We start from the raw sequence: 57671 nt of genomic DNA on the forward strand, positions 1-57671 counted from the left end.
AAAAGATCGCGAACGGCTGCCGGCTACCCATCACACAAACCTTTCTAAAAAATAGAATTAAACAGTCTATAATTGCCGATATTAATTTCAATAAATGAGACTAAAATAACAGATGTAACTTGGAGACTGACTATGCTCAAGAACTCAATACGTAGCTACGGCTGGGTGGCAATTATCATGCATTGGTTAACAGCTATGATGGTTTTTGCCTTATTCGGCTTAGGCTATTGGATGTTAACACTGGGCTACTACGATGCCTGGTATCGATTAGGCCCATGGTGGCATAAATCATTTGGCATGACGTTGTTATTGCTCACCATCTTTAGGCTGACCTGGAAACTTACGCAACCAAGACCCACAGCTATTGGCAAGACGTTTGAGCAAGTAGGTGCCAAGTTAGGACACGCACTGATTTATGCATTGTTGTTTATCACCATGATCAGTGGTTACCTCATTTCAACGGCGGATGGGCGTGGAATCTCGGTGTTTGATTGGTTTGAAGTACCAGCCTTGATCACCTCCATTCCGCAGCAAGAAGACATCGCTGGACAGGTGCACTGGTATGCCGCACTGAGTCTTGTGATTATAGCGATTGGACATGGTCTAGCAGGCTTAAGGCATCACTTTATTTATAAAGATGAAACCCTAAAGCGCATGCTGCGACCATTAAAAGATTAATTAATAACGGAGATTTATCATGAAAAAACTTTTGTTAGCCACGATTATGTCAGCTACTTTTTTAGCAGCAGCTCCGGTGCAAGCCGAAGACTATGTGATTGATACGGGCGGTGCTCATGCATTCGTACAATTTAAGGTTAGCCACTTAGGCTACAGCTGGTTGCTCGGTCGGTTCAACGATTTTGAAGGAACCTTCAGTTACGACGAGGCCAACCCTAGTGCAGCCAAAGTTAATGTAACTATTGACGTGGCAAGCTTAGACAGTAATCACGCCGAGCGTGACAAGCATTTACGCAGCGCTGACTTCTTTAACGTTGGTAAATACCCGCAAGCTAAGTTTGAGTCAACGAGCTACACTGCTAATGGCGACGGTACCGGTGTTTTGAAGGGTAACTTTACTTTGCACGGTACCACTAAACCCATTTCAATTGATGTGACAGAAATTGGCGCTGGGCAAGACCCTTGGGGCGGATTCCGTCGCGGGTTTGAAGGGGCGGTGACAATTACTCCAGCGGATTTTGGTATGGACTATGATTTGGGTCCAGCATCTGAAACCGTAGAAATCTATTTGTCGATTGAAGGTATTCGTAAATAATAGCAATGACAAAAAAGGGCAGTAACAACTGCCCTTTCATTCAATGATGCAGTGCTTAAGATGAGTGCTGTAGCCCTTCGCGATAGGCACGTAAAGCAGCGTTGGTATCGCCTAAGGCATCATAGGTTTGAGCCAGATCGAACCATACTCGCTGCGATGGTGCTAATTCAGTAGCTTTACGCAATGCCCGTTGTGCTAACGAGTAGTCTTTGCTGAGGTAGGCCATCTGACCTAAAGCTTGCAACAGCAGCGCGTCATCGGGATGTTGTTTTAATTGCTGTTGTAACCATTCCCGTAATTCTGTGCCGGCAACCAATAACTGACGCTGCAGTAAGTCCGCTAATTCTAACTGTCCACGTTTTAACCCACGAGCAGCTATTTTATCGGCAGCAGTGCTTTGTTCGAGCTTAATCAGTGTCTGTAAGTAAGCCGTCCTGATCGCTGTGGTGGCACGTTGTTCTTTGCTTAAGCTTTGCCAATATTGGCGTAATGAAGGTAAGCTTAACTTCGCTGCGGCTAGCATCAAGGCTAAGTATGTTTGCTCAGTAAGCTCCGCAAATTCGGTAGCGCTGAACAAATTTAATTGTGCTGCAGTTGGCAATAAATCAGAAATTTCACGGTACTTATGTAAGTTGCGGTAACTCAAAATCGCTAACTTAACGAGCTGCGGGTGATGAGGATACTGCTTCAATAAACCGGCTAGCTCGGTTATTCGACTACTTGCATTAGCAGGATCTGCCCGTAAAGAAAATAACATCTCCGCTAAGCGCAAATCATCGGTACGGCCAGTCTTATTGAGCCAGTCTTGGGCTTGGTTTAAATCACCTAATTGGGCTGCGATGTATGCTGCTAATAAGGCATCTTGCTGATCTTTGCCAAGCTGATAACAACGATTGATGTTGCGTGAAGCTAGCACATAGTCGCCTTGTAGCAGTGCTTCAAGGGCGTCAGTATAGGCGTCACCAGCTTTGGCTTCACGGCGTCTACCAAACCAACTCATACCCCAGCTGGTACCGCGAATGACCCGGCGAATGCCAGCTAAAAGTAGCCGTAGCACTAAAATCAATAAGGTTAGGATAATAACGGCCGCAACGATACTGGTCTCGATGGTCCATTGACCCAAGCTGATCAGAATGTAACCGGTGTTGCCTGACCACAGAGGGCCTATCAATAACCCTGCAATCAATAAAATAATCAGCGTTAGCGCAAACCTCATAACTCCTCCTCAGCGGTTTGCCCTACGGCATATTGCTCAGCTAATCGGGAAAGGAGAGCAACAGCAGGTAACTGAGCTGGTAGCTCAGGCTGCAATTTGGCTTCTTGTAAGGTCATCAATTGCTCGAGGATAGGCTCAATGTCGGCATTATCGCTGATCTCGGTGATAGTTGTGAGTTGCTCGATTGCAGTGGCTAGGGCCTGCTCAAAAACCTGCTGCGAGCCGCTCAGAGCAGCCTGCTGGGCTAGTTGCAGCTGCAGTAACACGCGCTCTTTGCTGGCGGTAAAATAGGTATCGGCAATTAAAGGCTGCACCGGGGTATCACGACGTTGCACCCGAATTAACTTATCCATAAGTGCCGTGAAACTTTGTTTAAAGCGTTGCCAGCCACTGGCAGTGGCATCGTTCCCAGAATTGCTAACACCAGCTGTAGGCTGCTGATACCAGTGACTATGCTGTAGTTGATTGCGTAAACTTCCTAGCGTGAGCGTGATGCTTTCGCTTTGTTGCGCTGGCAGTGAGCTTAAGCGCAAAATATCATCTGCTAAGGCTTGACGAACCGCTTGATGAGCGGGATTACTCAATGCTCGCAGGTGCGAATCGGCGAGCTTTAATAACTCAACTGCAGCAGCAATATCTTGTTCTATCCACAACTTACTTGCGGCGCGTTCCGCTAGCGCCCGTGCTTCAAAAATTCGCCAGCTTGATTGCTGAGTGATATCCAGTTGCGCTAGTTCGGCTTGCACAGAACGAACGGCCATTTGGTTACTTTCTAAGAGGTCGGCTTGTTCGTTAAGAACTCGTTGTAGCCCGCGATTGGATTGTTGGATCTGCTCGTCAACAGTGGCTTTAAAGGTATCATTTTGGGATTTTAGATCTTGCTGTAACTGGCTAAACTGTTGCTCTAGTGTGGAATATTGGCGAGTTAACTCATGCAGTTGCTGTGCTTGTTTAAGCACGACCACCTGATAACCATACCAGAGTGCAGCTCCTGCGGCTGCAAGCACCAGCACTGCGACCAACCAGCCCATACCACCGCGCCGCGGCTTACTCGTAGGTGTGGTGGTCTCGGTAGGGTTATCGATATCGGTAGGACTATCAATTTCAGCTACCGCATCGGTATCCTTGGTTGATTTGGTTGGCGTCATAGAATGGTATCCTGTTGGTTCTTAATGGCTTTTACCCAAGCCTGAGTGAGAGCAAAGGGAGTAGCGCTATCAGCAACTACACATGCTCGTTGGTAGGGAGCAGGTAGCATGCGTGCTAACCGCTCACTAGCGACAACCCAATAACATTGGGCTAACCAAGTTGATGCAGAGCTGGGCATCGCAGTAAGAAAATAATCGAGCTGCTCGGCACTGGTGACCATAATGCCCTGTACCTGAGTTTGCCACTGGGTAATAAGCTGCGGTTTAATAGCTACGGGAGTGCGTTGATAAACTTCCAAATAGTGTACGTCGGCACCTCGTGCGCGTAAGGTCTCCGCAAAGACCTCGCGGCCACCATGTCCGCGTACTAGCAACCAGCGTTGGCCAGCCACCTGCTGTAGCTCCGGCAACTCTAGTAAAGCATCACTATTGTGTTGCCGCCATGGACAAGTAACAGGTCGGCCAACGGTTGCTGCAATAGCTGCGGCACTAGTCGGGCCAACGGCAAACCAGCGAGCCATCGGCACCGGGACATCGGCAGCCCATGCTTGTTTTTGTTCTGCAAAATAGCGGGCAGCATTTACGCTAACCATCAACCCGGCATCCCAAGGTTCAGCCAATAGTTGCACGTAACTGCTGTTGGGGTCGTCATAGCTACTAATTTTCACCATGCTAAAGCATTCTGTCTGCAAGTCGCCTAGCTCGAGCTGTTTAGCTTGTTGCTGTAAGCGCATTTGCACAGGTTTGGATTGCTCGTCAGGGCGTAAAATAAGTAGCTTATGATTCATGAATGTAGCTCGTTCTCAGCGTAGACATCTTTCAGGATGACATCAGCACCGCGGGATAACAAATATTCCGCTAGTTCAATGCCTAATTGCTCGGCATCATCACGCAGACCGCGAATGTCGCCTTCAATGATCTCGCTACCATCAGGACGCCCCACCAAACCCCGTAAATGCAGTTCGTCGCCATGCAACTCAGCATAGGCACCGATAGGTACTTGGCAACCACCTTGTAGGCGTCGATTCATCGCCCGTTCTGCTAACACGCAACTACGAGTGTCGGGGCAGGTTAAGGGCGCTAAAAGTTCTTTGGTACGAGCATCATCACTACGGCATTCAATGCCTAACACGCCTTGGCCATTAGCGGGTAAACAGGTTTCTGCCGGAATTCGCTGGCTAATACGATGTTGTAGCTCCAGCCGGATAAGCCCTGATGCGGCTAAAATAATGGCATCAAATTGGCCTTCATCAAGTTTGTTCAAGCGGGTCTGCACATTGCCACGTAAGTCTTTGACAACCAAGTGAGGAAACTGTGCCAATACTTGGCATTTGCGGCGCAAGCTGCAGGTGCCGACCACGGCTCCTTCAGGAAGCTGATCAAGGCTTGCATAGGTATTTGAGACAAAGGCATCTCGCGGATCTTCGCGCTCACAAATACCAAAGAGCTCAAGCCCTGGTGGAAACTCCACCGGTAAATCCTTCATAGAATGCACAGCTAAATCAGCATGGCCTTCTAACATCGCCACTTCAAGTTCTTTGACGAAGAGGCCTTTACCACCAATTTTGGCCAGCGGTGTATCTAAAATCACATCACCGCGGGTGCTCATAGGTAATAACTCAACCGTGAGCCCTTCGTGCAGGGCCTCTAAACGTGCTTTAATGTGTTCTGCTTGCCACATTGCCAGCATGCTTTTACGTGTAGCAATACGTAGTGTCTCACTCATCCTTTATCCCCACATCCTGATTAGCTTAATGGAGCTAGTGTCACGTCAGTTTCAGCTTGCTTGCTGGCTGCTTCACTCAATAATTGCCACAATTCAGCACCCGTCCGGTTATCAATCCAGACACCATCACGATACTCAAAATGATGACCATTAAATTTGGTTGCAACCCACAACTGCTGTAGGGGTGGCTGCTTATTAATCACCATTTTCGTGTTATTAGGAAACGTCAGCTCCAGAATATCTCCGCCCGATTCAGTATCTATGTCTACGTGGCAGGCTTCAACAGCCTCTTCAATAGCTAAAATAGTAGCTTCTGCTAATTCATGATAGTCGTGCTCTTGCATGTCCACTCCTAATAATGACATTTGTGCGTCTCAATGCGATGATAGACACCATACGATTTATGACCCAAATAAAGTAGGTACAGTTTACCGATGTTTAATCTGAAAGTAATGCGTCTGATCATTGTAGCAGGATCGCTGACGTTGGTCGCCTGCGGACAAAAAGGTCCGCTTGAACTACCGCCACCGGCTGAGCCTAATCAAACACCAGTAACCACAGCTTTGCTACAGGATAAAAGCCAATGAGTTTTGATTACCTGCAGCAGCAATTACATGCGGAACAGTGTCCGCTCAATGAGCTGGCTGAACGTTTTGGTACGCCATTGTTTGTTTATTCCAAAGCTCAGTTGCTGGCTAATTGGCAGCAATTCGCTAAGGTCTGGCCGGCACCTCACCGACTCTGTTATGCGGTTAAGGCTAACAGCAACTTGGCTATTCTTAATCAACTGGCCAAACTGGGCGCAGGTTTTGACATAGTCTCAGGTGGTGAGCTCGCGCGCGTATTGGCTGCAGGTGGACGCGCTGATAGCGTCGTTTTTTCTGGCGTCGCAAAAACGCGGGCAGAAATGCGCTATGCTCTAGAGCAAGGCATCTACTGTTTTAACGTGGAATCGGCGGCAGAATTAGAACGTTTGAATGATGTCGCCGCGGCGCTGGATAAGGTGGCTCCGGTCAGTCTGAGGATTAATCCGGACGTGGATGCGCAAACCCATCCTTATATATCAACGGGGCTAAAAACCAATAAGTTTGGTATTGCCATGACGGATGCGGTCGCTTTGGCACGGCATGCGGCAAGCCTAAAGAATCTTGATTTAAAAGGCTTGGATTGTCACATCGGCTCGCAAATTTTAAAAGCCAGTCCATTTCTTGATGCCGCTGACATCATGCTCGATTTAATTCGCCAGTTACGTAGTGAAGGCATTCATATTCGGCACTTAGATATGGGCGGTGGTATGGGCATATCCTACAACCATGAACAGCCGATGGATGTAAGTGATTACTTACTTAAGTTGCAGCAAAAAGCTCAAGATGTGACCGATTTGACACTGATGTTAGAGCCAGGTCGAGCGATTGTTGGTAACGCTGGCGTTATGCTAACTCGGGTTGAATTTAATAAACCAGGTTTGGATAAGAATTTCTTATTGGTTGATGCGGGAATGAATGATTTACTCCGCCCCGCGCTGTACCAGGCCTATCATGACATCATCCCGGTTCGCCAAAGTGATGCTGAACCCAGTATCGTGGATGTGGTTGGGCCGGTTTGTGAGACCGGTGATTTTCTTGGCCACGCTCGTCATATTGCCGCAGTTGAGGGGGATGTCTTAGCTGTCTTAAATGCCGGTGCTTATGGCTTTACTATGAGCTCCAATTACAACTCTCGTCCGCGTGCAGCTGAAGTGCTGGTGGATGGTGATCGTGCCCATTTAATTCGTGCGCGCGAGCCTTTAGAGCAGCTATGGCAGGGCGAACAGCTGGTGGAGGAGTCTCGATGAATTTCTCCAAAATGCATGGTTTGGGTAATGATTTTATGGTGATTGATAATGTCACCCAGAATATTTATATCAACCCAGAAAATATCAGACATTGGGCCGATAGACACCGCGGTGTGGGTTTTGACCAAATGCTCTTAGTTGAGCCACCGTACGATCCGGATTTAGATTTTCATTACCGAATCTTTAATGCCGATGGAACTGAAGTATCCCAATGCGGTAATGGCGCTCGTTGTTTTGCGCTGTTTGTAAAAATGAAAGGATTGAGCCACAAAAACCATCTGAAAGTAAGCACCAAAGCCGGCCGCATGGTCTTGCATCATGAGCGTGATGGGCGTATCACCGTAGAGATGGGCTTACCACAATTTGCGCCAGCTGAGGTTCCCTTTAAAGCGAATAAAGAAGAGCTAACCTACATTCTACGCGAGCAAGACCAAACGATTTTGTGTGGGGTGATGGGCATAGGTAACCCGCACGCAGTTATTGAGGTGGATAACGTACAAACCGCCCCGGTAGCAACGCTGGGTCAGGCGCTGGCAACCCATGAGCGCTTTCCAGAAGGTGTGAATGTGGGCTTTATGCAGATAATCGCTCGTGATCGTGTGCGTTTGCGCGTGTTTGAGCGCGGCGTTGGCGAAACTCAAGCTTGTGGCAGTGGTGCTTGTGCCGCCGCCGTGATTGGTATGCGTCAAGGCAAATTAGATGAACAGGTTACAGTTGAGTTACCAGGTGGTAGCCTCTCAATTCGCTGGCAGTCAGGTCAGACCGTACGTATGACGGGCCCCGCGGAACATATTTATGATGGATATTTAAAGCTATGACAGGTGAGTTAATCAAGGATCCGAAAACATTAGTGGATGATACGCTGATCGCTGAATATTTGGCTGAAAATCCAGATTTTTTTGAGCGTCATCCGCAGTTGCTGCAGCACATGCGGCTACGCCATGAGCAACAAGGTACCGTAAGCCTGGTTGAGCGTCAGCAACAAGTATTGCGGCAGCGAGTTGGTCAGCTCGAAGATGATATTACCGAATTGATGATCACGGCTAAACGCAATGAGCAACTCTTTAATATCTACAGCGAGCTGTATATTGCTTTACTCGATTGTCACAGCTTGGCCGATATCATGAATTGTCTACAGGCTACCTTTGCCGAGCAGCTCAACATGCCGGCAGTGAGCTTGAAATTCTTCGCCAGCCCACTGCCCCTACCAGAGCAATTCACTTTTATTGCTGACACTCACAAACAGTTACTAAGTAAGCGTTTTAATGACACTAACTTGTACTTAGGTCGCCTCACTGAAAGTGAGCAACGGTTGCTGTTTCCTGAGCAAGCCATTGCTTCAGTGGCGCTACTGCTCTTGGGTGAACAAGGCGAATTAGGCATGCTGGCTATAGGCAATCAAGATGCCAGCCATTTTCAGCCAACCATGGATGCGGTGTTGATTAATCAATTACGCCATTTATTGAGTAAATTGCTGCCGCCTTTACTACAGCACCAAACGCAACCGGGCCAGGAATAATGCAACTCAGTGCGCTCAAACATCGGTTTATTCATCACTTAGCCGGCGAGCGCGGATTAGCTCAACATACGCTCAATAGTTACGACCGCATTTTGGTGGAAGACCTCAATAGTTTGGCTGAGCAACGGATTGAGCAAGCACAACAACTGCAATTACCAGTATTAGAGCGGTTATTCATTAGCTGGCGTCGCCGAGGGCTTGGTGATGCATCGCTAGCTTTACGGTTAGCCGCGTGGCGTACTTTTTGTGATTATTTGCTTCGCGAAGGTGAACTACAGGATAACCCGGCCAAACAACTGAAAGCTCCTCGTGCGGCCAAGCGACTGCCAAAGAACCTTGATATCGACAGCATTAGTCAGTTATTGCAACTACCACAAAATGAGCCTTTGGCGCTGCGTGATGCTGCCATTATGGAACTGCTGTACTCCAGTGGCATTCGTTTAGCTGAGTTGGTGGCACTAGATGTTGATGCCATTAATCCGCGCCATCGTGAGCTGCGGGTCTTTGGTAAAGGGAGTAAAACTCGGATTGTGCCTTACGGACGCTGCGCCGCAGCTGCACTTGAGCGCTGGTTGCCGGTACGGACACAGTGGCTGCAAGGCAACTTAACTGAGCTTGCTCTGTTTGTTACCCAGCGGCAAACACGAATGAGCCCGCGGACAGTGCAGCAGCGCTTGAACTATTGGGGCGAACAGCAAGGACTAAAAGGCTCATTGCATCCGCATAAGCTGCGTCATTCGTTTGCGTCGCATATGTTAGAATCAAGTGGTGACTTACGTGCTGTGCAAGAATTACTAGGGCACGCAAACTTAAGTACAACTCAGGTTTATACCCATTTGGATTTTCAGCATTTAGCCAAGGTCTATGACGGAGCCCACCCGCGCGCCCGCAAAAAGTAGTCATTCAAGTAAGGAATAAATAATGCAGTTTTATCGACGACTGTTACCTGTTGCAGCAGCTAGTTTTGATCTGGATGATACCCTCTATAACAACGTGCCAGTGATGCAACGCGCCGAGCAAGCCGTTCGAGATTATGTGGTACGTGAATTCCCTCAAACAGCTACCTGGCAGCCGCACGACTGGGCTCAATTACGCCAACAAATCATGCAACGCGATGTTCGTTTAGCCAGCGATATGACCCAACTTAGACTAACTGCTCTAGCCGCGGGGCTGGCGCACTTTGGCGTGCCAAGTGCAGAAGCAGAAGCGGGTGCTACTGCAGCGATGGCCGAGTTTATGCGGTATCGTAATTTGGTTGAAATTGATCCCCAAGTACATCAGTTACTGGCACAATTGAGTGCCAAGTTACCCGTAATTGCGATAAGCAATGGTAACGTGAATGTGACAGAGATCGGCCTAGCTCCTTATTTTCAATTGATACTACAACCTAATGCAGAGCTACGCGGAAAACCATTTACCGACATGTTTGAGGCCGCCGCTAGACAGTTTCCAGAACTACATCCGCAGCAGTGGTTGCACGTTGGTGATAGCCCCTACGCCGATGTTTTAGGGGCGCACCGAGCGGGTTGGCAAAGTGCCTGGTTTACCGGTGGGCTTGGTCAAGCTGAGCATTTGCGAGTGCTGCCAACGCTTGCTTATCAGCGCCTTGAAGACCTAGCGCAGCATTTATTAAAGTAAGTTGCTTCGCTAAATAACTGGTTGCATATACAGTATTAGAAAACTAAACTGCCGCAAGCGCCAGTAATTTTCATTTTAATAGATACCTAAGCTCGGATAACTTTATGACTCAGCACCCTTTACTCGCCCAACTTAATGACAAGCAACAACAAGCAGTAGCTGCGCATGAGCGGCACATGCTAGTTCTTGCTGGCGCGGGGAGCGGTAAAACCCGGGTGCTGGTACACCGAATCGCTTGGTTGCTGCAAGAGCAGCGGGTATCGCCCCATAGCATCATGGCCGTTACTTTCACCAATAAAGCAGCCGCAGAAATGCGTGGACGGATTGAGCAGATTTTAGGTAATTCTGTACGCGCTATGTGGATCGGAACCTTCCACGGGCTAGCTCATCGTCTTTTACGCGCTCACTTTATGGACGCTAAGCTGCCGCAAAATTTCCAGATTCTTGATAGCGATGACCAGCAACGATTGCTTAAACGTATCATTAAAAATAAAAACTTAGATGAAAAACGTTGGCCAGCTAAACAAGCTCAGTGGTTTATCAATGCCAAGAAGGACGAAGGATTACGTCCGCACCATTTGGATGGCTTTGATTTTAATGAGCGCACCTTTAAAGAAATCTATGAAGAATATCAAATAGCTTGTGACCGCGCGGGGCTGGTGGATTTTGCCGAGCTATTATTGCGAGCGCATGAACTGCTGCGCGACAACGCTATTGTCCGGGAGCACTATCAGCGCCGCTTTCGACATATTTTAGTGGACGAGTTTCAAGACACCAACTCGATTCAATACGCATGGATTAAGTTACTCTCAGGGGTTAGTAACAGCGCTGAAGCTACCAATTATGTCACCATTGTCGGTGACGATGATCAGTCTATTTATGGCTGGCGGGGTGCGAAAGTAGAAAATATTCAGCAGTTTTTGCGGGACTATCCAAATGTACTAACCATCCGCTTAGAACAAAACTACCGTTCGTCCAATAATATTCTCCAGGCTGCCAACCAAGTGATTGCCAACAATAACGATCGCTTAGGTAAAGAATTATGGACCGAAGACGGAAGTGGTGATGCGATAGATCTTTATGCCGCTTTTAATGAGATGGACGAAGCACGCTATGTTGCCGGACAAATCGAGCAGTGGCATGAACAAGGCCATGCCCTGCAAGATGTCGCGATTTTGTATCGTAGTAATGCGCAATCACGGGTAATTGAAGAAGCTTTATTGCATGCGCGTATTCCCTACCGAATTTATGGCGGCTTGCGATTCTTTGATAGACAAGAAGTCAAAGATGCGCTGGCTTATTTGCGGCTGTTAGCCAGTCGCAACGATGATGCGGCACTAGAGCGCGTGATCAACACTCCCACGCGAGGTATCGGCGATAGAACTCTGGCCATTATTCGTGATGGGGCCCGAGCTCGTGGAACCACCATGTGGGATGCGGCCAAGCAATTGGTGCAGGAGAAGATTCTCAGTGGTCGCGCCGGTAATTCCGTTCAAGCGTTTTTAGATTTAATCGATCGATTAGAAGACGATGTCAGTGACTTTCCGTTAGGACGACAGGTCGATACTATTATCAAAAGTTCCGGTTTGATGGCGATGTATCAAGCTGAGAAAGGTGAAAAAGCTGAAACGCGGGTCGAAAACTTAAAAGAGTTAGTGAATGCCTGCGATAATTTCCATGCTTTTGATGAGCAAAACAACGATGAAAATATGACGCCGCTGAATAGTTTTTTGGCTCATGCAGCCCTTGAATCAGGCGATGAGCAAGCGGAAGAACATCAAGATGCAGTGCAATTAATGACCCTGCATAGCGCTAAGGGCTTAGAGTTTCCGTTGGTGTTTATGGTGGGTGTAGAAGAAGGCCTATTTCCATCGCAGCAGTCTTTGGATGAAAGCGGACGATTAGCTGAAGAGCGTCGGCTTATGTACGTTGGCATGACCCGCGCGATGCAAAAATTAGTGATTAGCTATGCTGAACAGCGACGTATTTATGGGCAAGAGTTCTTTCATAAAGTAAGCCGTTTTGTGGGTGAGATGCCTCCCGAAACCCTCCACCATGTTCGCTTACAAAGCCGAACTCAGCATCACAGCCCTGCACTTGGCCGCTTTCATAGTGGCGCCAGCCATGAGACCTTTGAGCAAACGGGCTATGAGCTAGGACAGCGCGTACGACATCCTAAATTTGGTGAGGGTACCGTGCTTAATTACGAAGGCGTAGGAGCCCAAAGCCGCATTCAAATTAACTTTGATGGCGTAGGCTCCAAATGGTTAATGACTGCCTATGCTCGTTTAGAGCGGTGTTGATGTACCAGTGAGTCAAAACTATACAGCGCCAGTGCAGCCCAAATAATGCCAAAGGTGACCAGTTTATCTGACGCTAACGGCTCGTGATAAACCCAGACAGCGAGAATAAACATCAGGCTTGGCCCTATGTATTGAAAAAAGCCTAAAGTGGAATAGCGGATCCGCTGTGCTGCTGCCGTAAAACAGAGCAGCGGCGCGGTAGTTACCACTCCTGCCGCTACCAGTAGACTGTTGATTTGCCAGCTATTGTCGAGCATGTTCACGTTATCTGATTGAGCGAAAAAGAGCATATAAACCAGTACGATAGGTAACAAGATCACAGTCTCTAGCCACAGCCCAGTAATAGAATCTATCGGAAGGCGCTTACGAATAGCACCGTAAATAGCAAAACTACCCGCTAAGATAAGAGCCACCCAAGGTACCGAACCAAACGATACCACTTGAATAAACACCCCAGTAAAAGCTAACCCTATCGCTACCAGCTGTAAGCGCCGCATCCGTTCGGCAAAAAACGCCATGCCGATAGCCACATTAAGCAATGGGTTAATGTAATAACCTAAGCTGGCATCTAAAATGTGGTCGTTGTTGATCGCCCAGATAAAAAGAAACCAATTACCGCCCAGTAAAAAGGTCGCGACAGTAAGACGCAACATGTGCTTGCGATTCTGTAACACGGGTTTGAGCCGGCCACCACGACGCAAGAGCAGAATAAGCGCTAACACCAGAACAAATGACCAAATAATACGATGGCTAACAATTTCTATCGCCGGCACACTCTCGAGGGCTTTGAAGTAAACCGGTGCAATGCCCCACATGGTATAAGCAGCAATAGCAAATAGCACGCCCTGGCGGCTACGTTGGGTGGTCTCAGTCATTATGGTCGGATCTCACATTCGTGCGATTTTTAATCAGATGGTGGCGGAATATCACGGAAAAAGGCCTGTGCCGGTAGTGTTCAGCGACAGGGATGCATACAATAGAGCTATCGTTCATTGCCGTCAATTGGGGCCTTTATTTTGTCATCTTCTACGCTGTCACAACTTCTTGCCGAAGTGTTTGGTTACACCAAATTTCGCGAGGGCCAAGCGCAAGTGATGCAGGCGGTGCAAGAGGGGCATGATGCTTTAGTGCTGATGCCCACTGGGGGCGGTAAATCGCTGTGCTATCAATTGCCAGCGCTGGCTGCGGAAGGGTTGACGGTTGTTATTTCGCCGTTAATTTCACTGATGCAAGACCAAGTTGAGGCCCTTCACGCAATGGGTGTGGCGGCAGCCGCGTTGAATAACAGCCTCACCCCTGAGCAAAATGCAGAGATTTATCAACAGCTACAGCAGCAACGGATCAAGCTTTTATATGTAAGCCCTGAGCGCGTGATGCAGCCCTTTTTTATTAAACGGTTGCAAGAATGGCAAGTCGCCTTTGTAGCCATCGACGAGGCTCATTGTATCTCCCAGTGGGGGCACGATTTCCGTCCCGAATATGGCCAGTTGGGGCAATTAAGAGAAGCTCTACCACAAGTGCCATTTATGGCACTTACAGCCACCGCCGATGCCGCCACCGAGGCAGACATCATTTCGCGCCTTCGGTTAAACCAGCCGGAAGTGTACAAAGGCTCGTTTGACCGCCCTAACATTCGCTACTTAGTGGAAGAAAAATTCAAGCCTTTCAAGCAGGTACGCGACTATATTGCACAGCAAAAAGGCGCTTCAGGCATTGTTTACTGTGGCAGCCGCAAAAAAGTAGAAGAGCTAGCTGAGATGTTGCAGCGAGACGGTTTGCGTGCAGCAGGCTATCACGCTCGCATGGACCATGATGAACGCGAACGGGTGCTACGTGGGTTTGTGCGTGACGACATTGATGTGGTTGTGGCAACCGTAGCTTTCGGTATGGGTATCAATAAACCCAACGTGCGGTTTGTCGTGCACTTTGACATACCGCGCAGTGTCGAGGGTTATTATCAAGAAACCGGACGAGCCGGACGTGATGGCTTACCCGCTGAAGCAATGCTGTTGTATGCACCAAGTGATGCGGGCTGGATTCGCTCAGTGATTAATGATCATCCGGATGAAGATCGCAAGCGGGTAGAGACTCATAAATTCCTCGCCATGCAAGCCATGGCCGAAGCACAAACTTGTCGGCGCTTGGTGCTGCTAAATTACTTTAACGAATACCGTGATAAGCCCTGCAATAACTGTGATATTTGTTTAGATCCACCACGTCAATACGATGGGACAGTGGACGCACAAAAGGTACTTTCGTGTGTTTATCGAGTGCAGCAAAGCTTTGGTTCTACTCATGTGATAGACGTACTACGTGGAAGCAAGTCACAGCGGTTGATGGATCTTGGGCATGATAAGCTCTCTACCTACGGTATAGGTGCCGAGCATAGCCAAGAGTACTGGCAAGCTATTATTCGACAACTGGTGCATCGAGGTTTATTAGTCCAGAACGTGCAACAGTATGGCGTGCTACAACTCACTGAAGCTGCACGTCCCGTTTTACGTGGTGAAATTGCCCTACAATTAGCTGAACCAAGAATCAACTTGGCCACGAGTAAGCCACGAGTGGCTGATAGAGGCGATTATGACAAAGTCTTGTTCCGACGCTTACGCGCACTTCGTAAAACGATTGCTGATACCGAAGGGTTGGCACCTTATATGGTCTTTAATGATAATAGCTTGGTCGAAATGGCGATAGAATACCCCACCACGGCTGGCGCTATGCTCAACATAAGTGGGGTGGGTCATAAGAAGCTAGAGCGCTATGGCGATGAGTTTATTGCTGCCATTACCGCCTATCTAGATGCTGATGATGAACCTATCAGTCGCTTTTAGTTAGGCGGCTGGCGCCATATAAAAATGCCACAACTCTAATATCACAGGCACCACAGAAAGCACTAAGATAAGCGCCATAGTGATATTGAACAGACGTTGCATCAGCGGGTTGGTCAGCACTTTACGTAAGAGCGAACCAAAGACCAGCCAAATACCCACGCAGGGAAACGCCATCAATAAAAACGCCAAAGTAATAGCTAATACTTCCATGAACGGAGAGCCTTGTACCGTAGTAAAGGCTGCAACGGCACCGGTGGCCATCACCCAAGCTTTCGCATTAACCCATTGAAACAACACAGCCTGCCAAAAACTGAAAGGTTTTTTCTCACCACGTTTGATAGCTTGTGGCTCGGCACTAGCAATATGCCAAGCTAACCAAATGAGATAAAGCACGCCTAGCACTTTAATCAATTGGTGCAGATTAGGGAACTTATCAAAAATCACCCCAAAGCCAAGCCCAACTAAGAGCACCATCAATGGGAAGCCAAAACAAATGCCAAGAAAGTGCGGCATACTGGCTTTAATGCCATAGTTCATGCCCGAAGACATGATCATCACATTATTTGGGCCGGGAGTGATGGTTGTAGAAAAGGCAAAAAATAAGACGGCGATGAAAATTTCAAACATAGTCCGAGTGCAATCTAGTCATGGATGATGCTGTCATTTAATAGTAGTTTGCCAATAAAGCCAAGATCCCAAGCACTAATTTAGACTATTCTTGCTGCACGAGCGTCATCCTCTCACGTGAGCTTGACGACAACCGCATGCGAGGTACTATAAAGTTGAGCCCTCATGATGAACAAGGACCCAAATGAGCCAGGACAATCATTGGCAGATTATTAAGCTTGCTGAATTTGAGCGACCAAGTGCTCCAGCAAGCACACGGATTGAGCAACTGGTGCAGCACTTGCGCAATCTTTTTCCTAGCTCAGAGCAAGGTACAGAAGAATCTGAGGCAAAAGACTTTCCTGGCTACCGTGATTTTGACTTAGCTCCGGCCGCTGATGCGCTAGATGAGGCGTGGCAAGAATGGTTGGCTAGTGACGGCACTGGGGTGAAGTTTTTGGTGAGCCCACCTTTTAGTGGCACCGCGGCAATTAGTCGAGCGTGGGCAGAACGTCACCAGTTACCTGTTTTACAAGCGCCGGAGGCTGAACTCTTTGCCGGTGTTGATATCGAGGCCTGGTGGCAACCGCAAGCAGCACCCGTGTGGGTGATTGATCATTTGGCTGATTATTGGCAGCGACAAACCAATGGCTTAGCTTTTATTCGTGCCCTGCTACCTAAGTTAATGCGCGGCGAGTTAGGTAAGGGAATCGTCGTGTGTGATAGCTGGAGCTTTGCCTTTCTACAGCGTGCTTGGCCAGTACATTTGCCACAGGTGTATTGTTTTTCAGCCGCAACAGAAGCGTTGCTGCAGCAAGTAGGTATTCAGGCACCGAGTAAACAACTGCGCGCATTGGCAGCACGAGCCATGGGAAACGTTGGGTTAGCACTAGCCTTATGGGCCGTGACACAAGATGATGCTAAAGATTTACCAGCGATGCCAGCTGATTGCGGTGATGCCAGTGCTTTTGTTCTATATGCACTGCTTCTTCACAACGGTCTGAGTGGTGCAGCCTTACAAAGCGTCCTTCCTACGTTGGCGGCAGACCAGCTGGATGTTCAACTACTGCAATTACAGCAAGCTGATCTGGTCGAGTGCAATCAAGGTAAGTGGGAAGTTACTGTTTATGGTTATTTAGCCGCGCGTGACTTTCTTAACAGTCGTGGTTATTTCATGGATGCGTTTTAAGTGCAAACGAGCATCCGCAATGGGTCGAACAGGATAATCTAACTCATGGAAACCGATAAAATACTGGGGCTCTTTAAAACAGTAACGAGTGCCGCTGTGATAGAGATTGCGATAGTGATTGCTGTCGCAGTGGCTATTATTTGGCTGAGCCAGCGCCTCTTACCTTGGTTAGCAGACCATTTACATGGTAAGCAGCGGCTGTTTGTTTTAGCTATGATCCCAACCCTTCGGGTGGTGGTTTTCATCTTAGCGGCCTTGTGGATAGTGCCGATGGTAATTGAAACCACCGTACAAAACATGGTGGCGATATTAGGCGCAGCTGGGCTCGCCATAGGGTTTGCACTTAAAGATTACGTGAGTAGCTTAATTGCCGGTATTGTCGCAGTTTATGAATTACCTTATCGTCCGGGCGACTGGATTGAGGTTGACGGCACTTACGGTGAAGTAAAACACATTGGTATGCGTGCGGTAGAGATGGTGACGCCAGATGATACCGTGGTGTTTGTGCCTCATTTAAAATTATGGAATAGCCTAATCCATAACGCTAACAATGGCGGGCCCAGCCTGATGGTGGTCACCGATTTTTATTTAGCCGCTAATCATGATGCGCATCAGGTTAAACAGCTGCTTGAAGATGTCGCTCTGACCAGTCCTTATGTGCAACTGAAGCAACCGATTGTGGTGATCATTCTTGAGAAGCCGTGGGGCACGCACTACCGTTTAAAAGCTTATCCGATAGATCCGCGGCAGCAATTTCAGTTCATGACAGATTTAACGGCGCGAGGCAAAGCTTGCCTACGCGCGTTAAATATTGAGTTTGCTAACCTGTCACCAGAGCACGCTGTTCAGGTAACCCCATAGATAACAAGTAGGGCAATGGCACCTGTTGGCGTGCGCTAAACTCGGCTTTGCTGTCTAGACCTTGCCAGTTAATTTCGATGAGTGCTTGCGCCACAGCACCACCAAGCCCTGCGCCTGGGCCTAACAGGATAAAGTGGTCAGGGGCAAATTCTTTCGCGGCCGTTTGTATCGCTTTGCTAAAATCGTAGGCTTCGGTGACTTGGTGCCCCAGTGTGTATTGCTGTAATGCCGCTTGATGAGTTACATGGGCAGGCCAGATCTGGCCGCGACCATCAATCAAGGGCGTTTGTGGAGCATGAAAACCCGCTGCTGGCCATTCAGCTAAAGCTTGTTGCGATGCCTGTTGCATAAAATGGGTATGAAATGCGGCGTGGCCTGGTAAGAGCATAGGAAAGCGCTCATCTAATCGAGGTAAAGCCGCCATAGCAGCACTGCAAGCAGCCTCGGAACCAGCTAACACGGCATAGCCGCCGTACTTTATCGACATTTTTAAATCACCGGCAAAACGCTCTAACTGCTGCGCTACTGCTGCTTGCTTGGCGGCACAAGGTCGCCACTGCTCATCGACGACAGGATAAATAAATTGCGCCCCAGCACCGCCAGCAGTTAACTGCGCCATGCGAGTTACTAAGCGTGTGCTGGTATTTATGTTCCAGCTTTCGGCGCAGGCCATGGCGGTGTACCAGCCCATTGAATTACCGGTGATAGCCACAACGTCAAACTGCTCGGTGTTAAGTGCTTGGTAATCTAAATAGCCACCGGCATAAATCAGTGCCGCCGCATGCTCCGGGCGCTGATGAAGCGAGCTTTTAAACAACGGCGCTTGGTCTAATTCGCTGACAGTTGCTAGATTGAGATCGGTGCGGGTGTGATCGATTTGCGCCAAGGTAGGTTGCAGAGCTGCAGGTAAGGCGCTGCTAATAGAGCCAAGCTCTGGCTTGTTGTAGGTACCGCGGCCAGGGCAAACAACCACTGCCGTTTTGCGAGAGTTAGTCATGATGTTGCTCCAGCAAAGCTAAGGCTTGAGTCACGATATCGGTGCACGAAGGCAATACGGTATAGGCTGCTGCACCTAATGGGATAAAGCTGTCAGCAGCGTTAAGGCGCTGGATATGAAAGTATCCTGGCTGATGTTCGTGCAGGGCTGTGAATAACTCTTCGCTTAATGACCCGCGACTACGACATTCATCCACAATCAGCACCTTTTTGCAGCCCGCTAGTGCAGCTATGATTTTATCTACGTGCAGAGGCACCAAGCACCTTAGATCAAGAACCCGAACCGAGTGCCCTGCTGCGGCTAGCTTGGCTTCAGCTTGACGGCTTAGATAGTAGCCGTTGCCGTAAGAAATAATAGCCAACTCGAGACCGTCTCCAAACACGGCTGGCTCGCCTAACTCTGGCACAGGATGCTGCGGGTCTGGATAATCACTTAGCCAGCCGTTATCACCCACTTGATGTAGATCGCGCGTCATATACAGAGCAATAGGTTCGAGCATGATCACCACTCGCTGTTCACGAGCTGCAAGTTGCACCGCTTGTCGCATCAATAATGCGCCATCACGACCATGACTCGGGCACAGCAAGATGATCCCTGGTATATCCCTAAACACCGCGAACGAATTGTCATTATGAAAATGACCACCAAAACCGCGTTGATAAGCTAAGCCAGCAATTCGGATCACCATGGGGTTGGTATACTGACCACTGGAGAAGAAAGATAAGGTGGCGGCCTCGCCTCTAATTTGGTCTTCAGCATTATGCACATAAGCCAAAAATTGAATTTCTGGCATCGCAATAAAGCCTTGTTGCGCCATACCTATGGCCAACCCGAGAATACTTTGTTCATCAAGCACGGTGTTAAGGACGCGATTGGGGCCAAAAGCTTCCATCAAATGCTGAGTGACGTGGTAAACACCGCCTTTTTTAGCGATATCTTCACCGCACATCACGATATTAGAGTATTGCGCCATTAAATCATGTAACGCCCAATTGATGTGCTTAGCTAAATGCTGGGGCTTGCCGACATTGTGCTTGTCCCACTGAAATAGCGCTTGGCGTTGTTCGGCTGGCGCTGGTTTTGGCAGCGCTTGCGACCGTGCTGGAGGCACGATGCTGGCCATCACTTCAGCGGCAGAATTGAGTTTAGGCCGTTGGCTTGCTTGCACCGCAATACGTGCAATACGTTGTTGCTGCGTTTGAATAAATGCACCGAGTTGATGCGGATCGAGTAATCCTCGACTAAGTATCGCGGCACAGCTATGCAGTAACGGGTCTCGTTCATTGTCTAGCGCAATTTCTTGCTTACTGCGATAAGCAACTTCGGCATCTGCGCCCGCATGCCCAAACAAGCGTACCGTGCGTAAATGCAAGATGGCAGGTTTGCGCTTATTGCGTACGTAATCGGCCGCGGCCTGAGCCACCAAATAAGTCTCGGCAAGATTACTGCCATCAGCACTGAAATATTTAAGGGCTGGGCGCTGACTTAACTGTTGCTGAATCCATCCTCTGGGAGTGTGGGTGGAAATCCCCAAGCCATTGTCCTCACAGACCAGTAGCAGAGGCATCGGAATTTGTTGATAAGCGGCCCAACTGGCTGAATTGATCGCACCTAAAGCGGTGGAATGATTTGCTGAGGCATCCCCAAAACTGCAAACCGCGATAGCATCATGAGGCCAAGTGCCTTGGTGCGCTAAGCGTTTACTCAAGCCTAATGCAAAAGCGGTACCCATCGCCTTTGGCACATGCGATGCGATGGTACTTGTTTGCGGTGGTACGTTGAGATGCAAACTGCCAAGCACTTTATGACGACCGCCAGCAATAGGTTCATCAGCGGCTGCGGCAAAGCTGAGTAGCATGTCGTACAACGGAGTGGAGCCCGGTGCTTGCTTGGCGCGCTGAATGAAAAACGCGCCGCTGCGATAATGTAAAAAGGCCGGGTCGGTAACCCGCAAAGCTTTCGCAACGGCAGCATTGCCTTCGTGGCCGGCGCTACCAATGGTATAGAAGCTCTGGCCGGCAGCTTGCATTAAGCGAGACTGTAAATCTAATAAACGACTACTAAGCTGCGAATCAAATAAATCATACAGCTCGGCGTCACTCAACACACCACCAGCGGCGTGCGCCTGTGGCAGTTGGCCCTGCTCAATGCGCTGCAACAGTTCCGAGAGCCAGGGGTGCATAGCAGCCCGTGGCATGGTCTCTGAGGTCGACATGCAATTCTCCTACGCGTTACTATGGCTAGCTTGAATGAGTTGGTTAAGCGAACGCTTGTAACCCAGTTTGGGCGCGGCCAAGAATTAACGCATGCACATCGTGCGTACCTTCGTAGGTATTAACAGCTTCTAAGTTCATCACGTGACGAATCACATGGTATTCATCAGCAATACCATTGCCGCCATGCATATCACGAGCAACCCGGGCAATATCTAATGCCTTGCCACAAGAGTTACGCTTGATGAGCGAGATAGTTTCTGGCGGCAGCTGATCTAAATCCATCAAACGGCCAGCTTGCAGGCAGGACAACAGACCAATACTAATTTCAGTTTGCATATCGGCCAGTTTCTTCTGAATCAGCTGGGTAGCTGCAAGTGGACGATTAAACTGATGTCGGTCTAGGGTGTATTGGCGCGCTGCGTGCCAACAGAATTCAGCGGCACCTAAACTCCCCCATGCAATCCCATAGCGAGCTTTGTTGAGACACCCGAAAGGCCCTTTGAGGCCGCTTACATTTGGTAGTAAGGCATCTTCGCCAACCTCCACATTATCCATCACAATTTCACCAGTGATGGAGGCGCGCAGTGAGAATTTACCTTCTATTTTGGGTGCAGAAAGGCCTTTCATACCTTTTTCTAAAACAAAGCCGCGAATCTCACCATCTAACTTGGCCCATACCACAAAGACATCTGCGATAGGGGAGTTCGTGATCCACATCTTGCTGCCTTTAAGCACATAACCGCCATCAATTTTCTTGGCAGTAGTGCGCATGCTAGCCGGATCTGAACCCGCGTCTGGCTCAGTTAAACCAAAACAACCGACCCACTCTCCACTGGCGAGCTTGGGTAAGTACTTCATTCGTTGTTGTTCGGTTCCGTAAGCATAAATCGGGTGCATGACCAAACTCGATTGTACGCTCATCGCGCTACGATAGCCGCTATCGACGCGTTCTACTTCGCGGGCAATAAGACCATAACAAACGTAGTTAACTTCAGCGCAACCGTACTTTTCTGGCAAAGTAGCACCGAGCAAACCTAACTCGCCTAGTTCGTTCATAATCTCGCGGTCAAACCGTTCTTCGCGATTAGCTGTCAGTACCCGCGGCATAAGGCGCTCTTGACAATATTGGTGAGCAGTATCGCGAATCATGCGTTCTTCTTCAGTCAGCATGCTAGAAAATTGAAACGGGTCTTGCCAGTCAAAAGGAAAACGTGCCATGGAGAATCCTCTGTATTAATGCAAATTGGATAATAGCTATTAGATATTGGATATTAGAGCTGTGCTATCAATCAATAGCTCATGTTTAATAGCTAATATCGCTCTTGTTCTTATTTCATAGGCTTCACTTTACTCCGGTTTGCTGTAAAGTTAAATCATATAAAATCTACATCAGGTATAGTTAATAACTATGGATTTGCGCCAACTCAATTATTTTGTGGCTGTCTATGAAAATGGCAGTATTAGCGCCGCTGCGCGGGTTTGTAATGTGGCTCAGCCGAGTCTCTCAAAAGCCTTACAACAACTAGAGGATGAACTAGGCGTTGCGTTATTTGCGCGGCAATCACGAGGTGTCACCCCCACTGAGGATGGTGAGCGTTTATATGGTCATGCCGGGCGTATGCTTAGTCAGATGCAATCTTTGCGTGCGTCTTTTCGGCAAAGCGTGAAGCGCGTTCAGTTTCGTTTAGGCTTAATTCGCGCGCTTGGGGTAGAACGAATGAGCCAGCTATTAAGAGAGTTCAGTGCCGGGGTTGAGGGTTTAGAGTTGCATCTTGTTGAACCAGAAGACGAAGGGGATGCTCGTATTATCACACCCAAAATGCTGAAAGCGGGCGAGCAATTTCTACCCATTTGGACTGATAACTTTTTGGTGGCGTTACCTGCCGGACACCCGCTGGGGTTAAAAAGCTCCTTAGATTTGGCTGATTTTGATCAACTGGCACTCATTAAGCGCACCCCATGCGATGCGTGGTCACAGTTGTATCCAGAGTTGATAAGAAATGGCATCCAACCGGATATTCGAGCAGACATTCACACCATTGAATATGCATTAGGATTGGTTTCTGCAGGTGTTGGAGTAGCACTAGTGCCAGATTTTGAGGCGTTACGTGAACGTCAGGATGTGATTTTACGACCGCTGCAAGGTTTAACATTACAGCGCACTATTGGTTTAGCTTATCCACGCTCTAAATCAGGACAACCGGCTTTAGAATGGCTGCGCACTTTATGCCAGCAACGCAGTCACGACCTACAATAAGCACCAACCAAGATAAAATGGCAACCGAGAGGTTGCCATTTTGACCGGTGCTAGAGCCAGGCTAATTAGGCACCAGCACCATGCATTCTATGGGGCAGACTGGAATGCAGGCTGGCTCATCATAAAAGCCTTCGCATTCAGTACATTTTTCAACATCAACCACATAATGTTCTGGGCCCATAGCGATGGCTTCGTTAGGGCACTCGGGTACACACATGTCACAGTTAATGCAGTCACTTTCAATGAGCACCGGCATCTTTAACCTCCACATTGAGATCAACAACAGGAATCGTCTGCTGGGGTTTAACCGCAGCAACTTTGATAAGCATCGCAAATGGAGCATCTGCTTCGCTTAACGCACATGGCAAATCAATCGTAACTTGACGACCGGCACCCGCGGCGCGAACCAAATCAATGCCCTGATTATCTTGCATGCTGGACAAGGTAAATTGGATATTGCCAGAAGGCTTCATCAAGATGATAGTGTCGCCCAACGCAAATGCATTTTTCACCTCGACATAAGCTTGGGTGCCACTACTACGGATAATCTCACCCACTAATAGCTGCTCACCTAAGCTATGACTGGTGTCGTAATTTTGGGTATCACTGGGTACATGGCGGCGTAAAAAGCCTTCGGTAAAGCCGCGGTTGGCCATGCCATCTAGCTCGTTAAGTAACGCCCGGTTAAAAGGCTTACCAGCAACAGCATCATCGATAGCTTGGCGATAAATTTGTGCAGTACGAGCTACATAATAAGGCGACTTGGTACGGCCTTCGATTTTCAACGAATGCACTCCCATGTGGGTGAGTGCCTCGACATGCTCGATACCCCGTAAATCTTTTGAATTCATAATGTAGGTGCCGTGAATATCCTCATCCATCAGCATGTATTCGCCCGGGCGCTGGGGCTCAGTTAATAATACCGGCTTATCAATCGGATTAAACTGACCAACGGCATCTTCTTCAGCATCATGCACTTGGTAGGGCCAGCGACACGAGTTGGTGCAAGCACCTTGATTAGGGTCTCGTTTATTGAAATAGCCCGACAGCAAGCAACGGCCGGAATAGGCCATACACAATGCGCCGTGCACAAAAACTTCAATTTCCATCTCGGGGCAGCGCTGCCTAATTTCGGCAATTTCGCGTACTTCGAGTTCACGAGACAGAATGACCCGTTCAATGCCTTGTTGTTGCCAGAATTTAACCGCCGCCCAGTTGACGGTATTGGCTTGTACACTTAGGTGTAATGCTTGGTGCGGGTAATGCTCTCTTAGCAGCATCACGATGCCAGGGTCTGAAACGATCAAAGCATCCGGCTGTAACGCCACCACTGGCGCCATGTCTTCTACAAATCGGGTAAGCTTAGCGTTATGAGGAGCAATGTTGACTACCACATAGAACTTCTTGTTTAGGGCGTGTGCTTCAGCAATACCGAGCGCAAGGTTAGCGAGATCGAACTCGTTATTACGCACGCGTAGACTGTATCTTGGTTGGCCGGCATAAACGGCATCGGCACCATAGGCAAAGGCCAGACGCATGGCTTTTAGGCTGCCAGCGGGCGAAAGAAGTTCAGGGCTTGTCATGATGGTCATTGCTCTTACTACAAGGTACATGGCATCTAAGCGAGAGCTTAGATGGGTTATTAAGAGGCTACGGTGCGCAGCCGCTCATGTTACAAATAAAACCCCAGACAAAACTTGATCGGCATCAATCTTTGCTGGAGTTTGCTCAGGTTCTAACTAGCTTAAGCGTCGTGGTTTACCATCCACACTGCCGCTTCTACCCGCGACCGTAAACCTAGCTTTTTCAGCAAGTGCTTCACGTGTACTTTAACGGTACCGTCAGAAATATCTAACTCACGAGCAATCACCTTGTTGCTCATGCCTTTAGCGATGAGTTTTAAAATTTCTTGTTCGCGATTGGTGAGGCTATCGTACTTGCTCGCAGAAGGTGCTGAGGGACGTCGCAAGGCGGTTGCTAAAACTTCGGTAATAGACTCACTAAGCACCATTTTGCCTTCAATAGCGCGTTGAATTTGTTCTAATAATAACTCCGGGTCCATATCTTTTAATAGGTAGCCATCGGCCCCGTTAGTTATCGCCGTAACGACATCTTCATCGGCATCAGACACGGTGAGCATGACGATCCGAGAGGTCACCCCGTTGTCGCGCATCCGCTTAAGGGTTTCTAATCCATCCATACCTTGCATGTTCAAATCAAGGATAATCAAATCCGGATCAATTTCTTCGGCTAACTCTAGTGCTTCTGCACCGCTGCTACATTCAGCTACAACCTCTAAGCCGTCTTCAAGCGAAATCAGTTGTTTGAGCCCTTTACGCAAAAGTGGGTGATCGTCCACAAGCATAATGCTAGCTGGAGTATCAGACATGAGTTGCTCCTTTAATGTCTTATGATGATAAGCGTCAATATTTTATAGGGGGTATTTTTGCACAATGTAGCCCCGTTAGCCAAAGCTTAGCACCTTATTAACCCTTTGGGGGTAGTTTTAACTGCCTCTTTTGCATTGCTATTTATCCCCCTCGCTAAATTGTTTATTTGGCGGTGCTCACGCATAGTTACTAGCATAGCTGAGGAGTAACATGTGAACACCATTCGACTTTCGCCAACCATCGACAAACTCACCGCAATCAATCTGATTGTGGGGATGACCTTGTGGCTAAGTTGGAGTGTCTTGGTGGTGCAGCTCCATGCAGTAACGGTTCATTTGAGCTATGCACAGCTATACAGTTTGCTGGCAGCAGCCGGGAGCGGTGCTTGTGTGTTTCAGTTTGTTTTTTTATGGCTGGGTGAGCGCAGTATGCATAAGCGCTTTATTCAAGTAGGTTCAGTACTGTTATTGATACCGGCAATTGGACTTACGTGGCAGCTAAGTGTGGAGGAGATTGCGATTGAGCAACTGTATGTGTTGGCCTTTCTTTCTGGCTTAGGTGGCGCCCAATTTATTGCCTTACAACCTGCTGCAGGTGCACGGATTGAGAAGAGCTCACTTGGCTGGGTGCTAGCGGTTAACGCAGGGATCGGTGGGGTCGGGATTGTGTTGGCACAAACCCTACTACCGTTGCTTAGCGGTATCAACTGGCTAGGTGATTGGGCGGCTTCTCCTTGGTTAACTCATCAAACAAGTGGTGATATTGTCGGGGTGTTACCGCCGAGTACGCCCCTATGGCTTGCCAACACGGGCTGGTTATTGATGGTGGCAGTGATTGCAACAAGCCTGTATTCGTTAGGGCAGCGCCGTGCTCGAGGAGCTCAGGCTATGCCTAGCCCCTCAGGGCATCCCCCCAGCGCTGAGCCTGTTGTTACCAACACCCAACCGCCGATGCTAGGGCGCATTCTAAAGAACCGCCACACTTGGTTGATGACTTTATTCTACGTGATGGCCTTTGGTTCCTTTATTGGCTTTGCGATGACACTACCCTTAAGCCTTGAAACCTTTAGTGCTAACTACACACCAAGTGCCCTAACGTATGCTTGGATTGGGCCACTCTTAGGAGTGCTGGCCCGACCTTTTGGTGGCTGGCTGGCTGACCAGTACGGTGGCGCCAAAGTCTTGGTGGTGTGTGCTTTAGTGATGGCTATGGCTTGCTTGAGTGCCGCTTACATGACCGCAGCAGCCCTGCAAAGTAGGGTTCCTGAAGAGTGGTTCTTACCCTACCTGCTGGTCTTTTTGGTGATTTTTATTGCGGCCGGAACGGCTAGTAGTGCGGTCTTTAAAACTGCCAGTGTGGTGCTGCCATTAGAGCAGTTACCATTAGCATTGCGTTGGCTTACAGCCGTGGCAACTGCTGGCGCTATCTACATACCAGCCCTGTGGTATATCAATGTGAGCCAAGCCCATGGCGCCAATACGCTGGTGGCCTTTGCACTTTTTTACGTGCTGTGTGCGGCACTAGTTAGCTGGGTGTATCTGCGCCGGCGTAGCGAGTTTTATAACCCTTAAACAGTCGCTTCACGCTCTAACAGGTACTGCGGCACAAAACTAAAATAGACTCCTGTGCCACCTTCAGAACGGCGTTTTATTTCAATGGTGCCACCTAGATGACGGCTACGCTCTTGCATGATAGCAAGCCCGTAATGATTCATTTTTTCGGCCTGATCGGGAATACCTACACCATTATCTTCAATGCTTAATTCAATTCGCTGATCGTGCTGGCTTAGCTGTACCACCACATCTGTGCCTTGGCTGTGGTGAATGGCGTTCTGACAGGCTTCACGGATAATTTGCAGCAAATGAATTTCTTCATGCGGTACCAAGGGGGTATTCTCTAACTGATAGTTCAGCCTGAAGGACAGATCAGACTGCTCACTAAATTGATTGATAGTTGTTTGCAGGGCGTGCAACAGCCCCGCACCATCTACTTTGAGGCGGAAAGTGGTAAGCAATTCGCGTAACTGCCGATAAGCGGCATTAAGCCCTTGTTTAAGCTCTTCTGCAACATCATCAATCACTTCTTTATTATCTTTCTCAATGGCTTTGTTGAGGCGTGTCACCTGAATCTTCAAGTAGGACAAAGCCTGCGCAAGAGAGTCGTGCAGCTCACGCGCAATCACCGTACGCTCTTGAATAAGAGCTAGGCGCCGTACTTGCTCTTCTTCTTGTTTCAGGCTTAGGGCAATGGCCAGTTGGTCGGCAACTGACTGTAGCAACTGTTGTTGCCAATCGTTGAGTTGCTCGCTAAGGCTACAACGAGCTACCAAGACCCCGTAATTTTGTTGTTCGCGCTCAATGCTAAAGCGATAAATGCGCTGGTTGTTCTGGATACTCACTCCGGCCCCAGCATTCACACACTGGCTACAATCAACCCCTTCGCAAGGATCTTCTGGGGCGCCAATAGGCTGCACCTGTAAATAGGGTTTATTGCCTGCCTCGGTAATTAAGCAAAGCTCGAGGTCTTCAACCTCAGAGGCGCGCTTTAACCCTTCAACAATGGTGGTAAAGTCGTGATAACCAGGTGAATGCTCGATGATCATTCGCGCGGTGTCGTACAAAAACTGCAAGCGCACATTGCTTTGAGAAATGGCTCGGGTTTGTTCATCGACGCGTTTTTCAAGATTGCCATACATGTAACCCACAGCTTCGTTCATTTTATTCAAGGTGCCCGAGAGCACACCTAGCTCATCACGCATGGGATGATTCACACGGGCGGTAAAGTCGCCCTGACCAATTCTTTTGGCGGCGAGAGTTAAAACCTCTAATGGGTACTTAACGCGGGTGCGTAACCAATAGAAAATAACCAGCGCTAAACCAATGCTAGAAAACAACGAGAGCACCTGAATTAATCGAATGGAACGTATGCGCTGCTCGGCATCTTGTTGAATGGCGGTAACAAAGCGATTAATTTGGTCTATTTGCGGCAAAATCTGTTGTTGTAAATTAGCACTGGTGACCACGCCATCGGCTATTTGCTGCTGGAATTGCTGCCAACTGGTTCGAGTTTGCGTATATAAGGTTGCTAAATCAGACTCACTATGGCTAAAACGGTTAAAGACTTGATGATGCCAACTTTGTTCAAATTCGGCTTGCATGGCTGCTGCTGCAGCACTATCAGCATCATGTAATTGATGCCAGCTGTATTGATACGCTTGGTAGCGCAGTGAGCCTGCAATATTTATGGCTAAGGCATCTTGATCTGCTTTTTCTGAGAGCCAATACGAAGCCAACAGCGTGACTACGGTAAGCGCCACCATAAAACTCAAAGCAAAACCAATGCGTGTCACAATAGATGAATTAGGCATAGACAATTAGGAGTCAAACTCTTGGGTTGATTTAAACAGATGCGTTAGTGTACCTCGGATAGCAACTGAACAACAATCAACCGTAAAAAAAGCGGCAGCACCTAAGTGCCACCGCCTTTAACTTCACCTTTAATTTCAGGCTGTGATTAAGCTATATGCTGTTGTTCACGTGAGCTTTTATCAAACCACAAGCCATACACCACTTGCCAGCTGATAGCAAAAGCACCGACGATAAAGACCACGTCGCCAACAGTGCGCACCCAACGTAGACCCTCTAGCAACGGTTGTTGCATAAAGGCTTCGCTACGTGCATACCATAAACCTTCAGACGCTGATGCATAGAACTGGATGAAGCCAACTGGCAGCAAGCTAGTAAATAGCATCATGCCAAGGCCAATGTTCATCCACCAGAATGCAGTGGTCATCAGTTTATCGTTAAATTGCAGGTTTGGACGAATGTAGCGCAAGATGAGTAAGACAAAACCTAGCGCTAAGAAGCCATACACCCCAAACAAGGCCGCGTGAGCGTGAGTTGGTGTGGTGTTCAAACCTTGAATATAGTACAGCGAGATAGGTGGGTTAATCATGAAACCTAACACGCCAGCACCTAACATGTTCCAGAAGGCTACCGCAACAAAGCACATGAGTGGCCATTTAATGCGTTGCATCCACTCAGCTTTGCGTTGCAAGCTCCAGTTTTCCCAAGCTTCGTAGCCCAAGACAATCAAGGGAACGACTTCTAGCGCAGAGAAAGTTGCACCAACGGCCATCACGGGAGTGGTGGTACCGGCAAAGTACAAGTGGTGGAAAGTACCAGGTACGCCGCCAAGCATAAACAACGATGCTGACGCTAAGGTGGCCGTAGTAGCCATTTTTCTAGAAACCAAGCCCATGCTATGGAAAATAAAGGCTAGGGCAGCGGTGGCAAATACTTCAAAGAAGCCTTCTACCCACAAGTGCACGATCCACCAGCGCCAGTATTCCATCACTGATAAGTGAGTACGTTCGCCATAGAAGAAGCCAGCACCGTAGAACAGGCCAATAGCAACAACAGATGCGGTGAGTAGTGCTAATAAGTTCTTGTCGCCTGGTTGACGAAGAGCGTGGAAGACACCGCGCATCATCAACACTAACCAGAACACGATACCTAAGAACTTACCAATCTGCCATGCACGACCGAGGTCGACGTATTCATAACCTTGGTGACCCCACCAGAAGCTTAAGTGCTCAGGCATAATTTGAGCAATAGAGAGGAAGTTACCAATAAAGGTACCAGCAACCACTACAACTAACGCCCAAAATAGTAGGTCGACTCCTAGTTTTTGATACTTAGGATCTTTACCACCATTAATGATAGGTGCTAAGAATAAGCCAGCAGCTAAGAAGCCAGTAGCAATCCAGAACATGGCCGCTTGTAAGTGCCAAGTACGCACTAGCGAGTAGGGCAACCACTCAGACACGTTAATACCATAGAATTCTTGACCTTCTACAGTGTAGTGAGCAGTAAAGCCACCTAACAAAACTTGTAAAGCAAACAACGCCACGACGATAAAGCAATATTTACCTAGTGCTTTTTGTGATGGTGTAAGTTTGAAGGTAGTGATTGGATCTTGCTTAGGAATCTCAATTTCTTCTTCATCGTGGTCGCGCAAGAAAGCCCAACCCCAAATCAAAGCACCGATACCAGCAATCAGTAAAATCACACTAATAATAGACCAAATGATATTCTCAGCACTTGGCTTATTATCAATAAGCGGCTCATGCGGCCAGTTATTGGTGTAGGTGACATTGCTATCAGGGCGTTCAGTAGCGGCTGACCAAGCAGTCCAGAAAAAGAACTCAGTCATACGCTCGCGTCGCTCAAGGCTCGGCAAGGTGTTCTCTTTCATTGCATAGCTTTCGCGCGTGCTTTGTAGCTCAGGAGCATCGCTGAATAAGCGAATATAATAATCCGCTACGTCATTGATGGCTGCTACTCGAGTCTCACTTAGTAGCACCGTATCAGTTGCAGCATCGTAGGTGTTGGTACGATATTCCTGTTTTAACGCAAATTGCAGAGCATTTTGCTCAGCTGGGCTCAAGCTATCGTAGCTCATGCCGTAATCACGTTGCGCTACAATTTCTAACCAAGCTACGAGCTCACGGTGTAACCAGTCTGCAGTCCAATCGGGTGCTTGATAAGCACCATGGCCCCAGATCGAGCCTAATTGCATACCACCGATGGATTGCCAAGCGGTTTGACCATCGAGAATACTCTCTTCAGTCATTAACACTTGTCCCGATTCCGTCACGTACTGCGCTGGAATAGGCGGTGCTTCGCGGTATACCTCTTTACCAAAATAACCCAAGATACCAAAGGTAATCGCTAGGATGCCGATGAGTATCCACCAAAGTTTCTTATAACCGGCCATATGGCACCTCCGGTTGTTGTTGTTGATTCATGCGAGAGTCTCCCTTTATTGCATTTCGCACGCATTCATAGATGAGTACCCTTTCCTTATAGCAAGTCTCGTGCCAACTTTTATCCATCTGATTTTATTGGTTTTTGTTTGTTTTTAGGGTAGATATAACCGCACTTTTTGAGGGTGCTAGTAACCCGTAGGGTTATTTTTACCCACCAGCATGTTTTGGCTAGCTTGGCCAAGCGGCGTTCAGAGTTTTTCAGGCTGCTTATTTATTGATCCGGATCAACACAATATCTAGGTGATCGTCTAGGCTTTAACACAATATATAGATGCAAATAAGCAATCAAGCACAATATGTGGGGTTTTAATGCGCTACTGTTCAGAGCAAATAGCCTTTCAGGAGGTGCCCGGCGAAGTCTCGTTGGCTTATACCATCACCGGCTGCCCTGTGGGTTGTAAAGGCTGTCATAGCGTTGATAGCTGGCCCGCTCATAGCGGAGTGGAATTAACCCCAGAGTATTTTACGAAGCGGCTGCAGCAATATCGGGGCCTCATCACCTGCGTGTTGTTTTTAGGGGGTGAATGGTACCCAGAGCAATTACTGCACTTACTTAAATTAGCTCGTGAGCAGGGGCTAGAAACCTGTCTGTATACCGGTTATGAGCAGGTGCTGCCTGCACTCCGCGAACAGCTCACCTATTTAAAAACGGGCCCTTGGATAGCTGAGCTTGGTGGCCTAGATAGTCCAAACACAAATCAGAAGTTTATTGATTTACGCAATCAACAACTACTAAACGTGCGCTTTTTAAGCACTGATTAAAACAAGGAGCATACCTATGTTGCGCTTATACCCCGATCAAGTAGACGCCAAAGTTGACTTTATTCAGCAATATCTCCATGCCGAAAATGCCGCTGATGGCTCAAAAATGGATGCTAATGCGAACGTGACGCAAAAGAATATTGCGACGCTAGAGTCAGAAATCATGAAGGATTTTTTTGTTCAAGTGAACCGCAAGCAAGTCAGCAATAAAATTGCAGAGTTGTTTGGCCCGCCGTTGGCGCAGGAGTATATTCGTCAAATAGAAGATCATGAGATTTATGTGCATGATGAAACTAGCTTAAAGCCTTACTGTGTGTCGGTTACCATGTATCCGTTTTTACGTGATGGGCTCACTAAGTTGGGCGGCGAATCAAAAGCACCAAAACACCTAGAAAGCTTTTGTGGCACTTTCGTGAACTTCGTCTTTGCGGTGAGCTCACAGTTTGCCGGGGCCGTCGCCACCGTCGAATTTTTGGCTTACTTTGATTATTTTGCTCGTAAAGATTACGGTGATAACTACCTAGAAACACATCGCCATCAGATTGAAAACCACTTACAGCACGTCGTGTATGCCCTCAATCAGCCCGCGGCAGCGCGCGGTTATCAAAGTGTCTTCTGGAATATCTCAGTCTATGACCAGCATTATTTTGAAAGTATGTTTGGTGACTTTGTCTTTCCCGCCGATTTCAGCAAATCATCATGGCAATCGGTGAGCCAGCTTCAGGACTTTTTCTTACATTGGTTTAATGAAGAACGGAAGAAAACCATACTCACTTTCCCGGTCGTTACCGTGGCTATGCTGACCGAAAATGGTCAGTGCAAAGATCAGCAATTTGCTCAGCATATTGCCCATGAATTATCTGTCGGTAACTCATTCTTCGTGTATCTGTCACCCAATGCCGATTCGTTAGCTTCTTGCTGTCGTTTACGCTCTGAAATTAGTGATAATACCTTTTCTTACACCCTTGGTGCTGGTGGCGTCGCGACCGGATCCATTAATGTGATCACCATTAATATGAATCGGTTAGTGCAAGATGGACGCGACTTGGGTGAGGAAATTGAGAAAATTCAAAAATACCAAGTGGCCTATCGGCTGCTCATGGAAGATTACCAAGCAGCCGGTTTACTCACGGTTTACGATGCTGGTTTTATTACCCTGGATAAGCAGTTCTTAACTATTGGTATCAATGGCATGGTAGAGGCGGCGGAATCGCAAGGTTTAACGGCCAGTAATAATCCTGAGTACATTGAATTTGTGCAGCGCCACTTAAAGGTTATTTACGATGCTAATAAAAAAGCCAAACAAGAATATGGCTATATGTTTAATACCGAGTTTGTGCCGGCAGAAAACCTTGGTGTCAAAAATGCGAAGTGGGACCGCGCCGATGGCTATGTTGTGCCGCGTGATTGCTACAACTCCTACTTTTACGTGGTAGAGGATGAACAAACCAATGCAATTGATAAGTTCACCTTACATGGTCATGAATTAATAGAGTTTTTAGATGGTGGCTCGGCTCTACATCTTAACCTAGATGAAAAACTTAACGAGGATGGCTATTTATCACTGTTAAATATTGCTGCTAAAACTGGCTGCAATTATTTCTGTATCAATGTGAAGATTACCATTTGTAATGACTGTGAACATATTGATAAGCGCACCCTGCATAACTGCTCAAGTTGCGGCTCTGACGATATTGATTATGGTACGCGGGTGATTGGCTATTTAAAACGAGTGTCGGCATTTAGTGCTGGGCGTCGGCAAGAACATGCCGCCCGCCATTATCATCGCCAGCCGCAGCGGGCGGTAGAGGCGGCAACATCCCAAGCTGGCTAGCTTGGGATGGTCAGGCCAGCACAAATGATGCTGCCATAGCTAGACTATGGCAGCACCTATCGAGAGCCTCTTCTTAGTTAAACGACTTTAGAGTAGCGTGGAGCCGTAGCTGCATCGTCTAAGTAGGCGTCAAAGCAGGCACAAATACTCCGTACCCATAAGCGACCCAATTCAGTAACACGTAATTGCGAGTCATCAATGGTCACCAGCCCATCCTCAATAAAGGGGGCTAATTTCTGTTTAGCATTGGCAAAGTAAGTCCAAAAATCAGTCAACTGCCAAGCCTGTGCAAACGCAGCAATATCCAATTCAAAGTGGCAGATAACTTGCGAAATAAGTGCGGCGCGCAAGCGGTCATCTGCGTTCAGTTCAAATCCTTTAATAACCGGTAGGCGTTGTGCCTTCAGGTGCTTGTAATAGTCAGGTAGTTCTTTGCTGTTTTGCCAAAGCACCCCATCAATTTGGCTAATGGAAGAAGCTCCAATCCCCAACAAAGCATCCTGGCCGCTGGTGGTGTAGCCTTGGAAGTTACGCTGTAAGCGCCCTTGTTGCTGAGCAATAGCAAGTTCATCAGATGTTTTTGCAAAGTGGTCCATACCAATAAACTGATAACCGGCAGCGTTAAAACGAGTAATCCCAAGCTGCAACAGTTCTAACTTAATCGATGGCTTAGGTAAGCTCTCAGTTGGGATTTTTGCTTGACCAGCAAAACGTGCCGGCAAATGAGCGTAGCTAAATAACGATACCCGGTCGGGAGCCAAGGCAATCACTTGATCAATTGAGGCTTTAAAGGTTTCTGGACGCTGGTAAGGTAAACCGTAGATTAGGTCTAGGTTGATCGACTTAAAGCCCAATTCTTTGGACAGCTCTACTTGATGTCGGATGAGATCGGTATCTTGGACACGGTTAATCGCAATCTGTACTTTTTCGTCAAAGTCTTGCACCCCATAGCTTACACGATTAAAACCGAGCGCTCGTAAATGCCGTAATTTTTCATCACTACAGCTGCGTGGGTCGATTTCGATACTCCACTCAGCATCGTCAGTGAAACTGAAGTGTTGATGTAGCAAATCATCTAAGCGTGACAATTGTTGCTCGGTTAAAAAGGTTGGGGTACCACCGCCCATATGCACAGACTCAAACTTACGAGCCCCTAACAGCTTGGCGTACATCGCCATTTCTTCGGCTAAGTAATCAAGATAGATATCGGCTTTGTGCTGATGCCGAGTAATCACCTTATTGCAGCCGCAGTAGTAACAAAGCTTGTGACAGAAAGGTAAATGAATATAGAGGCTTAACTTTTCTGGCGCATCAGCCAGGGTGCGCTCTAAAGTACCGATCGGAAACTTATCATGCAGCGCCAAGGCGGTCGGATACGAGGTATAACGCGGACCGTTAATGTTGTATTTATCAATGAGCTCTTGGCTCCAGGTGATATTTGCTACTGATGCGTTCATGCGTTACCCCTTGGTGACACCTTGGTTAAATTCTGTCGCTCATAATACTTGATGCAGATCAGAATTTTGATACGCCTGAAGGGGTATAAGCTTGCTGCTGCAAAATACGCTCGGCTAAGGCCTGATTAAACCTAAAAATAGGCTTGGGCAGGCGTTGATTCAACTCAATGGTGTCCAATAAGTTCTTCACTTCAAGCCCTAATTCAGTGTCACCTTTGATCAATAATTTGCGTCGGAAGAACAAGGTATCCGGGTCTACTTTGCCACTTAGCATCAGCAATAAATACTCACTATTGCCGCGCATGGTAACGTCTGCTTGCGGGCCGTCAAAAGTTACTTGTAGGCGTGGTCGTAGGCCTTGGTTGGCGAGGGATACGCTGAACTTTAAGGCTAAGTCTGGCACCTCAATAAGAACCCATCGCTGGCGCAAGAAAGCAAATTTATCGGCCACCAGTTCATCGTTGAGAACATGGTTAAGAGCTTGCGCGAATAGGCGTTGAGTTACCCCACGCGGGGCTACTTGCAATAAGGATTTAGAAAGGTGTGGGCCCCACTGATAGGCCAGATCTACTACTTTAGGGATAACCATTTATTACCTCGATTAATCAGCCCAGAAAAATTTAACCCGATTATAATACTCATTACCAATGCATGTTTATGGACGGGATCAATAATTATGGAATTACTCTGCCCCGCCGGCAGTATGCCAGCCTTGAAAGCAGCCATTGAAAATGGTGCAGATGCGGTATATGTAGGTTTAAAAGATGAAACTAACGCACGTCATTTTGCTGGTTTAAATCTTGACCAAGCAGGTTTAACTGAAGCCGTTCGGTTTGCGCATAGCCATGGCAAGAAGTTGCATGTTGCCATTAATACCTTTGCGCATGCAGATAGCTGGGAAAACTGGCGGAAAGCGGTTGATATGGCGGTTAAGTGCGGCGCTGATGTGCTCATTTTGGCGGATATTGCGGTGCTAGCTTACGCAGCGGAGCGCTATCCCCAGGTTGAATTACACCTTTCGGTACAAGCCTCAGCCACCAATGCGGCCGCAATAGAGTTTTATCAACAGTTTCATGTGAAGCGCGTGGTGCTGCCGCGCGTGCTCTCGATGAACCAAGTACGTACCCTAGCGCGCACCACCGATGTTGACCTCGAAGTTTTTGCCTTTGGTAGCCTGTGCATTATGGCCGAAGGGCGCTGTTATTTAAGCTCGTACATGACAGGCGAATCACCGAACACCGCAGGAGCTTGTTCACCGGCAAAATACGTACGCTGGGATGAACACGAAGATGGCTCGTTAGAGTCACGGCTAAACAATATTCTGATTGATACCTTTGCCCCCAATGAAACTGCTGGCTATCCCACGTTGTGTAAAGGACGTTTCACCGTCGGTGAAGACACCTATCACGCCTTAGAAGAACCAACCAGCTTGAATACGTTAAGCCTGTTACCGGAGCTACATAAAGAGGGCATTGTGAGTTTAAAAATTGAAGGTCGGCAACGCAGCCCAGCCTATGTCGCCCAGTTAACGCGGGTGTGGCGTCAGGCTATAGACAAAGTGCTAGCAGATCCTGCTAATTTTGCCGTGCAGCCCGACTGGAATACGACTCTCGCAGGTTTATCTGAAGGCAGCCAAACCACTTTGGGTGCCTACCACCGGAAATGGAAGTAATCATGAAATTTTCTCTAGGAGCAATTCAATACTATTGGCCGCAGCAAGTGGTAAAAAACTTCTATCGGCAAGCCGCAGAATCTGCCGTTGATATTGTTTATTTAGGCGAGACGGTCTGTAGTAAAAGGCGTGAACTGAAGTTTACTGATTGGCTGCAAGTCGCTCATGAATTACGCGAGGCGGGCAAACAGGTGGTGCTGTCTACCATGACCCTGTTAGAAGCACCATCCGAGCTACGAGAGCTACGCAAGTATTGTGATAATGGTGAGTTTTTAGTGGAAGCCAACGACGTGGGCGCCATTCGACTACTGCAAGATAACCAACTACCCTTTGTCGCAGGAGCCGCTATCAACTGTTACAACCAACACACGCTGCGGCAATTAATGACGATGGGGATGAGCCGTTGGGTGATGCCGGTTGAATTATCTCGTGACTGGTTGCAGAAATTACTGCAACAGCCGATGGTAAAAGATGTGCGCGATTGCTTAGAAGTTGAAGTGTTTAGCTTTGGGCACATGCCTTTGGCTTGGTCCGGTCGCTGTTTTACGGCGCGCTCAGAAAACCGTGCCAAAGACCAATGCGAACTCTGTTGCATTAAATACCCAGAGGGGCGTCGTGTCGATAGCCAAGAAGGCCAGCAAGTATTTGTTCTAAATGGTATTCAAACGCAATCCGGAACTCGTTATAACTTGGTAAATCAGTTACCTAGCATGCAAGGCTTAGTTGACATAGTGCGTTTAAGTCCGCAGTTAGAAGGCACCTTTTCTTGGTTAGAAAAATTTCGGCAGAACCAGCATGGCGAACAGCCCCAAGCCCTCGAGCCGAACGATAGTAACGGCTATTGGATGGCATTAGCAGGGTTAGTGCAAACAGCATAATTAGGGTTGCTAGCAACCATATAGGAAGACAGCATGATTCAAATTACTGACTTACAAATTGAGCAAAAAATGTGGCCGTTATTGCGGCAAGCTTTTCGGCCGATGTTTTTATTGGGGGCGAGCTTTAGTGCCTTGGCCATCACCTTGTGGCTGCTGGTATTAGCTCAGGTCATCGAGCTGCCCGTGTATGGGCAAACCTTATTCTGGCACAGTCATGAAATGATCTTTGGTTTTGTGGCGGCCATCATCGTGGGCTTTTTGCTGACCGCCGTACAGAATTGGACTGGCTTACGCGCTACCCACGGACGGGCCCTTGGCATCCTCACTGCGGTATGGGTGTTGGGTCGGTTAGGGCTTTTAGTTGGGGCTTGGCTACCTTGGTGGCTGGTAGCTGCGGTTGATCTATTATTTTTACCGTTAGCGGCAATTTTATTGGCTGTGCCCTTAATTGCGGTGAAGCAGCAGCGAAACCTATTCTTCGTGCCCGTGCTTTTCTTGTTAACCTTGTGCAATGCGCTCATGCACTTCGGGCTGCAGACCGGACAATACGAAATTCAACAATTAGGTAGCCAAAATGCGGTGTGGTTGGTCACTTTACTGATGGCCATCGTAGGTGGTCGGGTACTCCCTATGTTCACCGCCAACGGAACTATGACACCAAAAGCCGAACCCATCGTCTGGTTAGACCGCATCGGGTTAGGTAGTTTGTGGTTGATTTTTGTGCTGAATATTACCAATTTCAGCGCCATGGTACCGGCCTTGGTGATGGCTCTACTCTTCGCGACAAGTGCTTTAGCTTTAGCTATTCGCTGCGCCCGCTGGCGTATCTGGATCACCTGGAAAGTACCGTTACTGTGGTCGCTACATGTAGCTTACTGGTTTATTCCAATTGGCTTAGCGCTATATGCGCTGCGCTATGCGGGCTTTCCTATCACCAACAGCTTGGCGTTACATGCATTAACTGCTGGCGCTATGGGGAATATGATTTTAGCGATGATTGCACGGGTCTCTCTGGGCCATAGTGGTCGTGCCCTACAACCCAAACCCATCATTAGCGCAGCCTTTATGTTAGTGATAGTAGCTGCGGTGGTTCGCGTATTTGTGCAAGGCTTATGGCCAGAGTTATCCGTGTATTGGTATGCCCTAAGTGCGTTTGCTTGGGTGTTGGCCTATGCCATTTATGTCCTGGTGTACTTTCCTATTCTTACCACGCCACGTCCAGATGGACGTCCAGGTTAAGCATCGGAGCCTGAATCAGGTGGCTGTTGCTCTGGGCGCAGCCACATCCATACTGCAACGGTGGCCATAATGCCAATAACTAAGCCTTTTAACCATAAAGGTGCTGGGCTAAATGCCAACATGATTGCGCTCCCGGACATCATCACCGATGCAATCACTTTGGGCCTACGCTTAATGACACCGTAGCGGCGCCAGGCAATGATTTGCGGGCCATAGGTTGGATGCGCCAATAGCTTGGCTTCTAATACCGGCCAGCCCTTGCCGCCGGCCCATGCGGCCACCAGCAGAAAAGGTACCGTTGGCATGATGGGCAACAATAAACCAATGATGCCCAGCGCTAGCGTAATAATAGCTAGCGTCCGCCACAATAAAATCCGCAGCACAACCGTCATAGAGCTCCTTGCATGGCTTGGTAGTGGGCAGCTGCTATTTTAAGCCCAGCCGCTGCGCCAATTTGTGTAAGTTGCTTGCATCTATCTCTAGTATACGGGCCGCTTGGGTCCATTTGTAGTCCGCTTGCTCTAAAGCCTGCTCAATAAGCTGACGCTGCACCGCATTGAGGGTATCTTTCAAGTTCATGGTGGGAAACGCCTTGCGCTGGTTGCTCTGCAATATATCCGTGACTTGCACGCTGGCGGTGGCTGCACCAGGTAAATCCAGCAAACCAATATCGATACTAACAATATCTTCTCGTGCCGCACCTATGCTAAGCGCCTTAATCGCCGCCCGGCTGATGGTATGCTCAAGTTCGCGCACGTTGCCAGGCCAATCATAAGCCAATAAGGCATGCTCTGCCGCTTGGGTGAGGCGTAACGCTCGTACCCCAAGGCGAGCTCGGTTAAGCTCTAAGAAGTGACCGGCTAACACAGGAATATCATCGCTACGCTCACGCAGCGGTGGAATAGGTAACGGGTACACGGATAAGCGATGGTAGAGATCAGCACGAAAATCACCAGATTTTATTTGCTGCTTCAAGTCGCGATTAGTTGCCGCCACAACTCGGACATTGACGGTATGGCTACGATCGCTTCCTAAGCGTTGAATCTCGCCATTCTGCAATACTCGTAGTAACTTGGCCTGAATTGCTGGTGGCAGCTCACCTACTTCATCTAAGAAGATGGTGCCGCCATCAGCGCTATCAAACCGACCGGCCCGCTCGCTGGTTGCCCCAGAGAAGGCCCCTTTGGTATGGCCGAAGAGCTCACTCTCGGCCAGAGCCTCAGGTAACGCTGCACAATTCACATACACTAAGGGCTGCTGCGCTCGTTGTGACTGGCGATGTAACTGTCGTGCAAATAACTCTTTACCCACGCCGGTTTCACCCAGCAGTAATACCGGAAGATCTGAGCCGGCCACAACACTCAATTCTTGCATCACATTGAGCAATGGAGCACTACGCCCGATGATTTCGTAACTAGCGGAAGCCTCGCCACTAAGCGAGTATTCTTGATCGCGCCGTTGATTACGTAGGGCTCTGACGCTTTGCTCAATTTGCCCCATGCGAATCGCCGCTTCAACCAGCAAGCTTGCTCGTTGCAGTGCATGCATGGCAGCCGTATCAAAGGTTCCTGGGGTGAGGGCATCTAGGGTCAGAACCCCCCAGCATTTGCCTTCAACATGTAATGAGATCCCCATACAATCGTGTACTGCCAAATGGCCATCGGGGCTATCTTCTATAAGCCCGTCATAGGGGTCTGCGAGGTGGCTATCTGGCTCAAATCGAACCGCTTCGCGACTCGCCATAATGGTGGCTAGGCGCGGATGCTGATGCACAATAAAACGGCGCCCTAAGGCCTCCCGTGCTAAACCGATACTAGCAATGGGCTTAAGCATTTGCTGCTCTAATTTAAGCAGCACCACGGCACCACAATGAAAGTGTTGGCGTAGTGTTTTGACGACTTTCTCTAGCCGTACTACGGCAGGCTGTTCGGTCACTAAATCGGCGATCAGAGTTTCAAGTAAGGTGACATCTTGCATGGTAGATTTAACCCTTAAAGTCCTTTTTGACCCAAATAAATATGGGTTTAATTTACCATTGCAGGGAAAAACTCGATATAAATCAAAGTAGGTAGTTTTGGCATCCATCTTGCAGTACCAAGAGGTATTGCTGGTCCATTTTGGCCGCTTTTATCTCAAAATTAGGAGTTATTATGTCAACACCATCTACCATTCATGCAGAAGCTTTAGCCGTGTTTCAAGCCATGCCTAGCAAGCATTTAATTGATTATATTGTTGAGAATTTTCACGATAAGCATCGCGCACAGCTGCCGGAGTTAATTAACTTAGCGCGCAAAATAGAAGACGTACATAATGATCATGAAGCCTGTCCAGCAGGCTTGGCAGAATTGCTGCAAAGCATGTACCAAGAGCTAGAAAGCCACATGATGAAAGAAGAGCAAATTTTGTTTCCGATGTTAGCTGGTGGGATCTATCCAAGCGGACCTATCGCGGTGATGGAAGAAGAGCACGACCAGCACGAGCAAATGTTAGCCGAATTATTAGAGTTGACCCATCAAAACCAAGCTCCACGCGGCGCATGTGGAAGCTGGATCATGCTTTATGAGGGGTTAAATGAGTTAGTGAAAGACTTGCAGCTGCACATCGATATTGAAAATAGCATTCTTTTTAAGCAAGCAGATAAACCAGCCAGCAGTGGCCATGGTAATGGTCACTGCTGTGGTGGTTGCCAATAAGTGCTGCGTCAGTTAGTGAGCTAGCTCGCGCAAGCGGGCTGGCTCGATGATGTTAACTAGCTTGTTCTGCACATCAATCACACCTTCGCCTTGCAGTGCCGATAAAATACGGCTAATGGTTTCTACCGAAAGGCCTAAGTAGTTACCGATATCAGCGCGAGTCATGGTTAAGCGAAACGAAGTGCTAGATAATCCGCGCGCTTTAAAGCGATCGGACAAGGTGACTAAGAAGTGCGCTAAACGTTGATGGGCTGAGCGGTTGTTCAACGTGCCGAGTAGTTGTTTGCTGGAGAATATCTCGCTACTCATTAAACGCATCATTTGTTTGCGCAGGGATGGCATCTCAATCACTAGCTCATCCAGTGACACAATAGGCACTTCGCACAACATGGTGGTTTCTAGCGCTTGTGAGTAACTGCGGTGTTGACCTTCAGCTAAAGCATCAAAACCGACGAGGTCGCCAGGCAAATGGAAATCAATGATTTGCTCTACGCCATTATCGTCAATGGTGTAAGACTTTAGTGAACCGCTACGCACGGCATATAAATATTTTAGCGGCGCACCGGCATTAACTAACACGTCACGTTTATGCAGAGGCTTATGACGCTGAATAATAGTGTCTAGCCGATTCATACCCTCTTGATCTAATTGGTACGGTAAACATAGCGCTGCCATGCTGCAATTTTGACAATGTATGTGAGAAGTCAGATTAGCCATAATGATTTCCTGATTTAGATCAACATCCCTAACGAATAACTGCAGTATACGCCCAACGCCTGAAAAGTAACCTTGTGCCGATGGAGTACCTCCAATATGCCTAAGTGGAGGTAGTTGGTAGGGTTTGTGGGGTTTGCCCGATACTGTTAAAATGCGCGACCAAACCAGCAGGAGCACCTAAGTGGATGCATTTATAACTTCAACCGTGACCGTCGCTTTAGCCGAAATAGGTGACAAAACGCAATTGCTAAGCCTGTTCTTGGCGGCGCGGTACCGCCACAAAACAGCGATTATCATGGGGATATTAGTGGCGACTCTGCTCAATCATTTAGCGTCCGCTTGGCTGGGTTCATGGTTAGTGGATGTCATCCCGGCAACACTCGCCACCTATGTGGTCGCAGGTTCTTTTATAGCCGTTGGCCTGTGGGTACTGATACCCGATAAAGCAGATGATGACGAACACGAAAACGTGCGTAAATACGGCGCTTTTATCGCCACCACAGTGCTGTTTTTTATTGCTGAAATAGGTGATAAGACCCAGGTGGCTACGGTTATTCTAGGAGCTCAATACACCAGCGTATTGTGGGTTACATTAGGAACAACCTTAGGGATGATGCTTGCCAATGTTCCGATCGTGCTACTCGGACAACGGTTGATGCAAAAACTACCTCTGAATGCAGCTCGTTATATTGCGGCGACCTTGTTCGTGGTGCTAGGTATTGCTACCGCGCTAAGTCAACTCTTGGCTTAAACGTTCTAAGCCACTTTGGCGCTGGCTAAAACTTGGCCGCGCGTTGAAAACTTGCTAGTATCGGCAACAGCTAAATTAAAGAGATAACCTGATGCTTAACTGGACTGAACAACAACGCGCACGTGGCTGCCTATGGGCCGTCATGCTGGTGTTGTGTCTGTGTTTGGCGAAACAAAGTAGTTGGATTCAAGGCTGTCCATTACAACAGCAGGCGCTACCGCAGGCTAGCCTGGTGGCAACTAGCGCCACCAGCGACGCCGCTAGTGCCCTAGCTAGCGAGAGTGATTGTAGTGCCAGTGAGCAACTATTGCAGCAGGCATTACAGCAATTATTTGACCAACTGAGTGTCGGCCTATTATTAGTCGTTGCTCTGCTTTTCTCCAGCCGGCTAGGCACCACCGCGGTAACTTTGACAGTGCCACCGCCGCGGTGGCGATATCGGCCACATCTGCACTTTTGTGTGTTTCGAGAATAACCTCACTGAGTTGTCTGTAGCTGCTTGATGCAGCAAGCGAGGGGTACGACTGTTCTGTTCGAATCGGTTCAAGTAGGTACTCAGTCATAGGTTAGTTGAGATGTATAGATGAAACACATAATCCCCTTTATTTTATTGTTCATGTTGATGAGTTCTGCATGGGCACAGGATTCTACTGACTGGATAACCAGCTCAGAGCATCCGCACGTTCAAATCAAGTTAGATTTAGTGACCGCGCAAGCCGATCAGCAACAGTTGCAAGCCTTGCTAAAGGTTCGCTTAGAGAGCCCTTGGAAGACCTATTGGCGGGCGCCCGGAGAGGGCGGCATTCCCCCTACCGCAGAGTGGCAAACCAAGAGTAATATCAGTAGGGTGCAGTGGCAGTGGCCTGCTCCACAACGTTATCAAGTGCAAGGGATTGAAACGGTAGGCTATCAGGGCACGGTTGCCTTTCCGCTAACGTTGACGATAGAAAACTGGCAGCAGCCAGCGCGACTACAAGGTGTGGTGACCATGTCTAGCTGCACTAACATCTGCGTGTTAACGGATTTCCCCGTTGATATCAGCTTCAATCCGGCCCAACTGGCCGCATCTGAGCAGCGGGTGTTTGAATTGCAGAAGGCACTAAGCCAAGTGCCTCGGCTAGACCATCCCGCGGTGGTCTTGGAGCGGGCAGAATGGTCAGCCAGTCAACAGCAGTTGCAACTTGAGCTTACCCACCCACAGGGCTGGCAACAGCCGGATGTCTTGGTTGATAGCTTGGCCACGGAATTGGCAGATATGACGGTGGCACCACCACGCTTGGATATCGATGGTCAGCGGTTACTGGCTACCTTCAACATTAGCCATTGGTTAGGTGCTGCCGAGGTGGCTAGTTATCCCATTCAAATTACTGTGTTAGATGAGGCGCTAGCGGCTGAACTATCCACAACGGCGCAGGCCGTGGCGCAAGTCACTCATGCACCAGCGGTATCTAGTAGTCTTGGTTTGATGTTTGCTTTTGCGCTGCTTGGCGGGCTTATTTTAAATATCATGCCATGTGTCCTACCTGTGCTGGGGATGAAGTTGCAAAGCGTGTTGTTGATACCGCGAGAGAGAGGGCTTATTCGGCGTCAGTTCTTAGCATCGGCATTAGGTATTGTGCTGTCTTTTTGGTTGTTGGCACTGTTTATCTGGGGCCTAAAAACGAGTGGTAGCGCGCTAGGCTGGGGTATTCAATTCCAAAGCCCGTGGTTCATTGGCTTTATGGTGCTAGTCACTGGTTTATTTACGTTCAACTTGGCTGGCCTATTTGAATTTCGATTACCTAGTAGCTGGCAAACTTGGGCTGCCCAACGTGGTGATAATTCGTACCTAGGGCATGTTGTCCAAGGCATGTTCGCGACCTTATTAGCAACGCCTTGTTCGGCCCCCTTTTTAGGAACCGCAGTAAGTTTTGCCATGGCCGCCTCTAATCTACAACTCTGGTTTATTTTCACTGGTTTAGGACTTGGCATGGCATCGCCTTGGTTATTGGTTGCAGCGCTACCATCTTTGGCTAAGTTGCTACCTAAACCGGGCCGTTGGATGCAGATCACAAAAGTGATTTTTAGTCTGATGTTGGCGGCCACCACCCTGTGGCTATTCACTTTACTCAATAATCATTTAACTGCTGCGATGGTCTGGCTCTTAGCGTTAAGTTGGTTAGTAGTAGCCGCGCTACTGGTGATTAGAACTTACGGCAAACAAGGACTGTTGATTGCTGTGGCTAGTAGCTTGTTAGTGGTAGCTGCGGTAGCCGTCACCGCAAGTCTTACTAGCGCTAAATGGGCTAGTGGCCCGCGCCCCGATCACGCTTGGGTAGGCTTAAATGAAACAGAGATCAGTCGGGCCGTGGCCCAAGGTCAAGTGGTGTTTGTCGATATTACCGCGGATTGGTGTATTACCTGTAAGGCCAACAAAATAGGGGTGCTATTGCAGCAGCCCGTGTATCAATTGCTGCAAGACCCACAGGTGGTGACCATGCAAGGTGACTGGAGCCAAGCCAATGACCAAGTCACTCAGTATTTACGCAAATATCAGCGTTATGGGGTGCCTTTTAATCGGGTTTATGGTCCAAATGCCCCTGCGGGCATCGATCTACCTGTGATTCTAACGGCCGAGGCTGTCAGTGCCGCAATCGACCAAGCCGCGGGGAGAGAATAATGTCGCAGCCAAAGCAATCCAGCAAATGGCTCAAGCTGCTCAAAAATATTGCCGCCATGGTGGTGATGTTTATGCTGATTAGTACGGCTGTAGATGCGTGGCGAGGCCGTAATCTCGATCCGCAAGCGGTGCCGCTGATGACCTATACCGATCTACAAGGAACGACAGAAGATTGGTTGGAACGCAGTTACAGTGAACCTGTCATTGTGTATTTTTGGGCCACTTGGTGTCCGGTGTGTACGTACGTAACGCCAACGGTGAATTGGATGGCAGCCGATTATCCGGTGGTCACGGTAGCGTTACGTTCGGGGTCTGATGCCAAGGTTGCGCATTATTTGGAGCAACAAAATTACCAACTCATTACGGTGAACGATCCACTGGGACAAGTGGGGCAGCAGTGGCAAATAACGGCTACCCCTACTGTCGCCATCGTTCATCAAGGCGAAATTGTTTCTTATACCACTGGTATCACCACGCCAACTGGCTTATGGTGGCGGCGCTGGTGGGCAAGTTTTTCTGGTTAATGGGAGAGTAGTATGACGTTCAAATCTTTGTTTTTCGGCACCCTGATGGCCCTCGGCTTAGCTACCTTGGGCGCTACTGCACAAGCACAGCAGGCCAATCAACAAGCACAACAACTTGAACAGTTGGTCGGTTTGTTAAAGCAGCATCCCGAAGTGATTGGTGACGTGCTAAATAGTGTTGAGCGTTACATTGAGGGCAAAGAAGCCAGCCGTAATGCTCAAGCTAAATATGAAAGCTGGTTATACGACAACGACAAGGTGCAACCTTGGTATGGCGCAGCCGATCCCAAACTGACCGTGCTGGTTTATACCGATTACGATTGCCCTTATTGCAAACGCATCGAGCCTCATTTACAGCGGTTAGTGGAAGAGTTTGATGGGGTTAAGGTGATTAATATTGTGGTGCCGTTACGCCAGCAACAAACAGAGGGTAGTAACGTTAACCCGTCTGAGTTCGCCATGAATGTGTGGCAGCATCAACCTGAGCAATACCCTGAAGTAGCCAAGCTGCTTTACGCTAAAAACGGCTTGCACACAGCTCAATCGATAGAGCATGTGGCCCGCTTAACAGGAACACGCGGACAACTCAATAATCCCCAAGTTGCCCGTCGTAATTTGATGGAAAACTACAAAGCTTTTAGCGATTTTGGCTATCGCGGCACCCCAACCATTGTGGTGGGCAGCGCGGTGATTCCTGGCTTTGTGGAATACGACCAATTACAAGCCTTAGTGCAAGAGATGCTGGATTAAAACGCTCGTGATTTTAGAGGTGCTGTGAGCAGGCGTAGGCACTGCTCCATGCCCACTGAAAATTATAGCCGCCAAGCCAGCCAGTAACATCCATCACTTCACCAATAAAATACAACTGAGGCTGGATGATGCTTTGCATCGTCTTAGAGCTGATTTCTTTAGTATCAACACCGCCGAGGGTCACTTCGGCGGTGCGATAGCCTTCGGTGCCGTTGGGCTTAAGACGCCAAGCTTGAATGTCCTCGGCGACTTTTTGTAGCAGCTGATTATTGCAATCAGCGAGGTTCTTGTCAGGCCACCCTTGGCTCTGAGCTAGCACTTGTACCAAGCGTTTGGGCAGCCATTCTTGCAAAGCGCTGCGTAGTCCTAACTTTGGGCGTTGTTGACGCAGTTGCTGTAACTGCTGCAACAACTCAAATCTAGGCAGTAGATTAATATCGATAACTTCACCAGCTTGCCAGTAGCTGGATAGCTGCAGCATTGCAGGACCAGATAAACCACGATGGGTAAACAGCATTGCTTCAGTGAAGCTGGCGCTCGTTTTAGCATCGGCTGCCGTACTAGCAATCACATCAACCGCTAAACCAGAAAGCTCCGCATACTGTTGTTTATCGGTGTCATGCAGAGTAAAAGGTACTAAGCCAGCGCGTACGGGCAATATGGTATGCCCGAATTGCTCGGCTAGTTGGTAACCGAAAGGCGTTGCACCAAGTTTTGGCATAGATAAGCCGCCGCAGGCAACAACCAGAGCAGTACTAGTTAACTGGCCTTGTGAGGTGGTTAACTCATACTTCTGCTGGTGGTATTCAACTGCAGTTATGTCGGTGCGTAATTGTACTTTGGCGCCATACTGCTTACATTCTTTGAGCAGCATAGAGACAATGTCTTTGGCGCTTACATCACAGAACAACTGGCCTAAGGTTTTTTCATGATAAGCAATACCATGGCGCTCAACCAGAGCAATAAAGTCCCATGGAGTGTACTGTTTTAATGCAGATTTACAAAAATGAGGGTTAGCCGAGAGGTAGTTTTCAGCACTCGCAAACATGTTGGTGAAGTTGCAACGTCCACCACCAGAAATGAGAATCTTTTTACCAGCTTGTTTAGCATGGTCCAGCACTATCACGCTTTTGCCTCGGGCTGCTGCGTGTGCAGCACAGTGTAAACCGGCGGCACCCGCCCCAATGATAATCACGTCATAATGCTGAACTGCTTCACTCATGGACTAGGGTTACTCGCCTGTTAAAGCTGCTAGCACGTGCTCAGCACTGCTTACACCAAAGGTTTTTTCATCTTCCACAAAGAGGTGGGTGACAACACCATCTTCAATCACCATAGCGTAGCGTTCCGCGCGCAAGCCGCCAAACGAGCCTGTTGCTTTAGTCAGCCCTAGTTGTTGATGGTAAGAACCATCACCATCAGCTAACAATTGCACTTTGTCATTCACATTGAGGGCCTTACCCCAAGCGCGCATCACAAAAGCATCGTTTACGGCCACGCAGGTAATAGTCTGCACCCCTGCTTGTTGCAGTGCAGCAGCATGCTCAACAAAACCTGGCAGGTGTTTCTCTGAACAGGTAGGAGTAAAGGCGCCAGGTACTGCAAAGAGGATATGACGGCCTTGGGCAAACATTTCTGCTGGATTAAACTGCTGAAGGCCAACATCACCTAAAGCGGTTAAAGTACCAGCGGGAATACGGTCATTGACTTGAATCATGAGATTGCTCCGTTAAGTAAATATCGAATCGATGTTTTTTGCTTATTACTTGGCTCTGAGGTGGTTGTTGATCCAGAAAATCAGCGTGCTGTGGACGCTTAACGACCACCCGATACTGCGCCTTGGCGCGCGCATCTGCTAGCAGCTGGTCGGCATCATGGTCGGCCCCAACTAACTGCTGAAACATTTGCATGTCCTTTTTTACGGCTGCGCGTTGTTTTCGATCGTTTTTCGGGTACATGGGGTCTAAATAAACCACCTCGATAGACCCTTGATAACTGTCGTCATACCATTGTAACCGTGCGGCCAAGCTAGCATCGCTGTGCTGCAGCCGCTGTAATCCGTCCAACAGTAAGGCTGCTACCACTGGGTTGCGTTCGCGCAGTAAGACAGTAGCCCCCAGCTGAGCAAGCACCAAGGCATCGCGACCTAAGCCAGCAGTACCATCTAGGATAGTTGCTGATTTATATTTAGCCAGGCCACAGGCGCGGCCGATCGCTTCATCTTTAAGGCTCGCCTTGGCCGCCCGAAAGGCTGCTTTACCCTGACTAAAATCAACCACCAGCGGCAACATCTTAGGCGCAGCAAGCCAGCGAAGTTGTAGCTGGGTAGGGGTAAGTTCAAGCACAAATTCATACTGGTCTAAATTAGCGTTCGTAGCGCTAAGCACTTGCAGTTGGCAGCGTTGGGCTAACCTTTGTGCATAGTCATGATCTGCCCCAGTCAGCACCAGAATGGGTACCTCGGCAGCATTCATACGGCGCGCTCCATATCCACATGAGGGATGTCATCCTCAAGATATTCGGCACTGGTCTCAATAAAGCCTAAGCTTTGATAAAAGTCGCGTAGATATACTTGCGCACCGATTTGAATAGGCTGAGTCTTAGCATGTTGTTGGCAAATCGTGATTGCACGCTGCATCAACTCACGACCCAACCCACGGCCACGAGCATGGTTAGTTGTTAATACTCGGCCAATGCGTGATGGCGTGTGCGCATCACCAATAAAAATACGAGCGTAGGCGCACAGCTCAGCTTGCGCCGAGGACGCATCCCATGCGACCAAATGCAGAGCCTGCGGGTCTTTCCCATCAGCGTCTAAGTAGGGACAGGTTTGTTCAACCACAAACACCTCTTGGCGCACTTTCAAGATGGTATACAGCTCACTGGTGCTGAGCTGAGGAAAGGATTTTAGCTGCCAGTTCATCGTTATCTGCTTCTCACTCGCCGAGTTAAAGGAATGACATTGGCGCGCTCAGGTTGAGTGTAGAGCGCCAGAATCTCTGCAACCTTGCCACGACTATCGCCTTTGGGGCTAATAAAGCGTGCTACTTGTAAGCTTTGAATATCCGCATCTTGGTACAGCAATCGTGTTAGTTCCGTATCGTGATTACTGATCAGCACCGGGATGCCGCGTTTATGTGCGGTATGAGCGGCGCGACGAGCTAACTCATGCTGGTGCTCGAGGTTAAAGCCACCGCTAGCATAACTGGTGAAGTTAGCGGTAGTGCTGAGCGGTGCATAAGGAGGATCGCAATACACCACATCGCCTTTACGGGCACGACGAAACACCTGCTCAAAACTCATACAGGTAAAGACGGCTTGCTGGGCTTTTTCTGCAAAAAATTCTAATTCTGCTTGTGGAAAATAAGGCCGGCTGTAACGTCCAAAGGGCACATTGAATTGTCCTGATAAGTTGTAACGGCACAAGCCATTGTAGCCATGGCGATTCAGATACAAAAACAACAGTGCACGCTGATATAAGTCGCTACTTTGATTGAATTGCTCTCGTAGTGAGTAATAGGCATCAGCGGTATTATTTCTAAGAGTAAACAAGCGCGCAGCATCATCAATAAAACGTCGCGGCCGGCGTTTGACGATCTTAAACAGGTTGATTAAATCTGGATTAACATCGTTAAGAATGTATTTGTCGTAATTGGTGTTCAAGAACACCGAACCGGCGCCGACGAAAGGCTCAATTAACTTGTTGCCCTCTGGCAAGAGCGCAGTGATAGGTTCAATAAGACCATATTTGCCCCCAGCCCATTTCAAAAACGCACGTTTCTTAAGCATCAGCCGATCCTAACATCAGTTTGCTGAAGGGCTGTGAACTGCTACAAGCGTTGATTGCTGTCGCAATCACTTGCCAATCACTTAAGCCAATTATTTGAGCTTGGCCAATGGCGGTAGGGAGAATAAATCGAATCACTCCGGCTTTTACTTTTTTATCGCGTTGCATGTAATCTTGCCATTGCTGCAACGTTAGTTGAGGAGCTTCAACCGGTAACCCCAGTTGCTGCAAGAGTTGCCGAATTCGATGCAGATCTGTGCTGGCTAGTTGGCCGGTTTGTTCCATCAAGGTGGCCGCAATCACCATTCCTGCGGCGACCGCCTCACCGTGGCGCCAATGTTGATAATCGGCTGCTTCGATGGCGTGCCCAAACGTATGCCCTAAATTGAGTAAGGCGCGTTGATGCTGTTCAGTTTCATCCGCTGCGACAATGGCGGCTTTAATACTGCAACTTACCTTGATTGCTTGAGTTATTGCGCTGGTATCCCGTGCGCATAGAGCGCCGGCTTGCTGCTCCAGCCACGTGAAAAAATCAGCATCGGCGATAATGCCGTACTTAACTACTTCAGCAAGGCCACAGGTGTAATCACGAGCACTGAGTGTTTGCAGGCAGTCGGTATCGATTAACACCCCATGGGGCTGGTGAAAGGCGCCAATGAGGTTTTTACCAAGCTGATGATTAATAGCCGTTTTACCTCCTACCGACGAATCCACTTGCGCCAGCAGGGTGGTTGGAATTTGATAGAAGGTCACGCCCCGCTGATAGGTTGCTGCAACAAAGCCGGCCAAATCGCCAACCACACCGCCACCTAAGGCAATAATGGCACAGTCACGCGCAAAACTATGACTAATTAGGGTATCCATGATGGCTTGATAGTTAGGTAAGCTTTTTTCGGCTTCGCCATCACCAATTTCATGCACCACCACCTGATGTGCCGCCAGCGACTGTTTTACTTTGGCTAAATAGAGCGGTGCTACCAGGGTGTTGGTAATGATTAAAATCTGCTGAGGAAGATTTGGAAATAGCGGACTGCGTTGCAACAGGCCGGGTCCAATCTCGATCGGATAACTACGCTCACCCAGACCAACGGTGATTTGTTGTATGGGTGTCTGCATGAGCGTCTCCGAATTTATACGTTGATGTGTTCGATAATTTGGTCAATCACTGTCTTTGCATTTTGTTCGTCTGTACGAACAATAACATCAGCAATCTCTTCGTATAAAGGATTACGGATTTCAGCCAAGTTTTCTAGTACTTCGCGAGGATTTTCTGCATCCGCGATCAGAGGGCGTCGTTTATCACGTTGGGTTCGTGCTAATTGCTTATCGATGGTGGTTTGTAAATAGACCACCACGCCTCGCGCAGAAAGGCGATTACGGCTCTCTTTGCTTAAAATCGATCCGCCACCAGTAGCTAACACAATGCCAGTGTTTTCGGTGAGCTCTTCAATGACTTTTTCTTCACGCGCACGAAACCCGTCTTCGCCTTCTAATTCAAACACCCACGCAATATCAGCACCGGTACGGCGCTCAATTTCAGTATCAGAATCGAAAAATTCAAGATGGAGTTGGCGTGCTAATTGTCGCCCGATGGTACTTTTACCAGCCCCCATAGGGCCCACTAAGAAAATATTACGTTTTTCAGCCATTAGATGCTTTACTTCACTTGTTTAACTAGCTGTGACTCACGGAATCCGGAGTGTCTCAAGACCTTCCTTTACCCAACCAAAAAGATGCGCGATTATCGCAAGTCACAGCCATTTAAGCAAGGTTTACGGATTATTGGTCACAATTCGTGGCGTGACAAAAATTAATAATTCACGCTTTTCGTTCACTTGGTTTTCCGTTCTAAACAATACCCCAACGTAAGGGATGTCACCAAGCAAGGGTACTTTGGAAATATCATTAAGAATTTGCTGTTGGTAAATACCACCAAGCACAATGGTTTCGCCATTCTCTACTAGAACTTGAGTGCCAATTTCTTGGGTATCGATTGAAACCGCCGGCCCAGTAGGGGTGGTTACGGTTTCGCCACGGGTATTTTGGGTGATCACCAAATCAAGAATCACGCGATTATCAGGGGTGATTTGTGGGGTTACTCGCAGCCCCAGCACGGCCTTCTTAAATTGCACCGAGGTTGCCCCAGAGGAGGCACTTTCTACGTATGGAATTTCAGTACCTTGCTCAATGTAAGCGGCTTTTTGGTTTGCTGTGGTAATGCGAGGACTCGCAATGATCTCACCTTTGTTCTCTCGTTCTAACGCAGACAGCTCCAGATCAAGTAACCGGCCGTCGGCTAATTTAGCGACTTGAAAACCTATGGTTGCAGCGGGGCTACTTACCGGCAGGTTGACATTAAAATCACCAGTAATAGAGGTGCCTGAGCCCCAGGGTAGTGGCAAACTAGTATCCACGCTAGGCTCAGTAATACCCCAGCGGATCCCCAGTTCATCGCTAATGTTGTCGCGTACGGTCACCATTCGGCTCTCGATAATCACTTGTTTTACTGGAATGTCTAAGACCTCAACCATGGCTTTGACGCTGTCGATCTGCTGCTGGGTATCGCGTACCAAGAGCGTATTGGTACGCTCATCGACCGTCACAGCTCCTCGCGAGGACAGTAAATCAGAACTATCGGTGCGTAAAATAGCTGCGATCTCTGCAGCTTTAGCGTAATTAACCTGAATATAGGAGCTGGTTAATGGCGCTAGTTCAGCCATCCGTTGATTGGCTTCTAACTGCTGCTCTTCACGCTGCGCTAACTCAACGGCTGGCGCCACAATCAGAATATTGCCATCAATGCGTTTATCTAAGCCTTTAACGCGCAGAATCGTTTCTAACGCTCGCTCCCAAGGAACATTGTCTAAACGCAGGGTGATATTACCGGTGACAGACTCGCTCGCCACCAAGTTGAGCTGGTTTTCTTCTGCCAAAATTTGTAAGAGCTGGCGTACCGGTACGTCTTGAAAGTTTAACGAAATGGGTTTTTGATTTTTATCTAGCGCTGCTTGCTTGGGCTCGGTGCGCTCGGCAAAGGTGAGGCGCAGATAACCATCCAACTGCTCCAGTTGATGTCTAAAATCGCTCTTGCCGGCAATTTTTAAGCGCGCATGACGGCCTTCTTGAAAGGTTTCAACGTAGCCTATGGGGGTATCAAACTTACTAACATCAAGCACGTATAATAGGTCGTCAGGTAACTTAGTATTAAACAGGGTAAGCTCAAGCTGCTGCTTGCTAGCATCGAGCTCGTGTTCAATTTCAGCGCCCTTAAAAGCGATGCTGAGCTGGCCAGTAGCACCACTTAAACCAAAGTAATTGATGGAGGTGACTGTGCTATTGCTAGCGTTTTGCGTAGCGATATAGGCGGCACTGGCGGTACGTAACTCAGGGTCGCGAGCTGGCGGCTGTGGTGACGGAGCTGGCTCTGCTGGGGCTGAGCGTGGGGCTGGCTGAGCAGGAGTCGTTGCAGCGACAGCATCAGGGGCTTTCTTACTCGCCACAAAGACTAAGACCATCACTTCGCCCATGCGACTCATCAGGTGTTCCAGCGGCTTGGTGGTGCTAACCCGTAACAACACATCGTCGCGTTGCTGCTCTACTTCAACCTGATCTAATAGTGGGTGCTCACCTACGTTCAACAGCCCAGCAAGAGCGGCTGCTGAGGTGCCACGCAATAAGAATTCATGCACTAACGGATTGCTATGACGTCGCACCACAGGGGCATCTACGCGTTCGCTAAAATGCGCCTCCAAGTTGAACCGCTCCGGGCCTAAGCCGATTTTTTCAACGCGGATCAGGTCGTTAGCATAAAGAGTGGCGGGTAGTAATAGCGCCAAATAACAGACCGTGCGAATTAAGTGCTTCATGTTTTTTTAATTCCTTTGCGAATTCAGCAAGGTTAACGAAACATCGCGTCGCTGCCAACAGCCGTCGCCGGTAGCTATCCACTCGCGAATTGCAATTGCTTGAGGTGAGATGGTTAATACCTCACCCATATTTAAACCAAGGTACTGGCCTTGGGTTACTCGATACAGCCGGCCTTCGTTTGAAACCACCAGCGCCGTAAGCCCACTAGCGCCGGTACGTAAGGTGCCGGTAAAGGTTAATTGGTCTAGCGCAACCGCCTCCAGCGCACCCTTTGCCCGATTTAGATTAGGTTGTGGGCAACTGCCGGCGCCGCTTTGAATTGCCTGCGCTTGCACCGGCGTCGGTTGAAAAGGATTGCGGGCGGATTGGCCCAAATAGCCCATGCGCGCTAACTCTGGTAGCTCTGGGGCAGGACTAATGCCGGGCTGGGCACGCTGTTGCACGCCCTGCTTGAATTGCTCTAAATCACTCAAACTCACTGGGGCACACCCAATCAGCAGGGCACAAGCGACACTAACAAAACTGAGGCCTAGACCACGAGGTAGCAGACTTATCATGGTTCTGCCCTCAGGGTTTGCTGCTGATAGGTCTCAGCGGTCACAATTAAGCGAATGGAACTGCTGCCGTCTTGCAGTTGCATGGTGAAATTCTTAACACTAATGATGCGGTCTAGGCTGGCAATTTGCCCAACAAACTCACCAATCTGATGATACTCACCTTTGAGCTCAAACCGCATCGGCAGGGCAGTATAAAACTCGCGTGGTTGGGGCGGTAGCCACTCAATACGATCAAATTTAAGCCCACTGCGAGTGCCAATCAAGGTGATATCGTCCAATAACTTAGGTGTTTCATCGTTGTTGGGCAGCATTTGCAGCAGTACTTCTAAGTTTTCATTCAACGTATCTAATTGCTTACGATACAGCGGCAAATTAATGGCTTCGTTGAATTTGCTCTCGAAGTCTTGGCGCAATTGTGCCTCTTTGGTTTGCTCGCGCTGATAGGCTTTTAACTCGTCAGCTAATACAAAGTGATAGCTAAGACCTAGTACGATAACCGCTAGTAGCACCAGAACCGCCACTCGAAAGGGTCGCGGCCAAAATGGTAATTCATTGATATCAAGTTCACGAAGGCTATCTAAGTTAACACTCATGGCTTGCCTCCGGTATCACCGGTAGCCAAGGCTGTGGGCACAATATTAATGGTTAAGCTAAAAGCATCGTAGCCCAGGCCATCAGCATCAGGAATGCTGCGGTCGTTAGCGCTGGCGGCCACCACGTTACGTAGCTCGGGTTGAGCAAACGTAGGAGAATCTTTCAGCGCTCGTAAAAACTCAGCAACCCGGTTATTCGAGCTACTACGGCCGTTAATGGTTAGGGTTAACTCGCGTTTTTCTACCGAGTGCAAATACACCCCATCAGGAGTGCGCTGAGTTAATTCATTAAATAAGGTAATCGCTGTGTTACGGTCTTCGTGTAAGGCTTGAATTAGTTTCATTCTATTCAAGACTTCATCTTTTTTCTTATTAATATTACGGATTTCAGCGATTTGACTATCCAGCACCAAAATTTCTGATTGCAGAAATTGATTCCGACGCTGTTGATAGTTCTTGTAATCATTAATTAAAAAGTAGGCCACCGCAAAAATGAGAGCAGCGCTACCTAAGGCTAAAGCAGCGTGTATCCCAAATCGAGTTTTGGCTCGTTGCTTGACCGTTTCGCGCCACGGTAGCAGGTTTATATGTGCCATGGTGCGTAACTCCGTAAGGCTAGCCCCAAGGCTTCAACAAAGCGAGGGCCGTGTGCATGCAAATGGCTCAACTTATCGGGCAAGGGGAAATGCTCAAAAGGATTAAGTACATGCACAGGAAAGGAAACCTGCGCTGCAATCATATCTTGTAGAACTGGAATCATAGCCCCGGTATTAATCAAAAATAGCGCCGCAAAGCCGCGTTCAACCGCGTTACTTTGGTACATTTGGATGCCTCGAGATACTTGGCTGCCTAAATCATTGAGCATGTCATCCAAGATATAATCGGGGTATTGCTCATGTTCACCGCTACGTAATTTGGCCAAAACTTCGCCATGCTTGTTGTAATCGCCTTCGGTAAGGGCATTGAGTAAGGGCTGTAAACCACCGGCTTGAAAGCGGTTGCTAACTACCTCGCCATCAACCACTACAACCAATTGCATTGCCGAGACGGCAATGTCGACCACCACGTATGGTAAATTACTGGCAGCCACGTCT

Annotated in this window: 57 protein-coding genes (1 of these 57 running past the window's edge); 25 read left to right on the plus strand and 32 right to left on the minus strand. The window is 48.5% G+C overall.

Going from position 1 to position 57671, the window contains the following annotated elements; translation table 11 throughout:
• Positions 1-132: 132 nt before the first annotated feature.
• Together ACQ661_RS07570 and ACQ661_RS07575 are read left to right on the plus strand one after the other, a co-directional pair.
• Positions 133-678: a cytochrome b gene (locus ACQ661_RS07570; RefSeq protein WP_431668080.1), complete on the plus strand. Its 546-nt coding sequence runs from the start codon at positions 133-135 to the stop codon at positions 676-678.
• A gap of 19 nt (positions 679-697) precedes the next feature.
• A complete protein-coding gene (locus ACQ661_RS07575; RefSeq protein ID WP_313932908.1) occupies positions 698-1273 on the plus strand; it encodes a YceI family protein in 576 nt (191 codons plus the stop codon).
• Positions 1274-1328: 55 nt separating this feature from the next.
• Here the strand turns inward: ACQ661_RS07575 and ACQ661_RS07580 are convergent, their stop codons facing one another.
• From ACQ661_RS07580 to cyaY, 5 genes are read right to left on the minus strand one after another with little or no spacing between them, the layout of a single operon-like run.
• Positions 1329-2489: a heme biosynthesis HemY N-terminal domain-containing protein gene (locus ACQ661_RS07580; RefSeq protein ID WP_431668081.1), complete on the minus strand. Its 1161-nt coding sequence runs from the start codon at positions 2487-2489 to the stop codon at positions 1329-1331.
• Complete coding sequence (locus ACQ661_RS07585) at positions 2486-3637, minus strand: uroporphyrinogen-III C-methyltransferase (protein ID WP_153826311.1); 1152 nt, start codon at positions 3635-3637, stop codon at positions 2486-2488. Before ACQ661_RS07585 ends, ACQ661_RS07580 begins: the two co-directional genes overlap by 4 nt.
• Complete coding sequence (locus tag ACQ661_RS07590) at positions 3634-4425, minus strand: uroporphyrinogen-III synthase (RefSeq protein WP_431668082.1); 792 nt, start codon at positions 4423-4425, stop codon at positions 3634-3636. The genes ACQ661_RS07585 and ACQ661_RS07590 overlap by 4 nt, the downstream gene beginning before the upstream one ends.
• A complete protein-coding gene (hemC, locus tag ACQ661_RS07595; protein ID WP_153826309.1) occupies positions 4422-5363 on the minus strand; it encodes a hydroxymethylbilane synthase in 942 nt (313 codons plus the stop codon). Before hemC ends, ACQ661_RS07590 begins: the two co-directional genes overlap by 4 nt.
• 20 nt (positions 5364-5383) lie before the next feature.
• Positions 5384-5707 carry an iron donor protein CyaY gene (cyaY, locus tag ACQ661_RS07600; protein WP_110076479.1) on the minus strand — a complete coding sequence of 108 codons (324 nt, stop codon included), beginning with the start codon at positions 5705-5707 and terminating at the stop codon, positions 5384-5386.
• Between the two features lie 108 nt (positions 5708-5815).
• On the opposite strand from cyaY, the gene lptM reads away from it, so the two are divergent.
• From lptM to uvrD, 7 genes are all read left to right on the plus strand, one after another.
• Positions 5816-5950, plus strand: a complete 135-nt coding sequence (gene lptM, locus ACQ661_RS07605; RefSeq protein ID WP_418055313.1) for an LPS translocon maturation chaperone LptM — start codon at positions 5816-5818, stop codon at positions 5948-5950.
• Positions 5947-7197 (plus strand): diaminopimelate decarboxylase, encoded by a 1251-nt coding sequence (gene lysA / locus ACQ661_RS07610; RefSeq protein WP_153826308.1) that lies wholly within the window; start codon positions 5947-5949, stop codon positions 7195-7197. The genes lptM and lysA overlap by 4 nt, the downstream gene beginning before the upstream one ends.
• Positions 7161-8015, plus strand: a complete 855-nt coding sequence (gene dapF / locus ACQ661_RS07615) for a diaminopimelate epimerase (protein WP_431668083.1) — start codon at positions 7161-7163, stop codon at positions 8013-8015. The genes lysA and dapF overlap by 37 nt, the downstream gene beginning before the upstream one ends.
• Positions 8012-8716: a DUF484 family protein gene (locus ACQ661_RS07620; protein WP_110076476.1), complete on the plus strand. Its 705-nt coding sequence runs from the start codon at positions 8012-8014 to the stop codon at positions 8714-8716. The genes dapF and ACQ661_RS07620 overlap by 4 nt, the downstream gene beginning before the upstream one ends.
• Entirely contained in the window at positions 8716-9615 is a 900-nt protein-coding gene (locus ACQ661_RS07625) for a tyrosine recombinase XerC (RefSeq protein ID WP_110076475.1), read from the plus strand. Before ACQ661_RS07620 ends, ACQ661_RS07625 begins: the two co-directional genes overlap by 1 nt.
• Positions 9616-9637: 22 nt before the next feature.
• Entirely contained in the window at positions 9638-10354 is a 717-nt protein-coding gene (locus ACQ661_RS07630) for an HAD-IA family hydrolase (RefSeq protein WP_431668084.1), read from the plus strand.
• A gap of 104 nt (positions 10355-10458) precedes the next feature.
• Positions 10459-12657, plus strand: coding sequence for a DNA helicase II (uvrD, locus tag ACQ661_RS07635; RefSeq protein WP_431668085.1), 2199 nt, complete (start codon positions 10459-10461; stop codon positions 12655-12657).
• Here uvrD and rarD read toward each other — a convergent pair.
• Positions 12633-13532: an EamA family transporter RarD gene (gene rarD, locus ACQ661_RS07640; RefSeq protein WP_431668086.1), complete on the minus strand. Its 900-nt coding sequence runs from the start codon at positions 13530-13532 to the stop codon at positions 12633-12635. The two genes, uvrD and rarD, sit on opposite strands and share 25 nt — an antisense overlap.
• Before the next feature lie 141 nt (positions 13533-13673).
• On the opposite strand from rarD, the gene recQ reads away from it, so the two are divergent.
• On the plus strand, positions 13674-15491 hold the full coding sequence (recQ, locus tag ACQ661_RS07645) for a DNA helicase RecQ (RefSeq protein WP_228759483.1): 1818 nt from the start codon (positions 13674-13676) through the stop codon (positions 15489-15491).
• Here the strand turns inward: recQ and ACQ661_RS07650 are convergent, their stop codons facing one another.
• The gene (locus ACQ661_RS07650) at positions 15492-16118 is read right to left on the minus strand and encodes a LysE family translocator (protein ID WP_153826304.1); all 627 of its coding nucleotides are present in this window, start codon (positions 16116-16118) and stop codon (positions 15492-15494) included. It abuts the gene before it with no gap.
• A 184-nt stretch (positions 16119-16302) separates the two neighbouring features.
• Between ACQ661_RS07650 and ACQ661_RS07655 the strand changes: the two genes are divergently transcribed.
• Both ACQ661_RS07655 and ACQ661_RS07660 read left to right on the plus strand, forming a co-directional pair.
• Complete coding sequence (locus tag ACQ661_RS07655; protein ID WP_153826303.1) at positions 16303-17286, plus strand: hypothetical protein; 984 nt, start codon at positions 16303-16305, stop codon at positions 17284-17286.
• Positions 17287-17331: 45 nt separating this feature from the next.
• Complete coding sequence (locus ACQ661_RS07660; protein WP_110076468.1) at positions 17332-18147, plus strand: mechanosensitive ion channel family protein; 816 nt, start codon at positions 17332-17334, stop codon at positions 18145-18147.
• On the opposite strand, the gene ACQ661_RS07665 is transcribed toward ACQ661_RS07660, so the two are convergent.
• From ACQ661_RS07665 to ACQ661_RS07675, 3 genes are read right to left on the minus strand one after another with little or no spacing between them, the layout of a single operon-like run.
• On the minus strand, positions 18107-19144 hold the full coding sequence (locus tag ACQ661_RS07665; protein ID WP_431668087.1) for a malonyl CoA-ACP transacylase: 1038 nt from the start codon (positions 19142-19144) through the stop codon (positions 18107-18109). The two genes, ACQ661_RS07660 and ACQ661_RS07665, sit on opposite strands and share 41 nt — an antisense overlap.
• Positions 19137-21359: a thiamine pyrophosphate-dependent enzyme gene (locus ACQ661_RS07670; RefSeq protein ID WP_313932918.1), complete on the minus strand. Its 2223-nt coding sequence runs from the start codon at positions 21357-21359 to the stop codon at positions 19137-19139. The genes ACQ661_RS07665 and ACQ661_RS07670 overlap by 8 nt, the downstream gene beginning before the upstream one ends.
• Before the next feature lie 43 nt (positions 21360-21402).
• The gene (locus ACQ661_RS07675; RefSeq protein ID WP_110076466.1) at positions 21403-22578 is read right to left on the minus strand and encodes an acyl-CoA dehydrogenase; all 1176 of its coding nucleotides are present in this window, start codon (positions 22576-22578) and stop codon (positions 21403-21405) included.
• A gap of 190 nt (positions 22579-22768) precedes the next feature.
• On the opposite strand from ACQ661_RS07675, the gene ACQ661_RS07680 reads away from it, so the two are divergent.
• Positions 22769-23617 (plus strand): LysR family transcriptional regulator, encoded by an 849-nt coding sequence (locus ACQ661_RS07680; RefSeq protein ID WP_110076465.1) that lies wholly within the window; start codon positions 22769-22771, stop codon positions 23615-23617.
• Between the two features lie 61 nt (positions 23618-23678).
• Here the strand turns inward: ACQ661_RS07680 and ACQ661_RS07685 are convergent, their stop codons facing one another.
• From ACQ661_RS07685 to narL, 3 genes are all read right to left on the minus strand, one after another.
• A complete protein-coding gene (locus ACQ661_RS07685; RefSeq protein ID WP_153826299.1) occupies positions 23679-23873 on the minus strand; it encodes a YfhL family 4Fe-4S dicluster ferredoxin in 195 nt (64 codons plus the stop codon).
• Positions 23857-25200, minus strand: coding sequence for a tRNA 5-hydroxyuridine modification protein YegQ (gene yegQ, locus ACQ661_RS07690; RefSeq protein ID WP_153826321.1), 1344 nt, complete (start codon positions 25198-25200; stop codon positions 23857-23859). Before yegQ ends, ACQ661_RS07685 begins: the two co-directional genes overlap by 17 nt.
• Before the next feature lie 161 nt (positions 25201-25361).
• Positions 25362-26006 carry a two-component system response regulator NarL gene (narL, locus tag ACQ661_RS07695; RefSeq protein ID WP_153826298.1) on the minus strand — a complete coding sequence of 215 codons (645 nt, stop codon included), beginning with the start codon at positions 26004-26006 and terminating at the stop codon, positions 25362-25364.
• Positions 26007-26219: 213 nt separating this feature from the next.
• Between narL and ACQ661_RS07700 the strand changes: the two genes are divergently transcribed.
• Positions 26220-27578, plus strand: coding sequence for an MFS transporter (locus ACQ661_RS07700; protein WP_313932919.1), 1359 nt, complete (start codon positions 26220-26222; stop codon positions 27576-27578).
• Here ACQ661_RS07700 and ACQ661_RS07705 read toward each other — a convergent pair.
• Both ACQ661_RS07705 and ACQ661_RS07710 read right to left on the minus strand, forming a co-directional pair.
• Positions 27575-29374, minus strand: coding sequence for an ATP-binding protein (locus ACQ661_RS07705; RefSeq protein ID WP_153826320.1), 1800 nt, complete (start codon positions 29372-29374; stop codon positions 27575-27577). The two genes, ACQ661_RS07700 and ACQ661_RS07705, sit on opposite strands and share 4 nt — an antisense overlap.
• A 146-nt stretch (positions 29375-29520) precedes the next feature.
• Positions 29521-31785, minus strand: coding sequence for a nitric-oxide reductase large subunit (locus tag ACQ661_RS07710; protein WP_153826296.1), 2265 nt, complete (start codon positions 31783-31785; stop codon positions 29521-29523).
• Between the two features lie 361 nt (positions 31786-32146).
• Here ACQ661_RS07710 and nrdG point away from each other — a divergent pair, with 361 nt between their 5' ends.
• Positions 32147-32599, plus strand: a complete 453-nt coding sequence (gene nrdG, locus ACQ661_RS07715; protein ID WP_153826295.1) for an anaerobic ribonucleoside-triphosphate reductase activating protein — start codon at positions 32147-32149, stop codon at positions 32597-32599.
• Positions 32600-32615: 16 nt separating this feature from the next.
• Entirely contained in the window at positions 32616-34433 is a 1818-nt protein-coding gene (gene nrdD, locus ACQ661_RS07720) for an anaerobic ribonucleoside-triphosphate reductase (protein ID WP_313932920.1), read from the plus strand.
• Between the two features lie 77 nt (positions 34434-34510).
• On the opposite strand, the gene hemN is transcribed toward nrdD, so the two are convergent.
• Together hemN and ubiT are read right to left on the minus strand one after the other, a co-directional pair.
• Positions 34511-35890: an oxygen-independent coproporphyrinogen III oxidase gene (gene hemN, locus ACQ661_RS07725; protein ID WP_110076456.1), complete on the minus strand. Its 1380-nt coding sequence runs from the start codon at positions 35888-35890 to the stop codon at positions 34511-34513.
• Between the two features lie 58 nt (positions 35891-35948).
• Positions 35949-36479 (minus strand): ubiquinone anaerobic biosynthesis accessory factor UbiT, encoded by a 531-nt coding sequence (gene ubiT / locus ACQ661_RS07730; RefSeq protein WP_313932921.1) that lies wholly within the window; start codon positions 36477-36479, stop codon positions 35949-35951.
• 87 nt (positions 36480-36566) lie between these two features.
• Here ubiT and ubiU point away from each other — a divergent pair, with 87 nt between their 5' ends.
• The 3 genes from ubiU to ACQ661_RS07745 are packed head-to-tail and all read left to right on the plus strand — an operon-like array spanning position 36567 to position 39679.
• Positions 36567-37562, plus strand: coding sequence for a ubiquinone anaerobic biosynthesis protein UbiU (ubiU, locus tag ACQ661_RS07735; RefSeq protein WP_110076454.1), 996 nt, complete (start codon positions 36567-36569; stop codon positions 37560-37562).
• Positions 37563-37564: 2 nt separating this feature from the next.
• Positions 37565-38440, plus strand: a complete 876-nt coding sequence (locus tag ACQ661_RS07740) for a U32 family peptidase (RefSeq protein WP_313932922.1) — start codon at positions 37565-37567, stop codon at positions 38438-38440.
• Positions 38441-38473: 33 nt separating this feature from the next.
• Positions 38474-39679 carry an NnrS family protein gene (locus ACQ661_RS07745; RefSeq protein ID WP_431668088.1) on the plus strand — a complete coding sequence of 402 codons (1206 nt, stop codon included), beginning with the start codon at positions 38474-38476 and terminating at the stop codon, positions 39677-39679.
• Here ACQ661_RS07745 and ACQ661_RS07750 read toward each other — a convergent pair.
• Together ACQ661_RS07750 and norR are read right to left on the minus strand one after the other, a co-directional pair.
• Positions 39676-40071, minus strand: coding sequence for a YbaN family protein (locus ACQ661_RS07750; protein WP_431668089.1), 396 nt, complete (start codon positions 40069-40071; stop codon positions 39676-39678). The two genes, ACQ661_RS07745 and ACQ661_RS07750, sit on opposite strands and share 4 nt — an antisense overlap.
• A 34-nt stretch (positions 40072-40105) precedes the next feature.
• Positions 40106-41656, minus strand: a complete 1551-nt coding sequence (gene norR, locus ACQ661_RS07755; RefSeq protein ID WP_153826289.1) for a nitric oxide reductase transcriptional regulator NorR — start codon at positions 41654-41656, stop codon at positions 40106-40108.
• Positions 41657-41829: 173 nt separating this feature from the next.
• On the opposite strand from norR, the gene ACQ661_RS07760 reads away from it, so the two are divergent.
• Entirely contained in the window at positions 41830-42372 is a 543-nt protein-coding gene (locus ACQ661_RS07760; protein ID WP_110076450.1) for a hemerythrin domain-containing protein, read from the plus strand.
• A gap of 12 nt (positions 42373-42384) precedes the next feature.
• Here the strand turns inward: ACQ661_RS07760 and fnr are convergent, their stop codons facing one another.
• Positions 42385-43089, minus strand: coding sequence for a fumarate/nitrate reduction transcriptional regulator Fnr (fnr, locus tag ACQ661_RS07765; RefSeq protein ID WP_153826288.1), 705 nt, complete (start codon positions 43087-43089; stop codon positions 42385-42387).
• Between the two features lie 181 nt (positions 43090-43270).
• Here fnr and ACQ661_RS07770 point away from each other — a divergent pair, with 181 nt between their 5' ends.
• The 5 genes from ACQ661_RS07770 to ACQ661_RS07790 all read left to right on the plus strand — a co-directional run bounded on the left by ACQ661_RS07770 (position 43271) and on the right by ACQ661_RS07790 (position 47773).
• Positions 43271-43840: a TMEM165/GDT1 family protein gene (locus ACQ661_RS07770; RefSeq protein WP_162014560.1), complete on the plus strand. Its 570-nt coding sequence runs from the start codon at positions 43271-43273 to the stop codon at positions 43838-43840.
• A gap of 91 nt (positions 43841-43931) precedes the next feature.
• Positions 43932-44315 carry a hypothetical protein gene (locus ACQ661_RS07775; RefSeq protein WP_153826287.1) on the plus strand — a complete coding sequence of 128 codons (384 nt, stop codon included), beginning with the start codon at positions 43932-43934 and terminating at the stop codon, positions 44313-44315.
• 108 nt (positions 44316-44423) lie between these two features.
• A complete protein-coding gene (locus ACQ661_RS07780) occupies positions 44424-46499 on the plus strand; it encodes a protein-disulfide reductase DsbD family protein (RefSeq protein ID WP_431668090.1) in 2076 nt (691 codons plus the stop codon).
• Positions 46499-47023: a protein disulfide oxidoreductase gene (locus tag ACQ661_RS07785; protein WP_431668091.1), complete on the plus strand. Its 525-nt coding sequence runs from the start codon at positions 46499-46501 to the stop codon at positions 47021-47023. Before ACQ661_RS07780 ends, ACQ661_RS07785 begins: the two co-directional genes overlap by 1 nt.
• A 12-nt stretch (positions 47024-47035) precedes the next feature.
• Positions 47036-47773, plus strand: coding sequence for a thioredoxin domain-containing protein (locus tag ACQ661_RS07790; RefSeq protein WP_110076444.1), 738 nt, complete (start codon positions 47036-47038; stop codon positions 47771-47773).
• Positions 47774-47786: 13 nt separating this feature from the next.
• Here ACQ661_RS07790 and ACQ661_RS07795 read toward each other — a convergent pair whose 3' ends face one another.
• The 12 genes from ACQ661_RS07795 to pilM form a co-directional block, all read right to left on the minus strand.
• The gene (locus tag ACQ661_RS07795) at positions 47787-48995 is read right to left on the minus strand and encodes an NAD(P)/FAD-dependent oxidoreductase (RefSeq protein ID WP_431668092.1); all 1209 of its coding nucleotides are present in this window, start codon (positions 48993-48995) and stop codon (positions 47787-47789) included.
• Positions 48996-49004: 9 nt separating this feature from the next.
• Positions 49005-49490, minus strand: coding sequence for a peroxiredoxin (locus ACQ661_RS07800; RefSeq protein WP_153826280.1), 486 nt, complete (start codon positions 49488-49490; stop codon positions 49005-49007).
• Positions 49474-50247, minus strand: a complete 774-nt coding sequence (locus ACQ661_RS07805) for a class I SAM-dependent methyltransferase (RefSeq protein WP_431668093.1) — start codon at positions 50245-50247, stop codon at positions 49474-49476. The genes ACQ661_RS07800 and ACQ661_RS07805 overlap by 17 nt, the downstream gene beginning before the upstream one ends.
• Positions 50244-50696, minus strand: a complete 453-nt coding sequence (locus ACQ661_RS07810) for a GNAT family N-acetyltransferase (protein ID WP_313932926.1) — start codon at positions 50694-50696, stop codon at positions 50244-50246. Before ACQ661_RS07810 ends, ACQ661_RS07805 begins: the two co-directional genes overlap by 4 nt.
• A gap of 2 nt (positions 50697-50698) precedes the next feature.
• Positions 50699-51562 (minus strand): Dam family site-specific DNA-(adenine-N6)-methyltransferase, encoded by an 864-nt coding sequence (locus tag ACQ661_RS07815; protein WP_110076439.1) that lies wholly within the window; start codon positions 51560-51562, stop codon positions 50699-50701.
• Entirely contained in the window at positions 51555-52664 is a 1110-nt protein-coding gene (gene aroB, locus ACQ661_RS07820; RefSeq protein WP_431668119.1) for a 3-dehydroquinate synthase, read from the minus strand. Before aroB ends, ACQ661_RS07815 begins: the two co-directional genes overlap by 8 nt.
• A 26-nt stretch (positions 52665-52690) precedes the next feature.
• Positions 52691-53209 carry a shikimate kinase AroK gene (gene aroK, locus ACQ661_RS07825; protein ID WP_110076438.1) on the minus strand — a complete coding sequence of 173 codons (519 nt, stop codon included), beginning with the start codon at positions 53207-53209 and terminating at the stop codon, positions 52691-52693.
• A gap of 123 nt (positions 53210-53332) precedes the next feature.
• Positions 53333-55426: a type IV pilus secretin PilQ gene (gene pilQ, locus ACQ661_RS07830; protein WP_228759481.1), complete on the minus strand. Its 2094-nt coding sequence runs from the start codon at positions 55424-55426 to the stop codon at positions 53333-53335.
• A 6-nt stretch (positions 55427-55432) separates the two neighbouring features.
• The gene (locus tag ACQ661_RS07835) at positions 55433-55984 is read right to left on the minus strand and encodes a pilus assembly protein PilP (protein WP_153826275.1); all 552 of its coding nucleotides are present in this window, start codon (positions 55982-55984) and stop codon (positions 55433-55435) included.
• Positions 55981-56577: a type 4a pilus biogenesis protein PilO gene (locus tag ACQ661_RS07840; RefSeq protein ID WP_110076436.1), complete on the minus strand. Its 597-nt coding sequence runs from the start codon at positions 56575-56577 to the stop codon at positions 55981-55983. Before ACQ661_RS07840 ends, ACQ661_RS07835 begins: the two co-directional genes overlap by 4 nt.
• Positions 56574-57173 carry a PilN domain-containing protein gene (locus tag ACQ661_RS07845; protein ID WP_153826274.1) on the minus strand — a complete coding sequence of 200 codons (600 nt, stop codon included), beginning with the start codon at positions 57171-57173 and terminating at the stop codon, positions 56574-56576. Before ACQ661_RS07845 ends, ACQ661_RS07840 begins: the two co-directional genes overlap by 4 nt.
• Positions 57161-57671 carry the final stretch of a type IV pilus biogenesis protein PilM gene (pilM, locus tag ACQ661_RS07850; RefSeq protein ID WP_153826273.1) on the minus strand. It continues 557 nt past the right edge of the window, so only the last 511 of its 1068 coding nucleotides appear in the window; its start codon lies off the right edge, out of view; it ends in the stop codon at positions 57161-57163. Before pilM ends, ACQ661_RS07845 begins: the two co-directional genes overlap by 13 nt.

The organism is Pseudidiomarina sp. WS423, from assembly GCF_050750165.1.
In the GTDB taxonomy this organism is placed as follows: domain Bacteria; phylum Pseudomonadota; class Gammaproteobacteria; order Enterobacterales; family Alteromonadaceae; genus Pseudidiomarina; species Pseudidiomarina fusca.

Coding starts and splice junctions, on each gene's coding strand:
- ACQ661_RS07570 (WP_431668080.1), top strand. CDS start 133: ATGCTCAAGAACTCAATACGTAGCTACGGCTGGGTGGCAATTATCATG.
- ACQ661_RS07575 (WP_313932908.1), top strand. CDS start 698: ATGAAAAAACTTTTGTTAGCCACGATTATGTCAGCTACTTTTTTAGCA.
- ACQ661_RS07580 (WP_431668081.1), bottom strand. CDS start 2,489: ATGAGGTTTGCGCTAACGCTGATTATTTTATTGATTGCAGGGTTATTG.
- ACQ661_RS07585 (WP_153826311.1), bottom strand. CDS start 3,637: ATGACGCCAACCAAATCAACCAAGGATACCGATGCGGTAGCTGAAATT.
- ACQ661_RS07590 (WP_431668082.1), bottom strand. CDS start 4,425: ATGAATCATAAGCTACTTATTTTACGCCCTGACGAGCAATCCAAACCT.
- hemC (WP_153826309.1), bottom strand. CDS start 5,363: ATGAGTGAGACACTACGTATTGCTACACGTAAAAGCATGCTGGCAATG.
- cyaY (WP_110076479.1), bottom strand. CDS start 5,707: ATGCAAGAGCACGACTATCATGAATTAGCAGAAGCTACTATTTTAGCT.
- lptM (WP_418055313.1), top strand. CDS start 5,816: ATGCGTCTGATCATTGTAGCAGGATCGCTGACGTTGGTCGCCTGCGGA.
- lysA (WP_153826308.1), top strand. CDS start 5,947: ATGAGTTTTGATTACCTGCAGCAGCAATTACATGCGGAACAGTGTCCG.
- dapF (WP_431668083.1), top strand. CDS start 7,161: ATGGCAGGGCGAACAGCTGGTGGAGGAGTCTCGATGAATTTCTCCAAA.
- ACQ661_RS07620 (WP_110076476.1), top strand. CDS start 8,012: ATGACAGGTGAGTTAATCAAGGATCCGAAAACATTAGTGGATGATACG.
- ACQ661_RS07625 (WP_110076475.1), top strand. CDS start 8,716: ATGCAACTCAGTGCGCTCAAACATCGGTTTATTCATCACTTAGCCGGC.
- ACQ661_RS07630 (WP_431668084.1), top strand. CDS start 9,638: ATGCAGTTTTATCGACGACTGTTACCTGTTGCAGCAGCTAGTTTTGAT.
- uvrD (WP_431668085.1), top strand. CDS start 10,459: ATGACTCAGCACCCTTTACTCGCCCAACTTAATGACAAGCAACAACAA.
- rarD (WP_431668086.1), bottom strand. CDS start 13,532: ATGACTGAGACCACCCAACGTAGCCGCCAGGGCGTGCTATTTGCTATT.
- ACQ661_RS07650 (WP_153826304.1), bottom strand. CDS start 16,118: ATGTTTGAAATTTTCATCGCCGTCTTATTTTTTGCCTTTTCTACAACC.
- ACQ661_RS07655 (WP_153826303.1), top strand. CDS start 16,303: ATGAGCCAGGACAATCATTGGCAGATTATTAAGCTTGCTGAATTTGAG.
- ACQ661_RS07660 (WP_110076468.1), top strand. CDS start 17,332: ATGGAAACCGATAAAATACTGGGGCTCTTTAAAACAGTAACGAGTGCC.
- ACQ661_RS07665 (WP_431668087.1), bottom strand. CDS start 19,144: ATGACTAACTCTCGCAAAACGGCAGTGGTTGTTTGCCCTGGCCGCGGT.
- ACQ661_RS07670 (WP_313932918.1), bottom strand. CDS start 21,359: ATGTCGACCTCAGAGACCATGCCACGGGCTGCTATGCACCCCTGGCTC.
- ACQ661_RS07675 (WP_110076466.1), bottom strand. CDS start 22,578: ATGGCACGTTTTCCTTTTGACTGGCAAGACCCGTTTCAATTTTCTAGC.
- ACQ661_RS07680 (WP_110076465.1), top strand. CDS start 22,769: ATGGATTTGCGCCAACTCAATTATTTTGTGGCTGTCTATGAAAATGGC.
- ACQ661_RS07685 (WP_153826299.1), bottom strand. CDS start 23,873: ATGCCGGTGCTCATTGAAAGTGACTGCATTAACTGTGACATGTGTGTA.
- yegQ (WP_153826321.1), bottom strand. CDS start 25,200: ATGACAAGCCCTGAACTTCTTTCGCCCGCTGGCAGCCTAAAAGCCATG.
- narL (WP_153826298.1), bottom strand. CDS start 26,006: ATGTCTGATACTCCAGCTAGCATTATGCTTGTGGACGATCACCCACTT.
- ACQ661_RS07705 (WP_153826320.1), bottom strand. CDS start 29,374: ATGCCTAATTCATCTATTGTGACACGCATTGGTTTTGCTTTGAGTTTT.
- ACQ661_RS07710 (WP_153826296.1), bottom strand. CDS start 31,785: ATGGCCGGTTATAAGAAACTTTGGTGGATACTCATCGGCATCCTAGCG.
- nrdG (WP_153826295.1), top strand. CDS start 32,147: ATGCGCTACTGTTCAGAGCAAATAGCCTTTCAGGAGGTGCCCGGCGAA.
- nrdD (WP_313932920.1), top strand. CDS start 32,616: ATGTTGCGCTTATACCCCGATCAAGTAGACGCCAAAGTTGACTTTATT.
- hemN (WP_110076456.1), bottom strand. CDS start 35,890: ATGAACGCATCAGTAGCAAATATCACCTGGAGCCAAGAGCTCATTGAT.
- ubiT (WP_313932921.1), bottom strand. CDS start 36,479: ATGGTTATCCCTAAAGTAGTAGATCTGGCCTATCAGTGGGGCCCACAC.
- ubiU (WP_110076454.1), top strand. CDS start 36,567: ATGGAATTACTCTGCCCCGCCGGCAGTATGCCAGCCTTGAAAGCAGCC.
- ACQ661_RS07740 (WP_313932922.1), top strand. CDS start 37,565: ATGAAATTTTCTCTAGGAGCAATTCAATACTATTGGCCGCAGCAAGTG.
- ACQ661_RS07745 (WP_431668088.1), top strand. CDS start 38,474: ATGATTCAAATTACTGACTTACAAATTGAGCAAAAAATGTGGCCGTTA.
- ACQ661_RS07750 (WP_431668089.1), bottom strand. CDS start 40,071: ATGACGGTTGTGCTGCGGATTTTATTGTGGCGGACGCTAGCTATTATT.
- norR (WP_153826289.1), bottom strand. CDS start 41,656: ATGCAAGATGTCACCTTACTTGAAACTCTGATCGCCGATTTAGTGACC.
- ACQ661_RS07760 (WP_110076450.1), top strand. CDS start 41,830: ATGTCAACACCATCTACCATTCATGCAGAAGCTTTAGCCGTGTTTCAA.
- fnr (WP_153826288.1), bottom strand. CDS start 43,089: ATGGCTAATCTGACTTCTCACATACATTGTCAAAATTGCAGCATGGCA.
- ACQ661_RS07775 (WP_153826287.1), top strand. CDS start 43,932: ATGCTTAACTGGACTGAACAACAACGCGCACGTGGCTGCCTATGGGCC.
- ACQ661_RS07780 (WP_431668090.1), top strand. CDS start 44,424: ATGAAACACATAATCCCCTTTATTTTATTGTTCATGTTGATGAGTTCT.
- ACQ661_RS07785 (WP_431668091.1), top strand. CDS start 46,499: ATGTCGCAGCCAAAGCAATCCAGCAAATGGCTCAAGCTGCTCAAAAAT.
- ACQ661_RS07790 (WP_110076444.1), top strand. CDS start 47,036: ATGACGTTCAAATCTTTGTTTTTCGGCACCCTGATGGCCCTCGGCTTA.
- ACQ661_RS07795 (WP_431668092.1), bottom strand. CDS start 48,995: ATGAGTGAAGCAGTTCAGCATTATGACGTGATTATCATTGGGGCGGGT.
- ACQ661_RS07800 (WP_153826280.1), bottom strand. CDS start 49,490: ATGATTCAAGTCAATGACCGTATTCCCGCTGGTACTTTAACCGCTTTA.
- ACQ661_RS07805 (WP_431668093.1), bottom strand. CDS start 50,247: ATGAATGCTGCCGAGGTACCCATTCTGGTGCTGACTGGGGCAGATCAT.
- ACQ661_RS07810 (WP_313932926.1), bottom strand. CDS start 50,696: ATGAACTGGCAGCTAAAATCCTTTCCTCAGCTCAGCACCAGTGAGCTG.
- ACQ661_RS07815 (WP_110076439.1), bottom strand. CDS start 51,562: ATGCTTAAGAAACGTGCGTTTTTGAAATGGGCTGGGGGCAAATATGGT.
- aroK (WP_110076438.1), bottom strand. CDS start 53,209: ATGGCTGAAAAACGTAATATTTTCTTAGTGGGCCCTATGGGGGCTGGT.
- pilQ (WP_228759481.1), bottom strand. CDS start 55,426: ATGAAGCACTTAATTCGCACGGTCTGTTATTTGGCGCTATTACTACCC.
- ACQ661_RS07835 (WP_153826275.1), bottom strand. CDS start 55,984: ATGATAAGTCTGCTACCTCGTGGTCTAGGCCTCAGTTTTGTTAGTGTC.
- ACQ661_RS07840 (WP_110076436.1), bottom strand. CDS start 56,577: ATGAGTGTTAACTTAGATAGCCTTCGTGAACTTGATATCAATGAATTA.
- ACQ661_RS07845 (WP_153826274.1), bottom strand. CDS start 57,173: ATGGCACATATAAACCTGCTACCGTGGCGCGAAACGGTCAAGCAACGA.